Genomic DNA, 57,671 nt, shown 5'->3' on the forward strand with positions numbered 1-57,671 from the left:
AAATCAGGAGCCGTTAAGGCCAGATCTCCAGCAGTAATAGCATCTGCCTCTTGCTCGTAATAATAAATATCATATAAAAGTGGATCCAAACCATCTAAAACCTCCGTGGCAACAGAGCTTAGATCGAAAAATTCTAGACCATCACCAGGATTGTCGTAATCACACGCACGTAAAGGTGCGGCAGGTGCAATAATATCTGGCGCACTCCGAACTTCTAAGGTTAAGATGACAGTTTCAAAGCAGCTACTTTCCGTACTTATAACTCTTCCGAAGACAACATCATTAAAAGGATCGTCATTAGTGTATGGATCCGATAATTCGTTGAGACCATTCTGAGCATCAGACAAAGTAGGATGATAGGTCACAATTAAGGTAGGATCACTTAGAGTGATATCATCGTCGGCATCGTGTAAGTTAAAAGGAGCAAATCCATCAGCATTACTATCGCAAACAAGTAAGCTTGCAGGCGATGTATTGAATACGATAGGTTGGTCAAATTCTATATAAACTTCACCTTCGGTTTCACAAGATCCTCCAAAATTAACAACGAGTTGATAATTCCCAGTAACGAAAACATCTAAATTGGGACCAGTCTCGGGAGGTGTAAAGGCAGTAAAAACACCAGAGCCAATAGGGTCTTCAAAAAACCATTCGTAATCTGTGCCGGGAGGTGCGGTAATATCTGGATTTATGGTATAAGCTTCTCCTTCACATCTGGCATTTCCTGTAGCAACTGTGAGGTCAACACCGAGGTCGACATCACCAATATCAAAGGACCCTGCCTCTAAAAAAACCGCTACATCATACAAGGCATCTTGTTGATCGGCAACTACTAATTTTATCGTATAACTAGTTCCGGCACTTACCGGACCAGTAGCTTCCAAGGAAACTATTTGTCCATTATAATCGATTGCCGCAGTTGCTGCAGGATTGAAAGGATCGAAATTATATTTATCAAAATAGACTTCATTCTGGGCTGAACACTGACCAGGAACATCCGGATGGATATTGGTCACTTGAATAGGAATTGTGGTTCCAGGAAGTACTGCTAGATTTTGAACTAAACCGGTAACATTATTTGTAAGAATAAATGCAAATGAATCTGAAAAAGTACATTCAAAATTTTGATTGTATTCTTCCGAAGCTAACAAAAAATTAAAGTTTAAAATATCTGTTTGTGGAACAAAATCGAATTGTATCCAACTACAATTGATAAGTGTAGTTGATGATATTCCGAGTATAGCAGCCAAATCGGGATCGCCATTGGCAGGATCTGCCCAAGCTGAACCAGCACCATCGTTATTTAGATCGAAATTAGGTCCCGGAACATTTGAAACATAACCGGAAGTTAGTACAATGCCGCTTTCGTATGGAAAATCTGAACCATTACGGTCAAATGCTCCAATGCCATTTCCATCACCAAAATCAGTACCTGTAAGCTGTAAGTAATTAGAAGATTCTGCGCAAGTACTGTTTATCAATACATCTTCAATTAACTGTTGTGTAGTCAATGACTCATCTACAGTTATTTGCGAATAACCGTCAAAAGCCAAAATTGAAAATAACACAAGTAATAATTTCCTCATAAATTCTTCCTTATAGCGCCAAATATATTGAATACATTGATTTGAATTTCATATTTTTGTAGAAAATACAACTAAATGCCTCACTTTAACATTACTATACAACCTACATCCAACGAAAATATTGTAAAGTTCGTTGCCAATTCGTTTTTAACTCAGGCAAGTAGCTATGAATTTAAAAATATCGATGACGCAAAACCGAGTCCGTTAGCACAGGAATTATTCTACTTACCCTTTGTAAAGACCGTATATATTTCACAAAATTTTGTTGCCATCGAAAAATACGATATTGTCGCATGGAAAGACGTTGAGCAAGAAGTCGCAGATTCAATTACTGAATTTCTAAACAGTGGAAAGTTGGTAATAGAAACTACAGAAGTAACTAAAAAAGTTCCTGTAACGGTTTATGCCGAAAGTACTCCAAATCCTATAGTAATGAAGTTCGTTGCGAACAAACCTTTAGTGGATGGCACTTTCGAATTTAAAAACATCGACGATGCTGAGTATGCTCCATTGGCGACTGCATTGTTTTCGTTTCCATTTGTCAAAGAAGTTTTTATTAGCGCAAATTACGTTTCAATCATGAAATATAATGTTGCCGAATGGCAGGAAATCTCGATAGAGCTTCGTGAATTTATTCGAACCTACATTGAAGATGGCAAAACCATTCTGAATGACGAAATGCTTCAGAAGAAACAAGAGACCGAAGCTACGGTTACTTCCGAAGAGCATAAAAAACCAATAGAATATTCAGATATCGACAAAGAGATCATGTCGATACTCGATGAATATGTGAAGCCTGCAGTAGCGAGTGATGGGGGTCATATCGCTTTTGAGTCGTTCGATACTGAAACCAAAACCGTTCGTGTAATTTTACAAGGAGCGTGTAGTGGATGTCCGTCTTCTACGATTACGCTCAAAAATGGTATTGAAACCATGCTAAAAGACATGCTAAATGGTCGGGTTCAGAATGTTGAGGCTATTAATGGATAAGGAATTCAGTGGTCAGTGGTCAATAGGCAGTCGTTCAAAATAAAATAATAGCTTTAAACTGTGACTGAAGACTGCGACTGCGATTGTAAACGTGGTTTTAACGATATTTTAGAATTACTTTATTTTGAAAATCGTAACTTGTTGTTTCATTCTAAACAAATAACAAATTATGGCAGTAATTAAAGTAATTGAAGTAATGGCGAATTCTAACACTAGTTGGGAAGACGCAACCAGAAAAGCAGTAAAGCACGCGGCAAAAAGCGTAAAAAACATCAAATCTGTTTATGTAAACGAGCAAAATGCAGTGGTAAATGGTGACGACATTGTGGAGTTCCGTGTGAACGTTAAAATTAGTTTCGAAGTAAACTAATTCGATTTATACTTTATATATTGATACGCTTTTGAATGTTCAAAGGCGTATTTTTGTTTTTCAACTTATATGTTTATGCGCCATTTATTGTATTCAGTTTTACTTATTACACTTGTTTTATCCTGTAATTCGTCGAAAAAGGAAATTCCGGAAACTCATATGTACACCAACGATTTAATTAACGAAACCAGTCCGTACCTTTTACAACACGCACACAACCCTGTTGATTGGATGGCCTGGAATGACACAACTTTGCAAAAAGCCAAGGATGAGCAAAAATTGATGGTCATAAGTATTGGTTACGCCGCTTGTCATTGGTGTCATGTAATGGAGCGTGAAAGCTTTGAAGATTCGACAGTCGCCGCAGTGATGAACGCAAATTTCATTTCGGTAAAAGTTGATCGAGAAGAAAGGCCTGATGTGGATCAAATTTATATTAACGCGGTAACATTAATGACCGGAAGCGCGGGTTGGCCATTAAATGTAATTACGTTGCCAGACGGACGTCCAGTTTGGGGCGGAACTTATTTTCCGAAAGATCAATGGAAGGATGCGCTTGCCAAAATGCAGGATATTTATACGAACGATCCACAAAAATTGATTGATTATGCCACGCGATTAGAAGAAGGCATAAAGAGTATGGACCTTATTAAATTGAACACTGAAGACATTGATTTTTCGAAATACTCTACAGATGAAATGGTTCAAAAATGGTCTCAAAGTTTCGACAAAACATATGGAGGATATAATCGAGCACCAAAGTTTATGATGCCGAATAATTATGAATTTCTTCTGCGTTATGCGGTTGAAAAAAAGGACGATGCTCTTTTAAAACAGGTGGTATTAACGCTAGATAATATGGCTTATGGCGGGGTATACGATCATATAGGAGGTGGTTTTTCGAGATATAGTACAGATGTGAAATGGCATGTGCCTCATTTTGAAAAAATGCTTTACGATAATGCTCAACTCGTGAGTTTGTACAGCAATGCATATTTGGTCACTAAGGACGAACATTATAAAGAAATTGTTTCTGAAACTCTCGATTTTATAGCGCGTGAAATGACAAATAATGAAGGTGCGTTTTATTCCTCATTAGACGCAGACAGTGAAAATGCAGCTGGTGAATTGGAGGAAGGTTCGTATTATGTTTACACCAAGGAAGAACTTCAGAAAGAGTTGGGATCTGATTTCGACTTGTTCGAGTCTTATTACAATGTGAATAGCTTCGGAAAATGGGAACATGGCAACTACATTTTAATTAGAAACAAAACGGATAAAGAAATTCTTGAAAAATTCTCACTTACTTCTGAAGTCCTTCAGAAAAAAAAGAAAGAATGGAATGAAAAATTATATGCTTACAGAAATTTACGCCCTAAACCCCGACTGGACGACAAAACCCTCACGTCCTGGAATGGACTTATGATAAAGGGGTATGTGGACGCATACAAAACATTTGGGGAAGACAACTATCTTAAGGCCGCACTAAAAAACGCCAATTTCATTTCAGAAAAACAGCTCAAAAAAGACGGCTCATTATATCATAGTTATAAGGATGGAAAAAGTACGATAAACGGATATCTAGAAGATTATGCTGCAGTGATTCAGGGGTATATTTCGTTGTACGAAGTAACACTGGATAAGCAATGGATAGAAAAAGCAAAACAACTTGCCGATTACAGTTTTGAATATTTCTTCGACGAAGAAAAACATATGTTTTATTTTACTTCGAAAGAAGATGCAGCATTGGTTTCACGAAATTTTGAATTTAGAGATAATGTGATTCCGGCTTCGAATTCGATAATGGCTAAAAACTTATTTGTGCTCTCGCATCATTTTGACGAACAAAAATTTGCAAAAACCGCAAAACAAATGTTGGTCAATGTAGAGCCTGAAATAGAACAATATCCCGCTGGTTTTTCAAATTGGCTTGATCTCTTGGCTAATTATCAGAACAAGTATTATGAGGTGGTAATTGTAGGAGCCGATGCTATGGAAAAAACAAAAGAAATAAATAAAAATTATATACCTAACAAACTTATCGCCGGAACTATCCAGCCAGAAAAAGGTGCACTTTTCGAAGGTAGATATGTTGCAGACGAAACGTTTATTTATGTTTGTGTGAATAATGCGTGTCGATTACCAGTTACTAAAACCGAGAAGGCACTTGAATTTATTAATTAATAATTTGGGCATGAACAGTATAAGTCCAACTTAAATATTTGTACCTTTATTAGCTTAAAAAATGAAAAATCTGATCAATTTACAGTTTAATGGTATAAAATTTGAGATATTACAAATTGAAAATCAAAAAAAATCATGAAAAATTTAACATTAACCTTAGTATTTGCCGTCATTTCACTCACGGCATGGTCTCAAGCGAATAACGCAGCCTACAGTCTTACTTCTCGAGTAATTGAAATTCAGCAGTCAGACGTTGCTTTTGGTCTAACCCAAGCACAGTTTGAGAGCACTGCTGGCTCACCTTATTCTAATGTCGATTTCCTTCAAGGAAATATTTATAAAGACAAAAAATTAGCGCAGACTGGTGTTTTAATGAGATACAATATGTTCTCTGACGAAATAGAAATTAAAAATTCGTCAACTGACAAGACCTATGGTGCTTTAATTCAGGATGCCAGTGTATTTGTGAAAATATTTAATGACATCTACGTTTTTGCTCCTTTTCAAGGTTCTAATGCAAATGGACACTACTTCAAAGTTGTGACTGAAGGAACGAATTTCGACCTTTATAAAAAGGAAGAAGTTACCTATCAACCACCTTACGCTCCAAAAACTACCTATGAAAGAGAAAAACCAGCGGAATGGGTTAAGAATGAAACTTACTTCCTCGTTTCAAAAAGTGGAGATTATTATGAATTGCCTAATAGCAAATCTAAAATCTTAAAAGTGATGAAGAACAAGGAAAAAGATGTAAAAGATTACATCAAGAAAAATAAATTGGACCTTGATAAAGAAAAGGATCTTGAAAAATTGGTGGATTACTATAATTCAATATTATAAATAATTTACTACTACTAAGCGCTATGTGGGTTTGACAGCTTCGAACGCACATAGCGATTTTTATATACAAACGTGAAATACTCACATCTATACTTTGCACTACTTTCTTAGTGCCAATTCTCTCTTTCTGAAGTACCTTTGCACAAAAATTAATGAACCTGCTTTATATTAATCCAAAGTTGGTTCAAAAATCAATTACATTTTAATGGACAAAATCAAAAACTTCGACACCTATCTTGAAGAATACGGACAAAGAATAATCGACTTTTTACCATCATTAATTGGAGCTTTATTGCTTTTTATTGTTGGTATATGGATCATTCGAATCATTAATGGATTAGTCCGAAAATTATTTATAAAAAAGGACTACGATCCTACTTTAGAGAACTTTATCGCCAGTCTTATTAATTGGGGATTAAAAATTATACTCTTTGTATTAGTTGTATCCCAATTAGGTGTTGAATCGGCATCTTTGGTCGCAATTATTGGAGCAGCTGGTTTGGCTATAGGTCTTGCGTTACAAGGATCGTTGGCGAATTTCGCCGGGGGTGTATTAATTCTATTGCTTAAACCCTTTAAACTTGGTGACTTTATTAAAGCGCAGGGAATTGATGGTACAGTAAAAGAGATTTCCATTTTTACTACAAAACTTACGACACCGGGAAATCAATTAGTAATCATCCCTAACGGAAAATTATCTAATGAAAACATCATTAACTATACAAGTGAAGGGATTCGAAAGGAAATGCTTGGATTTGGAATTAGCTATGACAGTGACATAAAGAAAACCAGAGATATCTTACTTGGTTTAGCAATGGAACAAGAATTAGTATTTAAAATGGAAGACAAAATGCCAATAGTAGTTGTAACAGAATTAGCCGATAGTTCGGTAAATCTGCAATTAAGATATTGGACGAAGAACGAAGATTTTTGGAATACTCGATTTTATACACTGGAAGAAGGAAAAATGAGACTTGAGGCTGCCGGAATAAGTATTCCTTTTCCTCAAAGAGATGTACATTTATACACTCAGGAAAAAGTTAACCTCCAATAAAATCTTTCAGATAATATGGTTCAAAATAAGCGACATCTTCGGTGTCGTTTTTTTTGTGCTTTTTTTCAGCAATTTCCGCCATTTCTCTCGAGGAAGGCAAATTGTCCCTTAAGAATACCGCATTAGGATGCTTACAAATAGCTTCAAACTTTTCAACCCCATTTCCAATGAAGAGTACTTTTCCTTTCTGAAGAAATACTTCAAAAGAGTCTTCTGTAAGTATTTCGGCCCTTGTTTCTCTAATTTCTTTTACTTCTGAAGTCTTTTCCGAAGAAAAAACAGCGGCATAAACTTCCATTCGGCGAGCATCGAGCATAGAGACAATATATTTTGCCTCCAACTTCGTCTGAAGCGCCAATGCCTCTAGCGTAGGAATAGAGATAAGTGGAACATCTAAGGCATAACAAAGGCCTTTAGCGGCAGAAACACCAATACGAAGTCCTGTGTATGAGCCTGGGCCTTTACTAACTGCTATAGCGTCAATATCGGCTTTGTCGGTGTTTGATTGTTTAAGAACATCCTCGATAAAAACATGAAGTTGTTCAGCATGAGAATATTCTTTACTTGTATCTTCACGCAACGCAATAACGCTCCCGTTTATCGAAAGCGCTACCGAGCAATTTGTTGTTGCTGTTTCAATACATAGAATGACTGCCATAATTATTCCTTCTTCTTTTTATCTTTTTCCGGTTTCTTTAACTCCACCTTATCACCGCTATCGAGTAGCTTTGTTACTGTATTATACGGCCCCGTAATCACCACATCTCCCTCTTTAAGTCCGGAAGTAATTTCAATATTTGCATCATCTTGAATTCCCGTTTTCACTACTCTCAATTTCGCCTCGTCTCCATTTTTTACAAAAACACATTCAAATTTTTCAACATTTACTGAGGTATCTTCTTTTACATAACCTACTTTTTTGGTTGAGCTCGTATCAGACTTGATAACGATAGCACTTATAGGGACCCCAATTATATTATTCTTTTTATTGGTAATAACATCTACAGTCGCTGTCATTCCAGGTCGAAAAGGAGAATAACTTTCAATTTTGCCCTCTACCAAATCTGCGTAAGAATCAGATAAAATACGGACTTTTACTTTGAAATTAGTAACCTGATCGGCCGACAATGCAGTCTCTGCAGAATTAGCAATTTCTGTAACTCTTCCGCGAAACTCTCTTTTTAGATACGCGTCAACTTCAACTTTCGTAGAATCCCCAACTGCAACTTTCACAATATCGTTTTCATTTACATCAACTTCTACTTCCATATTATTTAGGTTGGCAACACGTACAATTTCTGTTCCAGCCATTTGAGCCGTACCTACAACTCTTTCTCCTAATTCGACCGAAAGCTTAGAAATAGTTCCGCTCATTGGTGCATATATAGAAGTTCTCGACACATTATCTCTGGATTGCTTTACATTAGCAGCGGCACTTTGAACACTGTAGTAAGCAGACTCTTTATTGGCCTCCGCACTTTCAAACTCGTTGACAGAACGATCCCACTCAGATTTTGAAATAACACCTTTATCGAATAGTGTTCTGTTTCTATCGTAATTTAGTTTGGCGCTTTTTAAACCTGCTTCAGCTTGAGTCAACTGCGCTCTTACATTTTGTAATCCGGCTTGCGACTGACTTAACACAGCCTGAACAAGATCTGGATTGATTTTCACCAAAAGATCACCTTTCTCAACTTGTTGTCCTTCTTTTATTGGAAGTTCAATAATTTCTCCGGATACTTCTGAAGATAACTTCACCTCAATTTCGGGCTGAATCTTTCCAGTAGCTGCAACAGTTTCAACAATATTTAGCAATTTTATTTCAGTTACCTCAACTTCTTTAAAATTCCCGCTCTTACCAAACCAACCGGCTTTCTTTCCTACCATGAGCAAAGCGACCAAAGCAATAACGGCTACTCCGAGCCAAATAAGTGTTTTTTTCTTCATAATTAAAACTTTAATTCCGTTGCAGGAATTCCAAAATACAATTCTAAAACTTTAAGTTTAAAAATATAATCGTATTTACTTCTGTTCACCTCGATCTTGGCATTATCATATCGAAGTTTAGACTGACTAAAATCGAATGCATTCGTCAATCCTACATCATAACGGTCCTTACCATACTGGTATGCTAATTCCTGAGATTCTAATGCTCGCTCTGCAGCTTCGTACGCCTTCGCAGCACCTTGAGCATCTAAATACGCTTGATATACATTAGATTCTAAGTCGAGTTTTGCCTGCTCCAATTGATATTGAGAACTAATTAGATTGATCTTGTTTCTTTTTACATTATTGCGAACAGCCAAACCATTAAGTATAGGAATATCAAGACGCAATCCGTAATTAATACCGTCGTTTTCATACAATTGCTGATTGAAACTGCGCTCAAGAAAATCCTTATCGGTATAGTTAGTACCATATCCAAAAGAAGCGGAAAGCGTTGGATAATATGCCCCTCTGGTTATTTGAAGATCTTTTTCTGCTAAGGCTACATTTTTCTCTGCAATTTTTACTTCGGAACGATTTTCTTTTGCTTTGGTAATAATTTCTGAAATCGATTTGGCCGCTATTTCAGATTCAATAATTTCGAATTCTTCGTTGGCTATATCGAAGTTTTCATAGTCCTCAACCAATAATAGCTGAGCGAGACTAACTAATGAAATTTGTACAGCGTTTTCTGCAACGGCTAACTGCTGCTTTTCTCTGGCATCTGTCGCCTTGATTTCTAATAAATCTCCACGTGGAATAACACCTGCATCTACAAGATCATTTGTTCTTCCTATTTGCTCTAAAGTTACTACATTCTGTGCTTGAATTACTTCGAGGTTGGCTTTATTAAGTAAGACCTGAAGATAACCGTTTGCAACAAATAACGATATATCATCCTGCATTTTCGACAAACGATACTGACTTGCTAGTTTAGAAAGTTTTGCTCTCTGAACCTGACGAAAATTCCGAAGACCATTAAAAATTGTATATCCCGCACTTATTCCACCCGAAGCATTTAATATTGTAGTAGTTTCCGGCTGAAAAGTTACAGGGTTCTGACTTAATCCTGTTTGTTCAGAAACACCTAAACTACCATTTAATGAAGGTAGGAAATTTGCATCTGCATCGCTTTTCTCAATTTCCGTTAGTTGTACATCAAGTGCACTCTGCTTCACAGAAATATTATTTTCTAAGGCGTGAGTTACACACTCGGACAAGGTCCATTTCTTATTTTGTGCGTTAATTTGTAATCCCGTAAAAAGAACGAGAAATAAGATTGCTAACTTGTTCATATCTAATTGTAGTTGATAAATTTGTCTTTTGATTGACCAAAGTGTTACAAAAATGGTGAATTTTTAATTTTTGCCGAACTCCGGAGCTGCTTTAATGATGTTCCAAACTTTGACCTCATCCTCCTTCGAAACCCCTTTCTTAATTTCGACATTTATTCCGTCACTAATTCCAAGTTCTATTTCCCGTCTTTCAAATTTTTGATCACCGACGGCTACTTCTATAAAAGGAGCTTGAGTTTTAGGATCGTACTGTATCAAGGCTTCTTTTAAGCAAAGAACACTATCGGCTCGAGCCAGAATAATAGAGGCATTAGCACTTAAGCCTGCTCTTATAAAAGTAGTGTCCTTTTTATTAAGGGTTCCCTTTATTTCAAATTGAATAGCACCATTTTCACTCACCCCTTTAGGTGCGATATAATCCAATATGGCATCGAATTTTTTATTTTCAATAGCGCCAACAGTAATTTCCAAAGGTAGATTTTCGGTGATCTTGCCAACTTCACTTTCATCTACTTTACCTTCAAAAATCATTTTATCGACATCTGCAAGCGTAGCAATGGTAGTACCATCGTTAAAATTATTAGACTCGATAACCTGATTCCCGGTTTTAACTGGAATATCCAACACCATTCCGGCAACGGTTGCGCGAATTTCTGTATTTGCAGTAGCACCCAGACCACGGCTGGTTCCTGTTTTTACAATATCATAGTTCTGTATCGCCCCGTTAAGACCTACTTGTTCCTGCTTAAAGCGTTGTTGTGCCTGATTATACGAAAGTTGAGCTGTGTCGAATTCATTTGCTGAAATCACCCCTTTCTCAAAAAGCTCTTTTTGTCTGTTATAAATACTTTTTTGGTTTTCCAGCGCTAAACGGGCTGTTTCAACCTGAGTTCTAACGGCATTGATGTTATTCTGAGCACTACTTAAAGAAGATACATTTGGCACAACTTTTACCTTTGCAATAAGATCACCTCTTTCGATGATATCTCCAGCTTCCACGAATATTTCATCTATGATTCCTGAAATATTTGGTTTGATTAGAACCTCTTCCTTCGGAACGATACTTCCAGTAGCCACCGTTTTTTTTATGATTGTTTCGACTGAAGGTTTTTCAGTTTTATAAACAATGGGGTCTTCAGAATTCTTGGACCATAGCCAAAGCATTGATGCTAAAAAGAGTACCACAATAGTACCTATTATTAATATTGTCCCTGTCTTTTTCATTTTGGTAATTCAGTTAGTATTAATATTTTAATTATTCTGTTCTTAAAGCGTCCACAGGTTTTACACGTATTGCTGTCTGAGCTGGAATTAAACCAGCCAACAAACCTGAGACAACTAGTATTATTAGTGCAATTACAACAACCCCAATATTTACGGAAGGGTTTGCAAACATCATTTCACTGGTATCCACATTTTCCATAGCTAAATTCACTACAGCCAAAATACCGGAGGCAAATACTATTCCCGCCATTCCAGAAATAATGGTAAGAAATATTGATTCAAGTAATATTTGCGATCGTATTTCCCAAGGAGTCGCTCCTAACGCTCTACGTATCCCTATTTCTTTGGTCCGTTCTTTTACCACGATGAGCATAATATTGCTAATCCCTATGATACCTGAAAGCAATACAAGAATTCCGACGAAATAAGCTACGAAATTAAGGGCGGTAAAAAGTCCATTTATTTTACTGTATTCTTCATATAGATCAAAGTTACCTACCGCTCTGTCATCTTCCGGATGAATGCTGTGTCTGGCTTTAATTATGTCGAATACCTGGCTTTTGAGATTTGTAATGGAAGATCCGTCTTCGGCTGTAACCGCCATCCATCCTACTTCTTCACCACGATTAAAAGCTTGAGAAAATGCTGTAAAAGGCACGAAAATCTCTTTCTGAGCTTCTTCCGGATCACCCCCTCTCTGCGATTTCTTCTTATAGGTTCCTATCACCATAAAATTTACACCATTGATCTTAATATAGGATCCAATTACTTCTTCACCTGTCTCGTACAAGCCCGTTTTTACAGACTCACCAATGATAGCTACCTTTCGGTTACTATTGATATCGGAATAATTAATAAATCTTCCCGACGTAATATCCATAGGTTGCTGCTGAATAATCTCGGGATAATCCCCATAAACATTATAAGCCCCTGTTTTTAATCCACGTACTACGTTATTGGCTCCTCTAAAACCTCCTAATTGATTTCTAGGTGAAACAAAGCGAAGATTGGGAACCGATTGTTTAATAGCATCTACATCTCCTATCTTAAAATTATAGCGCCTTCCCTTCGGAAGTCCTTTGTAGGGTTTTGAAGCTGTTTGAGACCACATAAACATAGAATTTGTGGCCATACCATCAAATCCTTGCTTCACTCCGTTTTCCAAACCTTTTCCAGCTGCCAGAAGTATAACTAGGATGAAAATACCCCATAATACTCCGAATGCAGTTAGCAATGTTCTAAACCAATTAGAACTTAGCGCTTCCAGAATTTCTCCCCAAGTATCTTTACTAAATAATCTATTCATCTCGTAAAGCAACTATAGGTTTAATATTAGCCGCACGCCTAGCAGGAAAGAAGCCTGCTAAAGCACCAGCAACAATAAGTATAATTACAGTGGTAATAGCGACACCAAAATCAACAGACGGATTCAATAGATATTCACTTTCAATAAGTGGCCCTACCATTTCAAGAAGGAATAAACTTGTAATTAAACCTCCAAATCCGGCTATTGCCGTTACAAAGATAGATTCGTGAAGAATCATTCCAATGATTGATATAGGCTGTGCACCGATCGCTTTTCGAATACCAATTTCTTTGGTGCGTTCTTTTACAATAATTAGCATAATATTACTCACGCCAACAACTCCGGCTATGATAGTACAGATTCCAACTCCCCAGAAAAATGCTCTTATCATCCAAATAAGATCATAAAATCGCTTTGCATTTTCAAGTGAATTGTTAATTTGGACTGCTCTTTTATCTGTTGGTGCAATTATGTGTTTTTGCTTTAAATCTGCCTCAAGTTGTGCTGAAAATGCTACAGACGCTGCCATTGCATCTTCAAAATTATCTTGCTTTTCTAATGAAAAAGCCATTGATCTTAATTTGTCTCCGGCATTATAAACTCTTTGTGCAGTTGTAAGGGGAATAAACAAGCGTGTTTCTTCTCTTTCTCCACCAGGATCTGTGTAAACTCCGACTACCTTAAATTTAATACCGGATATTTCAACATACTCGCCAGTAGCCTGTTTTCCTTTAAATAAATCTAGAAAAACACGTTGCCCTAGAACCGTCACTTTCTCAAAATTATCGAGATCACTCTGATTAATAAACCTACCTGATGTAAGTGTTTCATTTTCTAAAAACTGATAATCCCCTCGAACACCCTCAATTCTATAGCTTCCCGATTCTCCTTTGTATGAAGTTAAACCTCCCCAAATACTGTAAACACCAGATTTATATTCTAATTGATCTATGTTTTTCTTTTCTGCTAATTCGAAATCTCTATTATCCATTTCGATTCTACGCCCCGCATTAAGACCTTTAAAGCTTTCTGAAGTAACTCCCGTCCAAACACTTATTCGATTGGTGGCATCATCTTCAAACTGCTTTCCTATCCCATTTTCCATTCCTTGCCCAATAGCGAGTAATACAACTAAAATGAAAATTCCGGAAGCAACAGACAGTCCCGTTAAAAAGGTTCGTAGTTTGTTTTTACGAATAGTTTCGAATATTTCCTGCCAACGCTCGATATTAAACATGGAGTGCCGATTTAGCGCGAACTTGCGTTACCACGGAATCATCAATAATAATTCCATCTTTCAAATTCACAATTCGTTTGGTCATATGCGCGATATCATCTTCATGGGTTACGATCAAAATGGTTTTTCCTTCGTCATTAATACCCTGAATCAACTCCATCACTTCGTAAGAGGTCTTACTGTCTAAAGCACCTGTCGGCTCATCGGCCAATAGTACTTTGGGATCACTTGCCAATGCTCTGGCAATTGCAACTCTCTGCTTTTGCCCACCAGATAATTCATTAGGATGGTGCTCTGCCCAATCTGCAAGTCCAACTTTTTCCAAATAATGCATAGCCTTTTCCATACGAATGTTACGCTTCACCCCTTGATAATACAGAGGCATAGCAACATTGTCTACAGCGGTTTTGTAATTAATAAGATTAAAAGACTGAAAAATGAAACCTAGAAACTTGTTTCTATATCGAGCCGCAACTTTTTCGTTGAGATTTTTGATTATAGTATTATCCAAGGTATAGCTCCCGCTATCTGCTTCATCTAACATCCCTAAGATATTAAGTAAGGTAGATTTTCCTGATCCGGAAGAGCCCATTATAGAAACCATCTCACCTTCAGCTACAGTAAAATCAATACCCTTTAATACATGAAGGGAGTTACTCCCCATATGGTAGGACTTATGCAAATCTTTTATCTCAATCATAATAGAATAATAATCCTCAAATTACAGGATTTCAGTTTTGTAATTTGTGAAATTCATGTTAAGACTTGCGTTGGGTGGTTAGCAAAGGTCTTTAAAATAAGACTACTTTGAAAAGATTATGTTACACCTTTAGTGTGAAGAAAATGTTAATTTATTTTGGCTTTCGCTTTCTTCCGACTTCGATAAATGATATATCCGATGCCTCCAACAAGGAGATAGGGAAATATCATAAGGTAAATAATTCCATTGTTGATTCCTTTTGCCACCTCATTACTTCCCTCACTTTCAATGACAGCGCGACACATCGCACACTGCGCTTCTGCAGGAAAAGAGATAAATAATAAAAGAAGTAAGGTTATTACAAAGGTCTGTTTCATCTTAATCTGACTATTCATTAAAGCCTTGCTTTTGTGATTATTCGCTATTTAGTAGTAAGGCGATATCATTAAATAAACGATTACTCCACTCACGGCCACATATAACCATAAAGGAAATGTTATTCTGGCTATCTTTTTATGCATTTTGAAATTACCTGTAATTGCTCTTACATAAGTGACAAGCACGAAAGGGATAACAACAATAGACAATAAAATATGGCTAATAAGAATCCCAAAATACATATATCTCATAACTCCTTCGCCTCCATAGGAAGTGGATTCTGAAGTCATATGATAAGCCACATACATTCCGAGGAAGAGTACCGACAATAAGATACATGTCCTCATTATGCGCTCATGTGTTTTCCGGTTTCCTTTTTTAATTTGAAATAATGCCACTACTAACAGTATTGCGGTTAGCGCGTTGATAGACGCATAAATTGGAGGTAAAAAGCCTAAACGTTCAACTCCAGGAATCTTTACACTAAAAAGAACCGACACCACTAACGGAATTGCGATAGAAAGTATCCAGATCCAAACAGTATATTTTTTATTGTTTTCTGAAACTTCTTTACTCATGATTCAGTAATTTTTTAGCATCCTCAATAATCAATAGTACCTCATCGTCTTCCAAGCCGTTGTAATATATAATCGGATTACCGTTTTCATCCTTTCTTGACCGAACATTTCCTTTTTTATCGATGAGTGCAAACATTCCAGAATGTGCAAATGTACCCGCCTCCTCATCTTTTGAAGCATATATTTTAAAACCTTCATTTGCCAGTTCGAAGATTTTCGTTTTTTCTCCAGTTAGCAGATTCCAATTCGGGTTAGTGATTTCATAGTTCTCGGCATATTTCTGAAGCACTTCCGGTGTATCGTAAGTAGGGTCTATAGAAAAAGATGCTACTCCGAATTCGGGATTTTCACCAATCGCTTTTTGAACTTTAACCATATTTTGGTTCATGATTGGGCATATATCTGGGCAGGTAGTAAAGAAGAACTCGACTATATATACTTTTCCGCTATATGAATTATTGGTAATGGTATCGTTATTCTGATTAATGAATTTGAAATCAGGAACCTTACTAATGGTGACAAGTTCATCTGATTTAGGAGTATCAAAATTATTCTCGTTGTTACTCATTCTATCGTTTTGAACAACACTTCCGTTCGAAATTCTGTCTATGATTTTAGGGACGAAAATAATTCCGAAGACAAGAATCACAAAGCTAATACCGATGTAAGACTGTTTTTTCATTTGCTATATTTCTCTTTTTGCCTTATACTTTTTTAACGCCAAACGATACTCGGCAAGGACTACCTTAATATCATCACTCATTTTGTTGTTAATTTCGGCTACACTGGACGAATCGAATCCATAGAGTACACCTTCGTCTTCATCTTCATCGTCGTTCCTTCCTCTTAATGCTGCTTCCTTATCAATAATATAGACATAGGAGGTTGCCAGATTTTCATCGAGCTGCTGATTAGTTTGTAATGAATTGAATAAATTTTTAATAGCTTCGGAAGAACCAAAAACAAACTTCCAATTTTCGGTATTAGCAATTTCGTCTAAATTTGCCTTCAAATCCAGGGCTTGTTCCTGAGTACCTTCAGGAGCTATAACTAATAATTGAAAATCATGGAATTCGTGATTCTTCTTATAGATTTTATGTGCCAGATTGTACGCATTCGCACGATTTGCAAAAAGATCACTTCCGAAGAAACCCAAAACAGTAATATGATCCTTAAATGTTACTGCTTTACCATCCAAATCCCGGAATTCAGTTAACTCTTGAACTCCTTGAGTTAGCACGGGTAATTTTGAAAAATTGTCTTTTCCTGAAGCGAAAAATATATACGCTGTAATTGGAAGGATGAACAGTATACCAAGTACTAAGAATTTTTTCATTAGAATGCCGGATTTTACGCTGCAAAAATACACTCTAAAACAGCTTTGACCAACCTTATAAAGTTAATTTTTAGACTTATAATAGTGAAGATGACTAGAATATACTAACAAAAAAAAGCCCTGAAAAATCAGGGCTTTTTTTTTAATATTTTAACTTGTTTAGAAGTCGAATTTTACAAATCCATCTTTGTAAACTTCAAATATATAATCTCCTTCAATTAGCAATATTAGGACTAAATAGCAAATAAGAAATATAGCGGTCCATACTACTGCACGGCGCATTGCTTTCTTCTCATCCCGCATGTGCATGAAATCCCATGTAATATAATATGCTTTTACTAATGTTAATATGATAAATAACCAATTTATCCACTTCATTGCTAAGAATGAATTATCCACTAAAAACGCCGGTTTAATAATACCAAATGCAACCTCAATAATAGTGATTACAGAAAGGAAGAAGAATATCCCCCAGATCTTGGTAATATTCGATTTGAATTTTACAAGACCTCTAAATATTTCTAATTTATGCTCGTGTGCCATTTTAATTTTATTGTTTATCCTGAAGTGTTTTCAGTATTAATTTAAACCAGATAAAAGAAGGTAAATACAAATACCCAAACTAAATCTACAAAGTGCCAATACAGCCCTACTTTTTCAACCATTTCATAACTCCCTCTTCTTTCGTAGGTACCAATCACTACATTAAAAAAGATGATACAGTTGATTAGAACTCCAGAGAATACGTGAAAACCGTGAAACCCTGTAATAAAGAAAAAGAAATCGGCGAATAAGGGAGTACCGTATTCATTGTGTTTCAGGTTAGCACCTTCTACAACAAGCTTACCATCGTTCAATAGTTTTGCTTCGGAAGCTTCACGTGATAGGACAATGTGATGTCCATGTTCATCCTTTAATTGTGTTCTTATTAAAACACTTTTATCGGCCATGAAACCGGCTTTTACTTCTTCGAAATTATAGGTAGTTTGAGTTCCATCTTTTTGAAACCAAAGTCCGTTGCTTTCTTCATGAATCTCTCGTGTCTTTGGAAGTTCAATAGCAAAATCACGAAGTGCAACTCGTTCGCCATCGGCATCTAAAAACTGTAGAATCTTTCCACCTTTTGTCTCTACTGCACCGAAATCCCCTTTGATAAAGGTCTTCCATTCCCATGCCTGTGAACCAACGAAAATGGCACCACCAATAATGGTAAGGAACATGTAAAGTATAACCTTCTTCTGTTGCATCTTATGTCCAGCGTCTACCGCGAGTACCATGGTCACCGAGGAAAAGATAAGAATGAAGGTCATAAATGCCACATAATACATCGGGGCATCTACCCCATGTAAAAATGGAAAGTGAGTAAATACTTCGTCGGCAATTGGCCAAGCATCTACGAATTTAAATCTCGAAAAGCCGTAAGAGGCAAGAAATCCTGAAAAAGTTAACGCATCAGAAACGATGAAAAACCACATCATCATTTTCCCATAACTGGCTCTAAGCGGTTGGTTTCCACCACCCCAGGCTTTTCCTTCGGTACCTGTTTCAACAACAGTAGCTTCCATAAATAGAATTAGGTTTTAAATAAGGCTTCAAAAATACGTATATTTTTTATCTAACGAAACTTCAATTATTATTTTATGCAAAATGGGAGAAAAACTCAGTCTTAGTTGTGCGTTCCGACCTATTTTTGCATCGTTTTATCTCACAAAAAATATAAACAAAAAGAGGTAAATCCACAGTATATCAACGAAATGCCAAAAGGTTGATGCCAATTCTACCCCCAGAGTCTTACCCCTTTTATATTTTTGTTTATAATGATTATAAATTACAACCATAATGGTGATAAGCCCCACGAATATGTGTGCCAAATGCAAGAGTACCACCAAATAGATAAAGGAAGTTGTTATACTACTCTCACTTCCAGTAAAAAAATAGCCTGCATCAATGATTTCTGAAAAACCCCTAAATTGAAGAAAAACAAATACAATACCTAGCATCAAGGTTGAAATAAGCAACCACATTCCTTTAGCATGCTCTTCCTTTTGAATCATCTTCTTCGCAAAATGAAAGCAAAAGCTACTCAGAATGATAACCCCCAAACTTATGTAAAATGCATTTGGTATATCAAAATCTGTAAGCCAATCCTTACGCTCTCTGCTTATCACATAGGCACTGGTTAATCCTGCAAAACTCATGGTAAGGCTTATAATACCAAACCACAACATATTCTTTTTGGCTCGATATATCTTTTCTTCTTCTGTACCCTCGGTATAATCCATTTTTATCTTATAAATTTATCTAATACATAAATTATCTGAAGCAGTGTAATATAACTTACACTGGCAAGCATTAATTCTTTTGCAGCTTTTGCTGTTTGTATTTTATACAATCTAAGTGCATAATATATCAATCCAATTCCTAATAATCCAATTAACACGCCCGAAACCGGAGTAAGATACAGACGCCCCGTTACTCCCATTACAGGAATTAAGGAAGCCAATACCGTCCAAATGGTATACAAAACCACTTGAATCGCAGTTCCCTTATCACGTCTTCCATTAGGCAACATAAAGAAGCCTCCTTTTTTGTAATCGTCAAATAGAAACCATCCAATAGCCCAAAAATGTGGAAACTGCCAAAAGAACTGTATCATAAAAAGTGTTCCCGGTTCAATTCCAAAATCATTGGTAGCAGCGACCCACCCTAACATAAAAGGAATAGCTCCCGGAAAAGCACCTACAAAAACAGATAGTGGTGTTCTGGTTTTTAAGGGGGTATAAAGACTTACATACATAAAGATGCAAATTGCACCGAACATGGCTGTTATAGGATTAATCACATAAAGTGCAGCGATCCCGGCAATAGTTAACACCGTAGCGATTATAAAAGCCGTGGTTACTGTCATTCTTCCCGATGGAAGTGGGCGGTCTTTGGTGCGATCCATTAGTGCATCAAGATCTTTTTCAATAATCTGGTTGAATACATTTGAAGCTCCTACCATGCAGTACCCGCCTAAACAAAGTAAGAATAGTACAAAGAAATCGATGGTTTCGGCACCCAATAAATAACCTGCAACTGAAGAAAACACAACACTCACCGACAGGCGAATCTTCGTTATTTCTGTGAAGTTCCGTATTACGGAAGTACATACAGTGGTTGTTTGGGTTATAGCCAATATTTTTGTTTTTCTGAAATGCCTCGTTTAAAATTTAGCGAACCTACATCGTTTGCAAAAATTTTAAGGCATTCTGTTGTCCTTAGCAAATGCTTCAGATAATTTGGGTGCAAAGATACAGCACCTTAGCTATTATTCACAATATATTATGCACATTGTTAGTGTTATATTTAGGCTTTTTTACTATTTTCCGACCTTAATTAAAATCTCATACAATGCGACATAGAATTTTTGTCATTTTAAGCTTATTTCTAAGTACTTTTTTTGTTTCTGCTCAGGATACTGACGCACAGGCTGTCGAAAACGGTGTAATGCCAACAACTATTACTAATGACGTAGGTGTTGTAATAGTAAAAGACAGTATTTTTATGCTAAAAGGACGAGGAGGAAACATTGGCGTGAGTATTGGGGAAGATGGAGTTTTTATGATCGACGATCAATTTGCAGACGCTTCTAAAAATATAATAAACCGTATTGGTAACCTTACAAATAAACCTATCGAGCTGGTTGTAAACACGCATCACCATAAAGATCACGTTAGTGGAAACAGCAATATGGCGAGCAAAGGCGCGCTCATTTTCTCTCATGAAAATGCACGCGAACGAATGGAAGCATCTTATAGAAAATTTTCTACAGAAGATCGCCAAAAGAAAATCGACAGTATTGTAAGCGCATCCGGAGCTAAACTTATTTCCGAAGAAGACGTAAAAATGGCACATAGAGCCGCAACAAAAGTAGTTGATGATCAAATGATCGGGGAAATCCCAAGGGGTGCTCTTCCAGTTGTAAGCTTCCCTAACACTCTAACTTTTAACTACAATGGCGAAGAAATTAAATTATTCCATATTCCAAATGCGCATACCGATGGAGATGTAGTCGTTTATTTTACAAAGAGCAACGTGCTTCATACGGGTGATGCGTTTGTAAATGGAATGTATCCATTTATCGATACTAAAAATGATGGTAGCATACAAGGGTACATTCTTGGATTGAACCGTATTTCACAAATTATTAATGACCAAACCAAGATCATTCCCGGACATGGAAATATGGCTACAGCTGCAGATGTTGCATACACAAAAAGAATGCTGGAATTTATACGAGACAAGGTCGCTTATCAGGTAGTTGCCAAGAAAACTGAAGGAGAAGTAATGGCAATGCGAGAAATAACCAAAGAATACGACGATAGAGGATATGGCGATGGGTTTATTCCCGCCGAAAAACTATTGAGTGCTATTTACCAGGGAATGGCTAAAAAGTATAGCAAAAAGTAATAGCAATATCTAGGACAGAGCCATCGAAATACCTATCAGGCAATCAACAGGATTAGAATAAAGATGTTATATTTTAAGAATTGAGTTAGCAGTTCTTTTTCTTTACTCTTTATTCAATTTGTTTAATTAGACATTAACTTGAAAAGATAAAACTGCTACAGTTCATTAAAAATCGTTGTACCAGTTAAAAAGATCCGTTCTTATTCCAAAATTGAACCAAGTGGTCTGATTTTCAAAAACGGTCTTTGTATTCTCCATAGGTTTGAAATCCCTAAAAATTACACTAGCATACGCTTTTAAGTTTGTAGATGGATTAATAACGTAGCCTCCTTGTAATTCGGCATGAAAGAAATCTGTAGTGTTTCCCTGCGCTAGTTCATTTCCATTATCGCTTATCCTATCATCTTCAGATCCGTAAATGCTTCCGCCGTAGAAAAAACTATCTTCTGTAGTATTGAATTCGAACCCTCGTTTAGCCACTATAATTTTCAAGTCTCCATAAATCCTTCCGAAGTCATAACGAGCAATCCCAATAAATTCAGAAAAATTGGCTCCTAGTGTATGAGCCATCGACTGATTATTATGCCCATAATTTAGAACTACAGTGTTATGTGAGTAGGTATAAGGTCGAACACGGTTGTATTCTGTTTGAAGGGTAAGATTTTTCATTCCGAAGGCATCGTAATACTTTAAGCCCAGCTGATAACCGGTCTTATTTTTATAACTTCCATTGGCTCCTGAAATATCGCTGGTGGAAAATTCATCCAGTATTAATTGTGCATATGCATTGATACGATCTGTAAACTTATATTTTGCAGTCAAACCAATAAGCGCGTTACCACCTCTCGAACCGGTAGAAAATTCGATCGCTCTGTAAAAAATTATCGGATTGATATAGTTAAAATCAAAACCTCTATCGTTGTCATTTTGCCAAATTACCGATTCGAATAAGCCAATATTCAATCGCTTAGTCACATTATAACTCAAATAATGATTGGCCATATATTTTGTTCTAAAAGAGCCATCTTGCGTTACTTCCGGTCTAACATCTCTTAGCGACATCCAGGTATTGGTGTACTTTAATTTCCAAAAGGTGGTATTGATCTTGAAGAAAGGGTACGAGCTCGCGTTATCACTTAACAGCAACGATCTATATCCGTCACCTATAAACTGCTTTCCATGTCCTAACTGAATATTAAACGCCTTGGAAGGAGTATATGAAACATGCCCTGTTGCTACCGGATAATCATATGAATCCTCTTTAAACGCCTTCGCAATCCCTCTTCCCGGGATAATTGCCGGATTCCCTCCATCGGGTCGAATGGACTCCGCATATCTGTTGTAATAATCGGCAAAGCGCCCTTGACTCTCATAAATCACCGCAAAAAAGTTAATATTTTTTCCTATTCCACCCTGCGTATAAACCAGTCTGGTGTTATTATAGGTGTCGATATCTGCGTCTGTATCCTTACCAATTTGCAGATCTACACCAGGATCTATGGTCAACCAATAATCCGTTCCTTTTAAGGTGATAAAATGTTCGTTCCACAATTTGCGACCAAACCAGGAAGTTTTGTTCCATAGAAGTGGTTGAATTTTGGCTTCAAAGTCATAATATTTATTTACTTCAGAATAAATAAAAGGTTTTTGTGCGGTATGATTATTCTGCCCTACTCTATTTAAAGCAGGATCGAATTTACTGTAATTATGATGTGATAGAGGAATATTTATTTCACTGGAATACTTCTCATTATTGTAAGGAATATTTTCGAGAGATTCATATTCATTCTTTAAAGTTTCTATTTTTTTAGCTTCGGAAGTGATTTCGTTTTCTTTCACCTCATTTGTAGGAGTTATCACTGAAGGTGCAACCAATGGAATTTTAATTGGCAATGTAAACTGTACATAGGCAGGGTTCCCATTATATGTAGCTGGTGTAATCTTCGGAAGCAACTCAAAAACGCGTTTAGCTTCATCTTTTAATTCATTATAAATAGCATCAACATAGAGCACTTTAAAATCACCTTCTTTATCTACTTCAAAAAAGACAGACATAGACCCTTGATAGTTTTCAGAAAAAACGATTTCAGGCGATTTAAAATTTGAATAAACAAATTGCTGTAAGGTATTGTTGAAACAATATTCAAGCTGATCTATTTCTACTGCTGCACATTCTGTGAAGACTGGATATTTCTCAAAACTACTGTTGTTGTTTTGAGCAAAGGAAATTACCGAAAGCAATAAAATGAGAAAGGAGGCACTATTCTTCATCGTACTTTTAATTTTTATTGCCGAAAGATACAGCTTTTTTAGGATGCACCTATTGTAAATAAAAACCTGTCTCCGAAATGAATCGAAGACAGGTTAAATTCTTGAAGTTATATTTTAGTCTACTTTAAAAGCAATTGGCACCATATACATCACTTCTACTTTAGTGCTACCTTGTCTCCCAGGTTCCATTCTAGGTAATTTTGATATCACTCGCATACCTTCCTTTTCTAATGCAGCATCTGAAGAACGGGCTTTAATATCTACGATATCGCCTTCAGTATTAATCTTAAATTGCACATAGATCTTCTGAACCATATTTGGATCCAAATAGTTAAACTCATCTGTGTTGAATTTCTTCTGAATGAAGGCACCAATTTTGGACGACATACAGGCGATCTTATCCGATTTTGTTGTCATAGATTCACATCCAGGAAATACAGGTACAAACTCCACACTGTTAATGTTTTCTGGTCCTGTATTTTTAACAGGTACCTCAGGTGTTTTAACAATGACAGGCTTTGCAGGTTTAGGTATATCTGTCGATGCCACCGGTGTATCTATAACAGGCGCATCATTAGAAGCAACTTTAATCACATCTGCTATACGCGTCTTGACTTTAGGCACTTCAACTTTTGCTATTTCTTTTTGCTCGGGTTGTGGTACTTCGACTACAACATCAGGAAAATAATACGGGTCATCAGGTGCTTCTGAATAATCCGGAACTGCTTTTGGTGACACATAGCCAATGCTACTCTCCATAATGAAAAATGTAGCTAACAAACTAACTATAAGTCCCAATTGGAAAAACAATCTGTGATTCCATGGAATATTAACACGTTTTTTATCCACTCTCGTTGAAAGCGTTTCTGGTTGGTTGCCGTTCAAACTTTGTTTAGATGGTATCATAACGTATAATTAAGGATTAATAATACTTATGAAACACAACTCTTATGCCAAAAAAAAACCCCACTCAAATTGAGTGGGGTTTCCTATATATCTATTGGTATAATTTACTACTCTACCTGGAACAAGATAGGTAATGCATATAATACCCCAACTGCTTTTCCACGTTGCTTTCCAGGAGTCATTTTAGGTAACGACTTTACAACATCTACTGCTTCCTGTTCTAGTCTAGGATGTGGAGCACGAGCTCTTACATTTACAACATTCCCGTTTTTATCAATTTTAAATTGAACTGAAATTCTTTGTCTTCCTTCTAGTCCAAGATCATTTGCTAATTCGGTATCGAATTTTTTCTGTACAAATTTTTGGATCTGTTCAGACATGCATTTTTTCTTTCCTGCATTTCCAGACTCACCTTCACAACCTGGATAGATTGGCACGTTTTCAATTACGGCAAAAGGTACATCAGCAATTTCTTCTTCAACAACCTCTTCGATTTCTTCGATTTCTACGATTTCCTCTTCTTGATTAGTTTCTGTAGACTCAATTATAGTTTCTTCTACTTCTTCTTCATCTTCAACCACTTCAATAACCTCAGGTGCTGGTGGCGGTGGTGGCGGTGGTGGTGGTGGTGTCACTGTTTGTGTAATTGGAATTTCTTCTTCCAAATCATCACCTACATCTAACCTGTCTATTGCCAACGATCTATCGTATGACTTCCATTCTATTGCCTGCCAAGCTAAAAACAGCATAAAAATCATTCCTAATTGAAAGAACAACATGCTCCTGCTGTTTAAATCTGCTTTTGGATTTTTCTTCGGTTCCATAATTGACTATTTAATGAGTTGCTAAAATATAGAAAAAGAATTGTAATATAAAACTAAATAGAATTATAAGTTTATAGAAGTCCATTGTTTCTTCAAATAAAAAAAAATTGAGATAAGAATCACTTCAACCTCATATAATCATTAGCTTTTTTGCTCTTAAAACAGAACACACAATTCCTTTAACAGGCATCAATTACTATGCCATGCAAACAAAAAGAATTGATAGGGCCTAATTCATTTCAAAATTTATATTTCAATCTGGAAGATTATTGGAAGCGAGTATGAAACACCTACAGGGACGCCTCTTTGCTTTCCAGGGACCATTTTTGGAAGCCCTCTTACCACTTTCACTGCTTCAGCTTCCAACTTTGGGTGAGGTGCGCGTGCCTGTACATCTACAATATCTCCATTCTTATTTATTGTAAACTTAACGTAAATGCGTTGTTTTCCTTCTAATCCGAGTTCATCAGCAAGATTTGTATTGAATGCACTGGCAACATACTGTTCTACCTTATTTGACAAACATTTTTTTCTTGCTTCATTCCCTTCCATCACCTCACAACCCGGATAGATAGGCACATTTTCAATTACTGCGAACGGCACATCTGCAATCTCTTCTTCTTCGACCTCAGCTTCGGCAATTTCTTCTATTTTCAGAATTTCCAAAATTTCTTGATTCTGATTTGTCTCAGTAGATTGAATCACTGATTCTTCGATATCGGCTTCATCTTCCACTTCTATAATTACCGAATGTACAATAGGTGGGGGCGGAGGAGGAGGTGGAGGAATATTTAACTGTTCCGTGATTGGAATAATCTCTTCGAGGTTTTTACTAATCTCTAACTGACTGCTGCTCTCAAAGACGCCAACAGTAGACTTCCACTCTAGCGCCTGCCAAGTGATAAACAGCATTAAGATCATTCCTATCTGAAAAAATATCAGACTACTTTTCCCTAGGTCGAATTTAGGATTTTTCTTGATTTCCATGATGTAGAGTATTTATGCTCCACACCTTTATTGATTTTTCACTCTTATGAAGATCCAAAAGGCGAGAAGCCCAATTAAACTACCAATAGAGTTCGCTAGTATATCGAATGCATCAAACTGTCTTGATAGCGTAAACAAATGTTGCGACGCTTCTATGGCTAAGCCATAGAGGAAGCAAACACTTAAAATTACAAAGACAATTTTATTTGAAAAATGATATTTATCAGTTGAAAACCAATAACATAGCCAGATAAAAGAAAGTATTCCATGAATAAGAACATGCACAAGCTTATCCAACTCAAGAATATTAACTTGAGGAATTTGCGACTTAGGAAATAAAAATGCAATAGTAACTAATAATGTATACAGGACACCTATTAGTAGGAGAGGTTTAGGCTCCGATAATTTCTTTATAAGCTGCGTCATCCAGTAAATTATCAATTTCTTCTGGCTTTGAGATCTTTATTTTAATCATCCAACCTTCTCCATAAGGATCACTGTTCACTTTTTCAGGTTCCGATTCCAGGCTATCGTTAAACTCAATAATTTCACCTGCTAAGGGCAAAAAAAGATCCGATACTGTCTTAACAGCTTCTACTGTACCAAAAACTTCATCAGCGTCCATTGTCTCGTCCAAAGTTTCCACTTCAACATAAACAATATCACCCAATTCTCCTTGAGCGAAATCTGTAATTCCAACGGTGGCAATATCTCCTTCAATAAGAATCCACTCGTGGTCCTTAGTATATTTTAGGTTCGATGGTACATTCATAGTAAGCGTAATTAAAATTTATTAATGTTAGTTTCCAAAGTTATATCTCAAAGTAAATCCACCTCTTATCGTGGTTTGTGGAAATGCAGTTGATATCGCATATTCCGAAAACGAATGGTCGTAATAGAAAAGTGCCGTTAAGTTTTTACTCAATGCGTAATCAGTTGAGAATTGTAAGCCGTAAATCGTTTGTCCGGCAGTAGTCTGACTATTATCCAGATCAAGATACCTAATAATTGTTTTATTATCACGACGCGATAGGTCTAGCTTGAAGTTCAAATCACTTTTAAGCATGGTTTTCTTACCCCCAAAATTGGTTGTAAACTTAACGTCCTTTACGCGATATCCCAGACCTAATATAATTTCATTTCCTCTAATCTCTGTAAGAAGATTATTTGCAAAACTCAATTGTAAAGCACGGTCCTTGCGATATTCGGCCAGTATTTTAACCGAATTTTTCATTTCGAAATCAAAACGTACCAGCGGAGTAAATTGTTCGGTTAGATTTACATTTATAAGAAATAACTCACTTTTAAAATTCCCTGCCTGATCTGTCTCTGTAGGGTCACTTGTATTATAATCCAAATTCGTTTGGAACTGATTTACTGTATAACCTGCTCTATATCCATGCTGAATTGAGAATCGTTTGAAATTTTTCTTAAACCACTTTAGGCGCATTAAACCTGTGTACTTAACGTCCCAGTTTGGAAGAGGAACATCTCTGAATATACCTGTTTTCTCTTTTGAAGCATCACTACCTTTATAGGCAGATAAGAATGCTGGCAACAATACATCCTGACTTGTTCTCCCCAGACCTATTGGATATCCATCTTCATCGAGATTCGCAGGGTTACTAGTATCAATCCCCCGTTCTGATGCCAGTCTGTTTGCAATAATTAGTCGGTTGCTTTTAAAATCTTCAAATGCTGCTGAAGTAATTTCGTTATTACTACCAAATGCCGTTTTAATAAGCATGGTCGAAATGTTGAAGTTTCCGAAGGTATTAGGAGTAAGCGATCGATAAAGATCATCTTCCACTATAAAATTCTCTGCGTAATTTTCAGAATAAATTCTGCTTCCGTTTAGATCAATTTTTAGATCAGGTAACAATTCTATATTCGCTTGTACATCTAACTGTCGATTCTCTACCTCAGTATATTGTTCGTTAAATTCGGGATATAAGGTTAGCCACCCATTGCGTGCCGCTAATTCTCTTATCTCTGCCTGACTTCCGAAGATAAATCCGGTAGTAGGCTTCAAAGTACCTATAAAGCCAGTAGATGGAGTATATCCAGGTAAAAAGATACCGTTGTTCTCTTGATAATTAACCTGTATTTTTCGCAAGGATGTCGCAATGCCAATAAGTGTATTAACCGCTTTATCGCCGCCACTTAATGATGTAGAAGCATTTCCACTTCGGGGAGCTGGAGCTCCAGCAGTAAGTAGTTGTGCACCACCTATTTCATTGCCTCCTCCCTCTGGATCTTTATTGCCACCTTTCATTAATTTATTGTTACGGTCGCCTTTATTTCCATCGCCATTTTTGCCCCCACCATCTCCCGATGATCCACGGTTGTTTCGAGTACTACTTCCTTTGGTCTTTTTGGTAAGTCCAATATACTTATAGAAGTTCCCCATATCCAAACTCGAATTGATACGATGCGTACTTGCGTTGGAAATTGAATTTCCTAAGCTATATGTATTACTCGAGCCATCGTCTTCAAATATTTCTATTTCGTCAAACAGATTTCCTCTGCTCTGCCACTGATAATCTCCCGTATACGAATACGTCGCTCTTATAAACTTCAGGAAAGGAATTTTACTAAATGGAAGATCGTAATTTAACTGAAGCGATTGGAAATGTTGATTAGGCTCTCCAACATCAAAAAATCCACTCCATAAATCTACATCCGGATCTGGAACCCCATCTTCATCAAGATAATTCTTAACAATTCTGTTATTTGTAGAGGTAAAATTAAATCGAAGTGATTTTGTTAAATTATAATTGATTGCATATTGCCAATCGTACAAGAAGTTTCTTTGATATAAGGTGGGTAGACCAATATTTCCCTCTGTTAGGCTCAACTCACGGAATTTTTGTTCGTTGTACTGTCGTGTAATATTTGAACTCACCGAAATATTTGTCGGCAGGTAATTAAAATTCAAATCTTTTAAGAATTGCCAGTATTTACCAGTAAAGATTGAATCATTCTTTTTAAACGGTTCCAACGTTTTTGGTGTGAAATTATAATTGTATGTACCACCTACACGCACGTTTTGATCAAGCGCATCTTCAATCTCAAAATCGTGATGATCGATCTGATTGTAAGAATAAGATAAGGTAAGATTCTCAACATCGTAGATTTTAGGTTTACTATCTCCCGTACGCTCTTTTCTAACACCGATGAAGTTTATACTCTGACGCTTCGTGTAATCGATGCTCTGATTTTTAATTGCATCACTTATACTATCGTTTGCAGCATTATCCATGCTAGTCTGCAACTCTACATCTTGCAACTCGGGATCGTATTGAGGCGTAATCAATTCTTCAGATCGTCCGTAGTTAAATGGTAATTGTATTCCCCATTTCTTCGGAAGTAATTGTCCTAAATTCAAATTGGTCACAACATCATATCCTTGAAGGTCTTCACGACTTCTTTCGTTTGGACCCTGTTCGATTGATCCAAATCCTACTGTACTTTTTCTTCCCGTAGCACTAATTGTTGCGAAATCAGCGATGTTAGCATCCATACTGGCTACAGCTGCCCATCCTCCTTGATTTTTCAATTCTGAAAGACGTAATTCATTAAACCATGCTTCTCCACAAATATCATTAGACGAAGCATTTCTAAGACCAAGCATGATAACACGTACGTTTCCGAAGCTAGGATTACCTTTAATACCAATCCTCATATCATTTTCAGACCCTGAAGCCGAAGTTTCATCCAATTCTGCCTGATCAAAAAATGTTATTCCGTTGACGTCTACCGGAGGATTATTATCCCCATTTCGGACTCGCGATTTCACATCTTGTAGTAAACGAAGCGGTAAATTAATACGGTTTGCAATTGGCCAAACAGCCTCGGGATCTCTGGTATTAGTTGAGCTAATATTTAACGGAATTTCAACTTCATAGAAGTTCTGTGTTAAATCGTTTCCTAATCGCATAAAAGCAACCATCTCTCCATCATTGATCTCTGCTTGTGATGTTAACGATTGAGCATGTATAAACATCTCCAGATTTTCATACTGTCGCATATCAACACTAAAATTCTTATAAACCGAACGGGCGTCTTCTGGCTCCAACCCACATACCCGTAACGCAAGCGACTGCTCGTTTTGACGAATAATGTTATTGTTGTTATTCAATTCTTCTCTATCCACACCAGGAGGCAATACGTAGATACTACTATTTTCCTCTATACTCACTGCTTCTACTTCAAAGACAGTATTTTCACTGGCAGGATCCGGACCTCCATCCAATGCTTGTGTAAATCTTCGGTAATCTCCGCGAACCAGCTCCAGTGTACCAAATCTTAAAGTCGTAGGCAATTCGAAGTCGGACATGAACATTCTCATAAAACGAATAGAACGGAAATCGGAAATTCCATTTACAGCTTCATCCGGCTCACTTAATGGAATCTTAAACTGTACCCAACGCACTTCTATTGTCTCGTTGTTTGGCAGTAAAACCCCACCTTCCACGTCTTTTATATCGGTAATATACGGGTTGTTTGTTCTATCCATTCCCGGCGCAATTGGAATGTTATATTCAAAATAACTATTAACCGTGTTCATTGTATTATCTCGGTTAATATCTTCAACATCCGGCTGTGTTGTAGAACCTCTGTTTGTATTTGTAACTTCTACGGGCGAATTTCCTTCCGTACCATTATATTGCTTATATCTTTCTATGATGCCACCTTCGCTTTGCAAAAAGTATTGATAATTATCACGTGCCGGATCGTCCATGCTTGTGAAAGCTTGATACTCGGGTTTTGCTTTTTCTTCAGCATCACTTAAACCATCATAACCAATATCCTGATTCGTTCTTTCTTGCCCTTCGGTATCGAAAGTATACACCAACGATTGCTGACTTGGAGTTTTTCCCCATACAGAATTAAGCGTATTCGTATCACTTCCATCTTGCGGAAGTCCGTTTTCATACTGTTTTCTACCGTCTTTTAAAACATCTTCGGAAATGTTTCCGAAGTTAAAACTAAGAGTACCACCTTGATTGGCTGCATTTTCCGGATAGATAAATGGATCCATTATCCAAAACTGAAGGTATTCTACATTAGAACGCTCAAAATCTGTGGTAGTTAATTGTCTTGAAATCCCTCCAAAACGACTGGCAGGATCTGGTAAGGTGTTCGTACTACCGGCATCAGTTGTGTAGTTATATTCTCCTCTTTCACTCGGATAAAACGATAAGTCGAGTGTAAATAATGCTTGTGTCTGCCCCTGAATAATATCCTGAGCCGGGAAGATCTCATCTCTAAAAACTCGACGGGTAAACGGTGATGAAAGGTCTTCATCTGTAATTCCGTCTGGTCTCTGACTACTATAAAATATAGGGTCGATGGTATACCAGTTTAATTTTGCACGTTTATCGTTATAACCTAACAATCCATTAGCTATATCACCTCCAAATCGGACAGGAACACTCGATAAGAACCAAGTCGTCGGCGATCCAATATCCAATTCAGTTTGTGAGTTTTCGAAATCATCTACATAAACGGTAGTTTTTCCATCGAAGTCAGAAACTTTTGGTGCACCTGGCATTAAGTAAGCAAATTCACCACGTAAGGATACATTCGATTCTACATCAGTATCGATATTGGGAAGTTTATTTGCCAATCTAGTTAAGAACGGTACTTCTGTGGAATAGTTAGCGTTAATTCCGAAGATCGTATTATTTATAGGCTCTACGTTGTAATTTGATTTCTGAGTTAAAGGTCGCTCGTTCAAGTTCAAATATGTAGCCCCAATTAAGAACTTCTCGCTAAACTGGTGTTCCACATTCAAACCTGTAAATCGTTTAGTTTGCTGCCCAAATAAGGTATTATTTTCGGTGGTTATTTGAATGGGAGTATTTGAATTAAGTAATGCAGGATCCAAAATTTGCACACGTCCTAACTGATAATTTACGGTATAATCTACACCTTCTACCAATTCTCTACCACCTGCTGTTACTGTAACAGATCCTTGAGGGATATTAAATGCTCCAATGGCTATTCCGTCAGAACCGGTAGATTTATATGTTCCTTTTAATTGGAATTTATTTTTTTCACTTTGCTGCTGCTCGGCCTGTGTTTTGGTCGAAGAATAAAGACGGTTAAATACAAACCTCTCTTGATTTACATTGTAAGTAGATGGAATTTCATAATTCTCGGGACCGGATCTAGGTGTGTCATCAAGTTTGTCGAATAAATACTCTCCAAAGGGTTCCACACTGGTAAATATTACGCGCCCGTTTTGTGTATCTACGGTAACCCCTGGCAGGAAGTCGAAAAATCCATCTCCGCCTACTTGAGGGTCATTATTAAAACTAAGCCTATCCATATTGAAAACTCTCAATAAGGTAGCGTCGTTCAAGTCTACAGGGTCACTTGGATTTGAAGGATCCGGGAACGTAGTACCTTGTACAGGGGTAATATAATTTAAAGGTGACGGATCGGTATACAGAATGTTAAGTCTGAAATCCTCTTGCTCCAATTGAAAGGCCCCCAAAGGATAGATGTTTTTCATCATCAAATCCCAAACCGGTTGGTTTACATTGGTAATATTACTCTTTAACATCTTAACGACAAGATTTTGCGAAATACCTTCAACAGGAATACCATTTGGATCGTTTGGATCTTCAAGTGTTCCTCCATTGGCTTCTACACCATCATTCGAAAATTCCCCAACCTGATACACTTTTCCGTTTACAGTAAACTGGAAGGAAACTCCAAGTATCTCATCATTTGTCAATCTCTGATTTAAGGAAATATATCCCAACTGTGTATTAAGTTGGTATTCGTTTGGCTCAAGTCTTCTTGCGTTTTCCAGAGTTACATAATCCCTTCCATCTGCTACCTGAACTCCTGAAAATCCGGCGTCAACCGTTGCAACATCACGAATAAGCGGATTTAATAAAGTTGGCGCACTTCCGTCGAGACCAAAAGGATTAAACTTGTTGTTCGAGTTATCCGGATAAGCACCCCTGGAGCTGTTTATAAAACCTCCTGGAGGTAACGGCAAACCAATATTGGTAGGATCAGATTCCCCAATGTCTTGAATTGCAACAATGTTTCTTACGTTTTGAGTTCGGCTACTTCTATTGGTAATCCATGCTTCAACTCTTGTAACCTGCACATTCGAATTGATAAATGGATACTGGATAAGCGAAGTGTTGTAATGATCCCTGAAATAATGTGCCAGGAAGAAGTGACGATCTTCATCGTAGTCTAATGCGAAAATGTCAAACTCAGTTACAGTTGCACCACCTTCGGCGACCACAGTTCTGGATTCTGATTTTTGTTCAGAAAATACACCTGTAATTGTTGTTTTACCGAATTTCAATTGTGTTTTTACCCCAAACAAACTTTGAGACCCCTGTATAAGCGAGCTATTTAGAGGCATACTTACATTTCCGACTTCTATCTTCTGAATGATATCGTCTTCGGTAGGTGTGTATTCAAGTTTAATCTGGTTCTGGAAGTCGAATGTCGATTGAGTATCGTAATTGGCAGTAACCTGAAGTCTTTCACCAACTTTTCCCAATAAACTAAGGCTTATTCTTTGATCGAAATCAAAAGATAAATTGCTTCGGTTTCTTGGTGAAAATGCCGGATTATCCTGTTTAGTATATAAAAGTCCAAGGTCCATCTCAACACTACCCTGTGGAATCACTTCGATAGTGTTTCCTCCGAAAATAGATTCGAAAAGACCTGATTTTACATAAAATGTTGGTAGTAAATTCTTTTGTTTTTCTTCAGAACCTTCCTTTCTTCCGTCGGCAGCATCGATTTTCTCCTTAAAATACTCCCGCATCTGCTCTTTTAGTAGAAGATCTTTAAACTCTTCCGGAGTAAGAATAACAGGATAACTGATATTAAAATTGCCTAAAGTTTGAGTGTAAATATAACGATCGGTGATAGGGTCGTAAGTATATAAATCCTGAATACTGGTAGGATTAGGCAAATCCATTCGCCCGGTCGAAAAACCCGTAGCAGTAGAATCCTGCGACAATGCCGTGTTGTAAACTCCAAAAGTGATACTTAAAACTAACAGTATCTTAAAATATCTATTGATGTTAAGGTAGTTTTTTGCGCCCAATGTTTACAAATTTTTTAAAGCTAGTTTTATAATCGTTTCAACCGATGCCTGCGGATTTTCTGTCACTATTTTATCACAGACTTTTTCGGCCTGTTTTCGAACAAAACCTAGTGTCTCCAAAGCAGATAACGCTTCATTTTTATTCGTATTGCTCGAAACGGCAGAAATCCCGGTCAAGCCATATACTTTTAGAATTTTATCTTTCAAATCTAACAGCACCCTTTGTGCCGTTTTTACCCCAATCCCTTTTACCGATTGAATGGTTGCTACATCTCCCGAAGCAATTGCCTCTGTCACCTGCTCTGGCGACAAGGACGACAGCATCGTTCTGGCGGTGCTGGCTCCAACGCCCGAAACAGAAATCAACAACCTGAATATTTCTCGTTCAGCAACCTGCGAAAACCCATATAAAATGTGTGCATCTTCACGAACCTGCAGATGTGTAAACAATTTCACGTTTTCGCCATCCGGGATCTGTGAGAAAGTATGCAAGGAAATATTTATAAAATAACCTACGCCATTACAGTCAATCACTACATCCGTCGGATTTTTCTCTATCAGTCTGCCCTGTATATGGGAAATCATATGTTATAAAAATGTTAGCGGCTCAAATATAGTATAATTATTTGCATCTGCCATCCACAGAAATATGAAATTCCTAAGGATTATTGCCGCTTTGGCTGTTCTCGTATCCGTTTTTCTTTTTGCTGCGCATCGACTACGGCAACTGCCGCCATATTTACAATTTCTTCTACACTCGCTCCTAATTGCAATATGTGAACCGGTTTTCGCATTCCAAGCATGATAGGCCCAATAGATTCAACGTTATTGAGCTCCTTTAACAATTTGTAATTACTATTTGCCGAATCCAGATTAGGAAATATAAGTGCATTTACTTTTCTACCGGCTAATTTTGAGAATGGAAATTTCTTCTGAAGCATTTCCGGATTTAATGCAAAATCTGTTTGCAACTCACCATCCAGAATCATATCTGGATTACTTTTATGAAGCAACGCCACTGCTTCCTGAACTTTAGTGGCATGTGGATCTTTTGAAGAGCCAAAATTTGCATACGATATCATAGCGATCACCGGTTCCAACCCGAACATTTTCATGGTATAGTTGGTCATCTGCGCGATCTTCGCTAATTCTTTTGCTGTTGGATCAATATTTATTGATGTATCTGAAATAAACAATGGTCCTCTTTTAGTCAACATTAAATTAGTCGTTGCCACCTTACTCACGCCATCATATTTTCCAATCGTTTCAAGCACTGGTCTCACCACCGAAGGGTATGAACGTGAGTAACCGGATATCATAGCATCGACATCGCCCTCATTCAACATCATGGAAGCATAATAATTGCGCTCTCGCATAAGCTTTTGAGCATCATAAAGTGTAACACCACTACGTCTTCGGCTTTTCCAAAACATTTCTGCGTACCGATTCAAAGTCTCGGTCGCTTCATCACTTTTTGGATCAATAATTTCGAGATCTTCATTAAATTCAATCTGCTCCATGAGTTCTAAGATCACTTCTTTGCGACCTAGCAACACCGGAATTCCTATTCCCTCTTCGAATACAATTTGTGCCGCCTTTAAAACATCCAAATGATCTGCTTCCGCAAAAACAACCCGCTTCGGATTTATCTTCGCCCGATTAACTAGCAAGCGAACAATTTTATTATCGCTTCCCATCCTTTCATAAAGCTCATCAACATATTTATCCCAATCTTTGATAGGAGCTGTAGCCACCCCGCTTTCCATTGCTGCTTTTGCAACAGCTGGAGGAACAGTAGCGATTAATCTTGGATCGAAAGGTTTAGGGATAATATAATCTTTTCCGAAGAGAAGCTTTGTCTCTCCATAAGCGATATTTACTTGCTCAGGTACCGGTTCTTTAGCCAATTCGGCCAAGGCTTTCACGGCTGCCATTTTCATAGCTTCATTAATTTTAGTCGCTCTTACGTCTAATGCGCCACGAAAAATAAAAGGAAATCCAAGAACATTGTTCACTTGATTAGGATGATCACTTCTCCCCGTAGCCATGATAATATCTTTTCGGGCACTTACAGCTAAATCATAAGCGATTTCCGGATCGGGATTGGCCATGGCAAAGACAATAGGGTCTTTCGCCATACTTTTCAACATTTTAGGTGTGACTATATCTGCAATCGACAGACCAACGAACACATCAGCATTCTTCATAGACTCATCCAGCGTATCTATTTTTCTGGCGGTAGCAAATTCTTGTTTTTCTTCGGAAAGAGTTTCTCGATCTTTTCTAATCACTCCTTTACTATCGAGCATCACGATATTTTCAGTTTTAGCACCAAATGCTTTATACAAACGCGTACAAGAGACGGCTGCCGCTCCTGCCCCGCTGATTACAATTTTTACTTTTTCGATTTTTTTATTGACTATGGAAAGTGCATTGAGTAAGGCCGCTGCAGATATAATCGCAGTTCCATGCTGATCGTCATGCATCACGGGAATATCCAATTCTTCCTTTAAACGCCTTTCAATTTCAAAGGCTTCCGGCGCTTTAATATCTTCGAGATTGATTCCTCCAAAAGTGGGAGCAATATTTTTAACCGTTTCTATAAATGAATCGACGTTTTCAGTGCCTACTTCAATATCAAAAACATCAATATCTGCGAAAATCTTAAACAGTAATCCTTTTCCTTCCATCACTGGCTTGGAAGCTTCAGGACCTATGTTTCCCAGTCCTAGCACTGCTGTTCCATTCGAAATCACCGCTACCAGATTGCCTTTAGCGGTATATTTATAAACATTCTCGACATCTTTTGCTATTTCCAGACAAGGTTCTGCAACTCCTGGGGAATATGCCAATGAAAGATCTCTTTGTGTAGCATATTTCTTAGTTGGTACAACTTGAATTTTACCCGGTTTCGGTTTTGCGTGGTATAATAAAGCTTCTCTTCTTTTACTCTGTTTGCTCATAGCTTCTGGAGGTTAGTTGTAGTAACGATGATTTACAAATGTAAGGAATCACAACAAAGCCCGCCTTTTAAAAGCAGGGTTTTTTGGTGAAATAAGTATTATAATTTACAGAGAGAATGAAATGATTACTTATTTCTTCAGAAAGTCAATATTACGTTGGAGCCCTGAAAATTTTGTCCTTTTCACAGCACTTTTTCTGAAAATTTCCTGAAAGACTTCTTCTGTGATTTCTTCCCAATCCTTCTTAGACATCGAAAGCAATTCAGGATTAGGATTGAAAAGAGGTTCACGATGAGCCTTACTGAAACGATTCCACGGACAAACATCCTGGCAAACATCGCAGCCAAACATCCAATCATCGAATTTACCATTCATGGATGTAGGGAGTTCATTTTTAAGTTCAATGGTGAAATACGAAATACATTTACTACCATCTACCACATAGGGCTCTACTATTGCTTGTGTTGGGCAGGCATCGATACAGGCAGTACAAGCGCCACAATGATCGGTTACCGGACTGTCGTATGCCAAATCCAAATCCACGATTAATTCGGCAATAAAATAAAAGGAACCGACTTGTTTAGTTAAGAGGTTGCTGTGTTTCCCAATCCAACCCAAGCCACTTTTCGCTGCCCAAGCTTTATCAAGTACTGGCGCAGAATCTACAAACGCACGGCCATGAACATCACCAATTTCATCTTGAATAAAAGCGAGCAATTGTTTCAGTTTGTCTTTAATCACAAAATGGTAGTCGGTACCGTAGGCGTATTTTGAAATCTTATAAGCTGATTCATCTTGAGTTTCCGAAGGGAAATAATTCAACAATAACGAAATTACGCTTTTAGATCCGGGCACTAATTTGGTTGGATCCAGACGCTTATCGAAATGATTTTCCATATAGCTCATTTCACCGTGCCTGTTTTTTTGAAGCCATTTCTCCAATCGCGGTGCTTCTTCTTCTAAAAATTCAGCTTTGCTAATGCCGCATGACATAAACCCGAGGCGCTTAGCTTCCTGTTTTATTTCTGCCGCATATTTTGAAGGATTTTCAATCAAATCTTATCTCAAATTAAACTCTAAGATAGCATCTTTAGGTTTCAAAGTTATTAAAGGAAGGATTTTAATTGGTGTGGATTTTGGGGAAATCCTGTACTTACTCATCACTTCAGCAATTGCAAGGATCATTTCGTACATGGCAAAATTATTCCCGATACACATCCGCGGTCCAGCTCCAAAAGGAAAATAATAGGCTGAATATTTTAACGGATTTCCTTCAGTAAAACGCTCCGGTTTGAAAGCTTCCGGGGCTTCCCAAAATTTTGGATGCCTGTGAATTTCATGTAAGGAAAACAATAAATTTGTTCCTTTCGGGATTTTCATTCCTTCAAATTCATCTTCCTCAATATTAATTCGATCTATAAAATATGCCGGCGGATATAATCTCATAGACTCTTCCACTACCTGTTTTGTATAGGGACAGGCTTGCATGTATTCCATTAAATTTGCTTTATTTGAAGTCGCCTTTATTACTTCAGAAAAAATAATTTCCTGAATTTCCGGATTGCGTGCTAATAATTCACAAGTAAAAGTTAGCGCATTGGATGTTGTCTCATGACCCGCAGTAAACAGAATAAGGATCTCATCAATGAGCTGTTCTTCTTCCATTGCGCTTCCATCTTCATACTGGGCTTCCAACAACATGTCTAGAAGATCCCCTTCTTTCTTGTTGCTCAACTTGCGTTCATGAATTAATTTTCTTAAAATTTCACGCGCTTCAGAAGTAAGTTTTAGTACACTTTTTAATTTGCCACTGCTTTTAAACCACCACTTCAAATACGGCTGACGCAGTTCCTTAACTAACATTTGCTGTGATTCTTCTGTGATTTGCTGCAGGCGCTTTATATCTGTAGCACTTACAGCACTGCTAAACAATGCTTTTACCACTGTTTGAAATGCCAGATCATTGAAGACCGGAAAAATATCACGTGGAGTACCCGTCTTTATTTTTGAAAGCTCTGTTTGGATGGCCTCCAACACAGTTTCTAATAAAGTCTCCAATTGCTTTTTATGAAAGGCCGGTTGTATAAGTCGTCGCTGCTTCTTCCAATGTTCACCTTCTGAAGTTAACAGTCCCTTACCTACATATTTGGCTAGATCCTTTGTTTGGATTGTTGATTTTGTATAGTTCTTATGATTTTTCTGAAGTGTATATTGTGCAAAGGCCGCGTTGCGGGAAAAAACAACTGACTTTCCGAAACCGATCTGAAGACGAAAAGTATCGCCATGTCTCTCGAAATTTTGATGATGAAAAGGCAGTGGGTTTTTTAAAATATCAAATGAATGACGTAAAAATTTATACAGTGAAACAGTGGGTATTTTCTTTTCCATATTTTAGAACAATCCCCCTTGTGTTGGGCCCTTCAATTTTCCTAAGTGTTTGTAGGCTGCTTCAGTAACTTCACGACCTCTTGGGGTGCGCATAATAAAGCCTTGTTGGATTAAAAATGGTTCGTACACTTCCTCAATAGTTTCGGGACTTTCAGAAACTGCGGTTGCAATGGTCGTTAAACCTACCGGACCTCCTTTAAATTTCTCTATGATGGTAGTGAGAATCTTATTATCCATCTCATCGAGACCATGTGCATCGACGTTAAGTGCCTTTAAGGCAAATTTGGCTATTTTGATATCGATATTTCCATCACCCTTAATCTGTGCAAAATCCCGAACTCTTCTTAACAATGCATTCGCTATCCTTGGTGTTCCTCTACTTCTACCAGCAATTTCAATGGCGGCTTCCATGGAAATAGGAACATCTAATATACCCGCACTTCGCTGAACAATTGTGGTGAGTAATTCTGTTGTATAATATTGCAGTCGGGAAGAAATACCAAAACGAGCTCTCATGGGTGCTGTTAGCAAACCAGAACGAGTAGTTGCACCTACCAAGGTAAATGGTGCTAAATTAATCTGAACAGAACGAGCGTTTGGTCCGGACTCGATCATAATGTCGATCCTATAATCCTCCATTGCCGAATACAAATACTCTTCCACGATTGGGCTTAAACGATGTATCTCGTCTATAAACAACACATCTCTTTCATCAAGATTGGTGAGCAGACCAGCCAAATCTCCAGGTTTATCTAGAACGGGACCCGAAGTCACTTTTATTCCTACTTCCAACTCATTGGCTAAAATATGTGCAAGTGTTGTTTTACCAAGACCTGGAGGGCCATGAAACAGCGTATGATCTAAAGCTTCTCCTCTAAGATTCGCGGCTTGTACAAAGATCTGAAGGTTTTCGAGAGCCTGATCCTGACCCGTAAAATCATCGAAAGAAAGTGGCCTCAGTTTTTTCTCTAATTCGAGTTCCTGCGGACTTAAATCTTCACCAGTTGGATCTAGGTTTTCGTTCATCTAACAAATATACGAATCATTCCTGTTGAATTTTTAAAAAGGAATCGGGTAATCCATATAAAGCTAGAGTTGATTTCATAATTTCTTTTCAAATAGCTTAACAAAGGTTTAGCAATCCGTTATGAGTACTTTAAAGCTTTACTTTTTATCTTAAAAAGAAAAATTATGATCAAACCAAAAAGTAAAGTGCCTGCCTTGGAAGTTAAATTAATAAATGACTCGATATGGAATCTTGAAAAGCAACGTCCGGATGCGTTTACGCTGATAATATTTTATCGCGGACTTCATTGCCCCGTGTGTAAAAAGTATCTCGAAAGTTTAAAACCAAAACTTGAAGACTTTTCAGAAAGAGGTGTCAATGTAGTAGCAATTAGTATGGATACAGAAAAAAGAGCCAAGTTGAGTGGTGAAAAATGGGATGTTGAATCTGTTCCCATTGGCTATGGAATGACAGAAGTTAAGGCTCGAGAATGGGGGCTATATATATCAAATGCAATAAAGGATGCAGAACCCGCCGTGTTTTCGGAGCCAGCAGTTTTTCTTGTAAGACCGGATGGTACGTTGTATTTTTCTTCTGTTCAAACGATGCCGTTCGCACGACCAACTCTTGAAAGCTTAATAAAAGCTATTGATTTTGTAACGAAAGAAGATTATCCTGCGAGAGGAGGCGCTTAGATAACTTATACTATTAAAAAATAAAAAACCCTTCCGAATTTATTGGAAGGGTTTTTAATATTTATGGTAACACTATAAACTAGTGATTTAATTCTTCTTCGTTTTCCTGAAGCGGCATATGTTGTGGAATATAATCCTGTCCCGGAATAACGTAATCGCTTTCATCCTTATTCAGTTTACTATAATCATAAGACCAGCGGTATACATGTGGTATTGGACCGTCCCAGTTTCCGTGGATATGCTTCACTTCTGCAGTCCATTCTAATGTTGTAGAATTCCATGGGTTTTTAGGGCCCACTTTTCCGAAGAACATAGAAGAAATAAAGTTATAAAGGAATACCAGTTGTGCTGCAGCAGTGATGATTGCAAAAATCGTGATTACTACGTTCACATCGGTCAAATCATCGAAATACGGGAAATTGGTGTTGGTATAGTATCTTCTAGGAAGACCTGCCATCCCAATAAAGTGCATAGGGAAGAATACTCCATAAGCGCCAATCACAGTCACCCAAAAGTGAATATAACCAAGATTCTTATTTAATAATTTTCCTTCAAACATTTTTGGGAACCAATGATACACTCCTGCAAATAGACCGTACAATGCAGATACACCCATTACCAAGTGGAAGTGAGCAACCACGAAGTAAGTATCGTGAACATTAATATCAAGTGCACTATCTCCAAGAATAATACCTGTAAGACCTCCTGTTATAAAGGTTGAAACGAAACCAATGGAGAATAACATGGCCGTATTCATCTGCAAGTTTCCTCGCCAAAGCGTGGTAATCCAGTTAAAGGATTTTACAGCTGAAGGAATTGCGATTAATAATGTTGTAAAGGTAAACACCGATCCGAGGAAAGGATTCATACCTGATATAAACATATGGTGACCCCAAACGATAGTCGAAAGGAATGCAATTGCCAAAATGGAAGCGACCATCGCGCGATACCCAAAAATAGGTTTACGAGCGTTTGTTGCCATAATTTCTGAAACCAGACCCATGGCAGGAAGAATAACGATATATACTTCAGGGTGTCCAAGGAACCAGAATAAGTGCTCAAATAATACCGGAGAACCACCTTGATTGTGTAATACTTCTCCTGCAATATAAATATCTGATAGGAAGAAAGAAGTTCCAAAACTTCTATCCATTATTAGCATAAGTGCTGCAGATAAAAGAACAGGGAAAGATACTACCCCGATTACTGCAGTGATAAAAAATGCCCAAATTGTAAGAGGCAAACGGGTCATAGACATACCCTTTGTTCTCAAATTCAATACGGTTACTATATAATTTAAAGATCCCAATAAAGAGGATGCAATAAAGATTGCCATAGATACCAACCATAAAGTCATACCTGTACCGGATCCAGGGATCGCTTGTGGTAATGCACTTAAAGGAGGGTATATTGTCCAACCGGCTGATGCAGGTCCTGCTTCTACAAACAGAGACATAAGCATGATAATACTCGATAAGAAAAACAACCAGTAGGATATCATGTTTAGGAATCCTGATGCCATATCACGTGCACCAATCTGCAATGGAATAAGTAGATTACTAAACGTACCACTCAATCCGGCAGTAAGCACAAAGAATACCATGATGGTACCATGAATGGTTACCAATGCAAGGTAAACACTAGGATCCATAACACCATCTTCACCCCATTTTCCTAGTAAAATTTCATAAATTGTGAATTGATGATCAGGCCATGCCAATTGCATTCTAAAAAGAATAGACATTGCGATTCCTATCATACCCATAAACAATCCTGTTACCAGGTATTGCTTGGAGATCATTTTATGATCCTGGCTAAAGATATATTTTGTAACAAATGTTTCTTTATGATGATGTCCGTGATCATCGTGGTGATCTTCTGCGTGGTCGTGTGCGTGTGCTGACATATCTCTTAATCTGTTTTATTATTTCTTAAGGGCTTCTGCAATGGTTGGTTGAGTTTTCATCCAAGCCTCATACTCTTCTTGCGACTCTACGATGATCTTCATTTGCATATTATAGTGGTTAGTTCCACAAATTTTATTACAAAGAAGCATATAATCGAAAACATAAGGTTCTAGACCTTCATCTCCTTTTTCAACCAGCACCTTGCTCTTATCTCTTCTTAATTTATTAATTCTTCCAACTTTACCCGTCACCTCTTCATCTCTTCTCATATCTTCAGTTGTAACGCTTGGAGTAAATGAGAATTGAGTTATCATTCCAGGAACGCAGTTCATCTGAGCACGGAAATGAGGCATATAAGCTGAGTGTAATACATCTTGAGATCTCATTTTAAAGATCACCTTTCTTCCGACTGGAAGGTGCAATTCATTTACAACTACATCGTCCTGAGCATTTGGATCGGAAGCATCTACTCCTAATTGATTCACCCCTTCGATTAAACGAACATTGGCTTCACCTAAGGTGTTATCGTCTCCACTGTAACGAGCTCTCCAATCGAACTGATACGCATAGAGTTCAACGATCATAGGATCATCTTCGTCATTTACGTTCATAATATCGGTCCAGGTAAATAAACCGTAGATAATAAGTCCGGCAAGAACGATTACGGGAATAATAGTCCAGATAAATTCCAGTTTATCATTATCGGCAAAGAATACAGCTCTTTGACCTTTTCTTCCGCGGTATTTAAATGAAAAATAACTTAATAACCAAAGTGTAAAGAATCCTACGACAAAAATCAACGCCATGGAAATATACATCAGGTTGTCTATTTTTGCACCATGCTCTGAAGCAGCTTTAGGAAGCAATACATCGCCCCATTCCCAGAAACAATAGATAAGCAACAGGTAAGTGAATATGGCAAAGCCCATCATCATGTACCCATTGAAATTATTATCCTTATCATTGGCTATTTCGGAAGCATTATCAGGCCCTTCTGTTTTAGACAATTGAAATATCTTATTCATTTGCCAAACAGCAACTCCAAATAGAATGATTACTAATACAACTAAAAGTGCGGTCATCGTTATCTGTCTTCTATATAATTAATTAATAATGATAATTCTTACTCTCCTTAACAAACGGATTGTTTTTCACGAGTAAAGGTGCCTTGGTAAGTGCTGTGAAAACAACAAATACAAAGAGCCCAAAGAAAAAACAAAGTGCGCCAAGTTCAGGAATACCAATATACCATGATGTTCCTACGGTACCTGGCATTACTAACACAAATAAATTTATGTAATGTCCGGCTAAAACTACGATTCCCGTTAAAACCACAAACCAATTCACTCGTTTATAATCACTGTTCATAAGTAAAAGCACCGGGAATATGAAATTCATAGCTAACATTCCGAAGAAAGGAAGCTTATAGTCTTCTATTCTTGTAACAAAGTAAGTTACTTCTTCGGGAATATTCGCATACCAGATCAACATAAATTGTGAGAACCATAAATAGGTCCAAAAAATACTGAAACCGAACATATACTTTCCTAAATCATGAATATGACTATCATTCACAAATTCAAGATATCCTTGTGATTTAAGATATATTGCGACCATGGCAATAGTTGTGATTGCACAAACCATCATTCCAGCAAACACATACCATCCATACAATGTACTAAACCAATGTGGATCGAAGCTCATAAGCCAATCCCAGCTCATCATGGATTCGGTATAAATAAAGAATACTAAAAAGGCTGCTGAAATTCTAAAGGTCTTTTTGAAAGAAGTGTTTCCATCTTCATTATCACTCTCTCTGGAAAACTTCACTGCAAAATGACGGTATAAGAACCATCCTCCTAAGAAAATTGCTGCTCTTATCATCAATGCCGTTCCATTTAACCATCCAGCTTTACCTTGAAGCAATTTATCATGTGCCACTACTTCAGGATCTGCCCAAACAAAAAGGTGGTTAATATGGAATCCTGACAATCCTAGTAATACAAACATGATAATTCCTCCCGGAACTAAATAAGCTGTTATTCCTTCCATTACTCTAAAGAGTACCGGAGACCACCCTGCTTGAGCAGCGTAGTTAATTGCATAGAATGCCAATGCACCTAAAGCTATCATAAAGAAAAAGAAACATGCAATATACAAAGCCGACCATGGTCTGTTTTGCATTTGGTGCAATGTATGTTCGAGATGCGCCTCTTCACTATCATGAGCGTTTTCGCCATGCTCTCCAGCTTGTTCCATTGCATGACTAGCATCCACGGTCGTTTCGTTATGTGACTCTCCATGAGAATCGATAGTAACGGCATGTGAAGCTTCCGAAGCATGATCGTCACCATGGTGATCGGCCATCATTTCTTTTACTTCAGCAGTAGAACCGGGAGCGGTTAGGAAACCCGTAACGATACCAATGGCGCCAACCACCATAAAAATAATCGCAAACAGTTTTAATTTACTAGGTAGCGTATACATATCTTTAGCTATTCTCTATTATTCTTCAATTAATGTTGTTGTTCTGAAGTTTCATCTTCAGGTATATTTTGTTCTGAACTATCAACCATTGGTAAATTTTCTTCAGACATTTCAACCGACGTGGTCTTCGCTGTATCTAATTGTACTTCCATCAATGGTTCTCCATTCAAGGCAGCTTTCAGATTCATTACATATTGTGCAATTTGCCAACGTTCCAATTCATTGGTTTGTGAAGCATAAGAGCCCATTGAATTTAACCCATACATTTGTACATGGTAAGTTCCACCTTGAGTAATATTTCTACCTGCATCAGCATAACTTGGTATTCCAAGAAATTTTTCACGAGTTACAAGAATTCCTTGACCATCTCCTTTGTCACCATGACAAACCGCACAAAAAACGGTGTACAGTTCACCTCCGGCTTTCAAGTTCTTCTCAGTAACTTTAAGTGGGTTTTTAAGTTCTATTCTTGCTTGTTCAAGTCCTTCATTAGTATTCGGATACTCATAAGGATTCCATCCACGAGGAATAGACCCTTCTACAGGCAACATTGCCTCCATTCCTCCAGGAAATATCTCATAACTTCCATAGGTCTCGTACCCTACAGGCTCGTACATATTGGGCATAAACTGATAATTAGGTTTATTGTTCTGAAAACAAGAAACCATACTTACTGCAGCTATAAGCCCCAAGGCTATATTTAGTAAACTTTTCATATTAGTGATCTTCGTCATTATCTATTAAACTAATTTCGATGGCACCGGTATTATGTAACAATTGAGTTAGTTTCTCAATATCATGATTTCCTGCATCTACAGCCATCAAAAAGTGATCATCGGTAGTTCTCACATCCGGATTTTCCGCTTTTTTAAAGGGCCATAATTTACTTCGCATATAAAAGGTAATAACCATAAGGTGTGCTGCAAAGAAAACGGTAAGTTCGAACATAATTGGTACGAATGCCGGCATATTTGCGATATAACTAAAACTTGGTTTACCACCAATATTCTGTGGCCAGTCTTCGATCATGATGAAATTCATCATAATAATAGCTACAGCCAATCCTACCAAACCATACATAAAAGATGTAATGGCAATTCGAGTAGGCTCTAGTCCCATAACTTTATCGAGACCGTGCACTGGAAAAGGTGTATACACCTCTTCAATATGATAATTAGCGGCCCGTACATCCTTAACGGCATGCATTAGGATGTCGTCATCATTGTAAATAGCGTGAATCACTTTAGATGCCATACTACTAGTTGTTTTTAAGTTTTGAAGCTTGTCCTGCCCAGTCATCGCGTTTTGCACGTCCAGGGAAGTCGCCAATAATTTCATCTAACAGATCGTAATCTCCATCGTTCATTTTACTAACCTGATCGAAGGTATAAATACCCAATTGATGCAGTTTTTGTTCCATCACTGGTCCAACACCACTTATCTTTTTAAGATTATCTGCAGTTTGTGTCGCAGGATCGAAAGTTCCTAATCGCGATAACATACTGTCTAATTGATCTCTTTGTGCTTCGGAAGTAACCAAAGCATCAGCATTCACGGTTTTATTGTGGTCGGCAGATTTCTTCACTGGTTTTTCTGAAGCTACACCAAGTGTATAATGCTTCACATCATCTCCATGCTCGGCTCTCAAAGTTTTATATTTTGAACCCGAACTTTTCAGAATAGATTTAACTTCCGCTTGCGCAATTACAGGGAATGTTCTAGCATATAGTAAAAACAACACAAAGAAGAATCCTATTGTTCCAATAAATATCCCGATATCTACAAAGGTAGGTTGGAACATCGTCCATGAAGACGGAAGATAATCACGGTGTAATGATGTAACTATAATTACAAATCGTTCGAACCACATCCCGATATTTACTACAATCGAAATAAAGAAAGAGAACATAATACTAGTTCTTAATTTCTTAAACCACATAAACTGCGGAGAGAAAACATTACAAGACATCATCGCCCAATACGCCCACCAATAAGGTCCGGTCGCTCTGTTTAGGAATGCATACTGCTCATATTCAACACCCGAATACCATGCAATAAATAGCTCGGTCATATATGCTACTCCAACGATAGAACCCGTTAGCATAATAACAATGTTCATCAATTCAATATGCTGAACGGTGATATAATCTTCCAAATTGGAAACTTTTCGCATAATGATCAAAAGTGTATTAACCATTGCAAATCCAGAGAAAATCGCCCCTGCCACAAAGTAAGGTGGGAAGATAGTGGTATGCCATCCCGGTATTACCGAAGTAGCAAAGTCAAAGGATACAATAGTATGCACAGAAAGTACAAGTGGTGTTGCCAAACCGGCAAGTACCAAAGATACTTCTTCAAAACGCTGCCAGTCCTTGGCACGTCCACTCCATCCAAAAGATAGAATGCCGTAAATTTTCTTTGTAAATGGTGTAACCGCACGGTCACGTATCATCGCAAAATCGGGAAGTAAACCTGTCCACCAGAATACTAAGGATACCGATAAATATGTCGAGATCGCAAATACATCCCAAAGTAACGGAGAGTTAAAGTTTACCCATAGAGATCCAAACTGGTTCGGGATTGGTAATACCCAATATCCTAACCATGGTCGACCCATGTGAATAACCGGGAATAGTCCTGCTTGAATAACCGAGAAGATTGTCATAGCCTCCGCAGATCGGTTAATTGCCATTCTCCATTTCTGACGGAATAACAATAATACAGCCGAAATCAGCGTACCGGCATGACCAATACCTACCCACCAAACGAAATTGGTAATATCCCAGGCCCAGCCCACTGTTTTGTTAAGTCCCCATACCCCAATACCTGTGGAAATGGTGTAAATAATACAACCTATTCCCCATAAAAAGGCGACCAAGGCAATAGTGAAAACAATCCACCAGGATTTATTTGCTTTACCTTCTACAGGAGCAGCTACATCCACAGATACATCGTGGTAGCTCTTATCTCCTAAAACTAAGGGTCTTCTAATAGGTGCTTCGTAATGCGACGCCATATTTATATACTATTTCTTAGTTAGTTTAAACTTCTTTTGAATTTCTCACTTTCGTCTTGTAGAACACATTTGGTTCGGTACCTACAGCTTCTAGTAAGTGATACATTCTATTGTCTTTTTTCTCTTTATATACTTCGCTGCTATGATCATTGATATCTCCAAATACCATAGCTCCTTTATCACATGCTAATGAACAAGCAGTTTGGAACGCACTATCTTCAACAGGCTTACCATCACGTTTCGCTTGAAGGATCGTTAATTGTGTTTTCTGTATACACATAGAACACTTCTCCATAACACCTCTTGAACGAACTACAACATCAGGATTCAACACCATTCTTCCCAAGTCATTGTTCATATGGTAATCAAACTCATCGTTCTCATTGTATAAGAACCAGTTAAATCTACGTACTTTATAAGGGCAGTTGTTAGCACAGTATCTTGTTCCAACACATCTGTTGTAAGCCATATGATTCTGGCCCTGACGTCCGTGAGAAGTAGCAGCTACCGGACACACAGTCTCACAAGGAGCGTGATTACAGTGCTGACACATTACCGGCTGAAATGCAACCTGTGGATTGTCTGCCGGATGCTCCATCGCACCGAAATCGGATAATGAACTTCCAAGTCCTGAAATATTTTCTTTTTTCTCTAGATCACCTTCAAATGATTCGACACTTGAGTAATATCTGTCAATTCGTAACCAGTGCATATCGCGACTTTTACGAACTTCAGCTTTACCAACTACTGGTACGTTGTTTTCAGCATGACATGCAATTACACATGCTCCACAACCTGTACAAGCATTTAAATCTATTGAAAGATTAAAGTGATGTCCAACTGAACGATCAAAAGACTCCCAAAGATCTGCATCCGGAGATGAAATAGGAATTTCCTTATGATCTTTAGATACATAAATAACCGGATTCCATTCCTGAACGTCTTTTGTATTAAATACCTCAAGGGAAGTCTCGCGAATAATATCACGACCCATCATGGTATTATGAAGCTGAACACATGCAAATTCGTGCATTCCGCCCACTTTTTCTAAGCTTACGGTTTGTATGGTAGAAAAATTATTATAAAGTGCAAAGGCATTTACACCAGTTTGCATCTCTTCTTGAATGGCAGCTGTTTTACCATACCCAAGAGCTAGACCAACAGATCCAACTGCTTGTCCTGGTTGAATAATTACAGGTACTTTTTCTATTACCACATCACCCATTGTCACATTTACTCGGCTTCCGTTAAGTCCGCCGTTTGCAACGTGTGTATTTTCTAACCCTAAAGACTCCGCATCTTTTGCAGATATCGTTATATAATTATCCCATGTAGTACGGGTAATAGGATCGGGCATCTCTTGTAGCCATGGGTTGTTAGCATTTTGACCGTCACCCATTGACGTTTTAGTATACAATGTAAGTTCGAGACCTTCATTTTGAAGTGCTTCGGAAAGCGCGCCGTTAGCGGTACTTTCTTCAATTACAGCTTCACCTTCAGAAGGGATAGGCATTACATCCATTTGAACCTCAGCATCACTTCCGAAGAAACCATCGTGCAAAGCTTGATTCCAACTTCCACCACCTAAAACGGCGGCCCAAGTACCTTTTATATAATCGTAATAATTTTGAGAATTTCCTGTCCACTGCAATAAACTATCCTGAAACTGTCTCGTTTGAAACAAAGGACGAATAGTAGGCTGAATTAAACTGAAAGTACCCTTTTTCATCTGAGTATCTCCCCAAGATTCCAGGTAATGCGGTGTCGCAGCAACCAATTTAGAAGCTTCTGCGGTCGCATTCTTCTTCATAGCGAATGTAAGCGACATATCTAAATTCTTAAATGCCTCTGTAAATGCGCTACTATTTGGAAATGAATACACAGGATCTACTCCTACTGTAATCATTCCTTTTACAGTACCAGAAATAACGCCGTTCATCACACGCATTACTTCTGCGGTATTACCCTGACGCACCATTCTAGGTTTCATTGCGTCCATTACAATACTGTTTGCATTGAAATTTAAAGCCTTCGATTGAGCATCGACATCCGGAAGTCCTGTTAAAATAACTCCTTTACTTCCTGCATTTGCCAATTGAGCTTTTGCATTTTTAACAGCTTCAGCGATTTCATTTGGTAAATCTGAAAAGCTTCCACCTGTTAATGCAGTTATAATTTTTAATTGTTGTGAAGGGGTTACAGGAACACGTTTGTCTGCGTTAGCACCTGAAAGGCTCATATTAGATTCGAACTGAATATGACGAGACATTTTTCCTGCTGAATTCGGAACACGGCTTTTTGCGTATCCGGCATCATAGCCACCACCTTGCCAGTCTCCTAAGAAATCGGCACCAACTGACACAATTACTTCAGCCTTTGAAAAATCGTAATCGGCTAATGCTCTTGTTCCGTATTTATTCTGAAAAGCATCTAATGCTTCCGAAGAAGACACTGTATCGTACACCACATGGCGTACATTAGGATACTTAGCTGTAAATTCTTTAATTAATTTTGAAGTTGACGGACTCGCAAAAGTCTGAGTCAAAAGCACGATGTCTTTCCCAGACATTTCGTTCATCTTCTGAGCAACATTGGTGTCGAAATCGGCCCAAGTCACTTCGGCTCCATCTACCAACGGATTTTGAAGTCTGTTTTTATCATAAAGAGACAAAACAGATGCCTGAACACGAGCATTTACACCGCCTCCTTGGGTTGAAAGATCATTACGCTCTATTTTTATAGGACGTCCTTCGCGCGTTTTCACCAAAACATTGGCAAAATCGAAACCATCTGCTATAGTAGAAGCATAATAATTTGCAACTCCGGGAACGATCTCGTCTGGAGCTATTACGTAAGGAATAGACTTAATTACCGGACCTTCACAGGCAGCTAATGAAGCTGCTGCTGTAGTAAATCCAACGTATTTTAAGAAATCACGTCGTGTTGTTGAGGAAGCTTCAAGAGTTTCCTTATCACCCAAAAACTCGTCTGTTGGAATTGATTCCACAAATTCATTTTCGCGCAGCGTCTCAACAATAGAACTATTTGTATCTAGCTCTTCAACACTTTTCCAGTATTTCTTGTTTGATGCCATATTGTTACTTGTAATTAACTTTTATTTTTTAATAGTGACATTTTCCGCATTCCAATCCGCCCAATTGAGCAATTGTTAACTTCTCAACACCATATTTCTTAGAAAGTTCTTCGTGAATTTTTGAATAGTACTCATTGTCTTCAACCTTGACATTTGTCTCTCTGTGACAGTTTATACACCATCCCATAGTTAAAGGAGCAAACTGCTCAACAATTTCCATTTCTTCAACTGGCCCATGACATTTCTGACAATCAACACCAGCGACAGTTACGTGCTGAGAGTGATTGAAATATGCGAAATCAGGCAAATTGTGAATTCGCGTCCATTTTACCGGTTTGGTATTTCCAGTATAAGCTTGAGTTGTTTCATCCCAGCCAACGGCATCATATAATTTTTTAATCTCCTTAGTGTAGAATTCCTGAGTGTACCCACTTTCTAAATCAGCTTCACCTGCATATTCTGAAATGTTTTTATGACAGTTCATACATACATTAAGTGATGGGATTCCAGATGTTTTACTCTTTCTTGCTGAAGAGTGACAGTAGTTACAGTCCACTTTATTATCTCCTGCGTGAATTTTATGTGAGAAGTGAATTGGTTGAACCGGAGCATATCCCTGGTCAACACCAACTTGCATCATCCATCCGTATGCAAAATAAGCTGAACACAACAACAAGAATATACTAGTTACTAATACTAAAAACTGATTTTGTGCAAATGCTTTCCATAGAGGAGTTTTAGTTTCTCTTTCCTGATACTCAACTCCGTTTGCTTGCGCAATTTTCTTTAAGGTACCTGTTACTAAAAACAACATGACCACCAATAAACCAAACACCAGTGCTAAAGCGGCTAATATAATGTTGTTCGAGACACCATCACCTCCACCTGTAGTTGTACCCGTGGCAGCAGTATCGCCACCTGCTACTGGAACTGCTTTTGGCTCACTCGCATAAGCTAAAATATTATCAATATCTCCGTTGCTTAAAGCAGGGAAAGAGGTCATCACTGAATTGTTATTCTCTGCGAACAAGGCAACTGCTTTTGAATCACCAGACTTAATCATTCCCTGACTGTCCTTAATCCATTCATACAACCAATTACGATCATACCTTAAAGTTACACCTCTCAAGGCTGGACCCGTTGCTTTTTTGTCAAGTTTATGACATGCTGCACAATTAGCGTTAAACAACGCTTTTCCTGCCACTGCATCCCCAACACCATCTGCTGCCGGAACTGCTGCCGTAGTTTGCTCAGCTTCGCTCGCACTATCTTCCTGAGCAGAAACAGAAACAGAAAATGTTAGCAAAACAGCTAACAAAAGAAGTGACAATTGTGAGGGTAGATTTCGGAAATTCACCTTTTTCATACTAACGATTAAATTATTGTCAATAGTTTGGCACGTAATTGGTTACTCATAAAAAGCAACCAGCTTGTATTTAAAATGCCGTAAAATAACGGCACAAAAGTACATCTTTCAGTCGATTTTAGAAATGCAAATAATATGTTAACTATTAATTTATAATTATTCTAAATAATAAATTTGCAACTCTTAAAGTTATTATATTTTACATTTGCAATAAAGAACCTCAAAAATGAAATTAAACGTAATCGCTAAGTTACTACTTATCAGTATTTTATTGATAGTTTTTTCTGAAAACATTTCTGCTCAGTCCGCTACCGTGACTATAAAAGAAGATTCTAAGATACCTCAACTTCTAGAACTCAAGAAACAACTCGAAAAAGAAAATAAATTATCAGATGGGTACACTATTCAATTGTATTATGGAGAGTTAAATCAAGCGAATTCAACTATTAAAAAATACAGGAACAGTTATGGGGCTTGGCCGGCATCAATAGAGTATGAAACACCTAATTATAAAGTTTGGGTAGGTAATTACAGTTCTCGCCTTGAAGCAGATCGGGCATTGCTCGATATTCAAAGGGTCTTCGGTTCTGCTTTTATTCTGAAGCGGAAGTAATTGTTAGTTATCAATTGTCAAAATAGTAAAAAGCAGTAGACCAATTTTGGTTTACTGCTTTTTAGCTTTATCACTTCAAAAAGAATGAAAAATTTTAATGGTCAATAATTACTTGCTTAGTAATTAACTCATTGCCGTCATAAATATGTAATACATATAGACCTTCATCCAAGTCATGAGTATCTATTGTTTTAACAATATTTGTTGTCTCGTCTGTAAACAGTAAGACTCCAAATTGATCATATAAACTTAAAACATAGGTATTGTTATTAGCATTGGTCAAATCGACATAAAGTTCATCATCAGAAGAGTTTGGGTATAAAGTGACGTTTTGACCACCGCCCCCTCCTGTGCCTATAGTTACACCATGTCGTTCTGCTTGCGGACTCCAACCACACTCGTTCCTAAATCTTAAATAATAATCAAGATAAATTCCCGGAGTACTTGGAGTATGTATCCAGATTTCTTCATTATTACTACTTGTAACCATATATGCAGGAAAAATATTCCATTCCTTTTCTACTACTGAACCTTGTGTAGTATAAACCTGATTTACCAAGTCGAAGGTAAAATCGACTGGAGAATCTGGAAAACTACCGGTGTTTGCCAAAATATTCGGCATTTGAATTGGATTTCCAACCCAAACATTCTTTCTAAGTGTCTGTCCATTATAATTTGCTTGAATAAAACCATTGCCATTGGAATTATTCACAGCTTCAACTGTCACTGATAAATTATCGGAAGTAACCATCTGTAAATTACTTGATAGTTCCCATGAATCTACAAAGGGTCGACTGCAATTTTCAAAATCGAATGTTACCGGATTGTCGGAACAAACAATATTGGGACCAATTAAATCTTCTACTTCAAGATAAAGAGAAGGTGGCAATGGATTTTCTTCTATTTCCGCTAGTAGCCAAGTTATACTGGCTTCAGTAAAAGAAGTATGCGCTTCATTTAATTTAGGCCCATAATAATTATCAAACGGAATTTCCCCTGTACAGACCAAATTTCGACGAAAATTTTGCGTCCAATTGATATCAGGATTTATAAAACCCAATGCACTTATTGTCGGGATAAATGAATGTACCTGTTCATTTGTATTTACTGTTAACTCTGCACCACCTAAAAAATCTGATATTTCATTGAGAAAAATATGATCTTGCCAATACTGGTAGAAGCCTCCTTGCCAAAAAATTGGATCAAATCCATCTAACGGACCCGCCAATTTCATAAATCCATCAAAATATCCTCCAGATACATTATCCATATTTCCACGCGAATTATAATTATTTACATATTTGGAATCATCATCAAAAGTTCTTTTATATCTTGAGACCTCACCATAACCGTTGTAATTTGGCATATTATAAGTTTCCAAACTTGCAATATGGACATCTTCACACACATTTTGAAATGGCCATGGTAAGCAAATATGTTGAAAACCCCTTACATTTACAGTTATTTGACTATGACCTACATAGCTTCCATTGTTAGAATTAAACTGAATGTCAAAATTTCGAACACCTTTCAAAGATCCATTCACCAAAGCAATATTTCGCGAATCTTGAGGATAGCCATTACTGCCTTGTCTACCTTCATTGAAAAGATCATTATAATATTGCACAAAAAACTGATGCCCTCTATTTTCTGAAAAACCTTGGGCTACAGTTCTGGCATTAAGTGTTTGCTGATGAATCTGACCCACGTTCCAGCCATCCAACTGTTCAATAAGCTGTTGTTTGGCTGCAGGAGAACCCAACTGATTATCGTTAAAATCTTGTGCTTCCGCGCTGTCAGGCATTGCCTGTCTTATTAGCGTTTGCAGGCCTAACGGTATATTGGCTCCTAAATGTGGACTGTCCAAACTAATCCATAATCTGGTATTATGTGGCGGTTGATTGTTGACCGGATTTTCCATATACGCCAAGGCATATCGAGAAATTTGCCCACCCATGCTGGGTCCAACGATCACTAGCTGTTCGTCACTATTGATTGAAGCTAAACGGGCGTTTAAATGTTTGTATAACTCTATATGAGCCATAGCATTTCGCTGTATGAAATCAGCCCCACCGTCAATTTCAACACTTCCACGATTATAAGTGGGATGATTAACAACAACTACGTCGTAACCAAGTGTGTTAAGAATTGGAATTATTTCAACATCATCTCCATTTGCACTTTCATAAACATTATATTCATAAATGGATTTATGATGTTCTGGATCACCAATGAAATCCGCATCCGTAATTTTTCGCTTATCGCCTGGATCAAATCCATCAATAATTATAAATGGCTTTCTCATAATTCCCTGCGGATTACTATAGAAAATTCGATAATCTAAGTGAGCCAATATAGGCGTCGTCTCTCCAATTCCTATAAAAGGAACCAAAGCATCTATATCGCCATCTTCAACTCTGTCTGGCGGTGGTGGAAGTGCTACTTTAGAATAAATTAGTGCCTGAGTAGTTCTGGAAGTACCATCACTAAATGTGGCGGTAAAAGTAAGCATCTTATATCCATCTTCATTGTATGGAATGTCAACAGCTGTATTTGTAAACAGACCATTTTCATAAATGATATAATCTTGTGCTGTGTCAAAATTAGCAACTAGACTTTCCATATCGTTTGAAAGGGTTTCCTCCAAAAGAAAAGTATTACTAAAATTAAAAGTAATTACGCTGCCCAATACAGCTTTTTTTAAAGGCGATATAATTAACGCACGCCTTTCTATAAACGCAGATTTTCCGTTGTCAATTTTTTGAAAAGAACCTTGAGATAGTCGTAACCCGCCATCATCTTCACTGGTCTCTAGATAATTGAGTTCATTAAATGTGGTGTTTATAATACCCACATCTACTACATTTTTAATAGTATCATGGACGTAATAATTACGCAAATCAGAATGGGAAATAAACTTTTCAGAAAGCGAAGATTTATAAAGCTCAAGTAGTGATTGTTCAAAATGATCTACATTGGAAATATTTAATTCCTCATTGAATGTGTTGATTTTAGCAATTGGAACGGTCCTATTATAAAGTATTCCTGTATTAAAATCAGTTTTGTCGATATTTACCAACATACTATCCACTTTTGTTAGTGAGCTAGTCTGGGATATACATTGAAAATAAATTAAGATTAAAAGGATGGAAATTGATAGATTTCTCATAATTTTGATGTGTTAATAAGTGAAACATAGTTTGTACTGGTTTTATTTATTATTCGGGGTACCATTGCCGTGGTGCCCCATTTTTTTCTCCATAAATTTTGGTTTTTTAAGGTTGATAAAATGAATTTTGTCTCTTCAGTAATTCTTTAGCCTATTAAACAAGCCATTTAATTAAACTTTAATTGAAAAAATGGTCCAACATAATAGATTGTAGAAGCTGAGTTTAAATTCGAATGTAATTGAAGTCCGATGCCAAAATTAGCACCAAGCTGGAATCTTATTCGAGCATCAATCGGGAAGCCTATAGTGTTGTAATTTGTAAATTCAAAATTTTCTGAATTCGCTTTTTTAAAATAAAAGTAACCAAG

At 37.5% G+C, this 57,671-nt stretch carries 46 protein-coding genes (1 of these 46 running past the window's edge); 8 read left to right on the forward strand and 38 right to left on the reverse strand.

What is annotated here, in order from left to right:
* Window positions 1–1,586 (reverse strand): choice-of-anchor L domain-containing protein (locus BXY75_RS00290; RefSeq protein ID WP_211331797.1); only part of this gene is annotated, 1,586 nt, incomplete at its 3' end.
* A gap of 75 nt (window positions 1,587–1,661) precedes the next feature.
* Between BXY75_RS00290 and BXY75_RS00295 the strand changes: the two genes are divergently transcribed.
* From BXY75_RS00295 to BXY75_RS00315, 5 genes are all read left to right on the forward strand, one after another.
* The gene (locus tag BXY75_RS00295) at window positions 1,662–2,576 is read left to right on the forward strand and encodes a NifU family protein (protein WP_121905706.1); all 915 of its coding nucleotides are present in this window, start codon (window positions 1,662–1,664) and stop codon (window positions 2,574–2,576) included.
* A 169-nt stretch (window positions 2,577–2,745) separates the two neighbouring features.
* Window positions 2,746–2,946, forward strand: coding sequence for a dodecin family protein (locus BXY75_RS00300; RefSeq protein WP_121905707.1), 201 nt, complete (start codon window positions 2,746–2,748; stop codon window positions 2,944–2,946).
* A 75-nt stretch (window positions 2,947–3,021) separates the two neighbouring features.
* Window positions 3,022–5,130: a thioredoxin domain-containing protein gene (locus BXY75_RS00305; protein WP_211331798.1), complete on the forward strand. Its 2,109-nt coding sequence runs from the start codon at window positions 3,022–3,024 to the stop codon at window positions 5,128–5,130.
* 135 nt (window positions 5,131–5,265) lie between these two features.
* On the forward strand, window positions 5,266–5,970 hold the full coding sequence (locus tag BXY75_RS00310) for a hypothetical protein (protein ID WP_121905709.1): 705 nt from the start codon (window positions 5,266–5,268) through the stop codon (window positions 5,968–5,970).
* 205 nt (window positions 5,971–6,175) lie between these two features.
* Window positions 6,176–7,024, forward strand: coding sequence for a mechanosensitive ion channel family protein (locus BXY75_RS00315; RefSeq protein ID WP_121905710.1), 849 nt, complete (start codon window positions 6,176–6,178; stop codon window positions 7,022–7,024).
* Here BXY75_RS00315 and tsaB read toward each other — a convergent pair.
* From tsaB to cyoE, 15 genes are all read right to left on the reverse strand, one after another.
* The gene (gene tsaB / locus BXY75_RS00320) at window positions 7,011–7,682 is read right to left on the reverse strand and encodes a tRNA (adenosine(37)-N6)-threonylcarbamoyltransferase complex dimerization subunit type 1 TsaB (protein WP_121905711.1); all 672 of its coding nucleotides are present in this window, start codon (window positions 7,680–7,682) and stop codon (window positions 7,011–7,013) included. The genes BXY75_RS00315 and tsaB overlap by 14 nt on opposite strands.
* Window positions 7,683–7,684: 2 nt before the next feature.
* Window positions 7,685–8,971: an efflux RND transporter periplasmic adaptor subunit gene (locus BXY75_RS00325; RefSeq protein WP_121905712.1), complete on the reverse strand. Its 1,287-nt coding sequence runs from the start codon at window positions 8,969–8,971 to the stop codon at window positions 7,685–7,687.
* 2 nt (window positions 8,972–8,973) lie between these two features.
* Complete coding sequence (locus BXY75_RS00330; protein WP_121905713.1) at window positions 8,974–10,305, reverse strand: TolC family protein; 1,332 nt, start codon at window positions 10,303–10,305, stop codon at window positions 8,974–8,976.
* Window positions 10,306–10,368: 63 nt separating this feature from the next.
* Window positions 10,369–11,529, reverse strand: a complete 1,161-nt coding sequence (locus BXY75_RS00335) for an efflux RND transporter periplasmic adaptor subunit (RefSeq protein WP_121905714.1) — start codon at window positions 11,527–11,529, stop codon at window positions 10,369–10,371.
* A gap of 31 nt (window positions 11,530–11,560) precedes the next feature.
* Window positions 11,561–12,835 carry an ABC transporter permease gene (locus tag BXY75_RS00340; RefSeq protein ID WP_121905715.1) on the reverse strand — a complete coding sequence of 425 codons (1,275 nt, stop codon included), beginning with the start codon at window positions 12,833–12,835 and terminating at the stop codon, window positions 11,561–11,563.
* Complete coding sequence (locus BXY75_RS00345; protein ID WP_121905716.1) at window positions 12,828–14,072, reverse strand: ABC transporter permease; 1,245 nt, start codon at window positions 14,070–14,072, stop codon at window positions 12,828–12,830. Before BXY75_RS00345 ends, BXY75_RS00340 begins: the two co-directional genes overlap by 8 nt.
* The gene (locus BXY75_RS00350) at window positions 14,065–14,772 is read right to left on the reverse strand and encodes an ABC transporter ATP-binding protein (RefSeq protein ID WP_121905717.1); all 708 of its coding nucleotides are present in this window, start codon (window positions 14,770–14,772) and stop codon (window positions 14,065–14,067) included. Before BXY75_RS00350 ends, BXY75_RS00345 begins: the two co-directional genes overlap by 8 nt.
* A gap of 146 nt (window positions 14,773–14,918) precedes the next feature.
* Complete coding sequence (locus BXY75_RS00355; RefSeq protein WP_211331799.1) at window positions 14,919–15,149, reverse strand: hypothetical protein; 231 nt, start codon at window positions 15,147–15,149, stop codon at window positions 14,919–14,921.
* A gap of 48 nt (window positions 15,150–15,197) precedes the next feature.
* A complete protein-coding gene (locus BXY75_RS00360) occupies window positions 15,198–15,728 on the reverse strand; it encodes a DUF420 domain-containing protein (RefSeq protein ID WP_121905718.1) in 531 nt (176 codons plus the stop codon).
* Complete coding sequence (locus tag BXY75_RS00365; RefSeq protein ID WP_121905719.1) at window positions 15,721–16,410, reverse strand: SCO family protein; 690 nt, start codon at window positions 16,408–16,410, stop codon at window positions 15,721–15,723. Before BXY75_RS00365 ends, BXY75_RS00360 begins: the two co-directional genes overlap by 8 nt.
* Window positions 16,411–16,413: 3 nt before the next feature.
* Entirely contained in the window at window positions 16,414–17,064 is a 651-nt protein-coding gene (locus tag BXY75_RS00370) for a hypothetical protein (RefSeq protein ID WP_121905720.1), read from the reverse strand.
* A 159-nt stretch (window positions 17,065–17,223) separates the two neighbouring features.
* A complete protein-coding gene (locus BXY75_RS00375; protein WP_121905721.1) occupies window positions 17,224–17,607 on the reverse strand; it encodes a cytochrome C oxidase subunit IV family protein in 384 nt (127 codons plus the stop codon).
* Between the two features lie 41 nt (window positions 17,608–17,648).
* Entirely contained in the window at window positions 17,649–18,629 is a 981-nt protein-coding gene (locus BXY75_RS00380) for a cytochrome c oxidase subunit 3 (RefSeq protein WP_121905722.1), read from the reverse strand.
* 135 nt (window positions 18,630–18,764) lie between these two features.
* Window positions 18,765–19,346, reverse strand: coding sequence for a cytochrome c oxidase subunit 3 (locus BXY75_RS00385; protein WP_121905723.1), 582 nt, complete (start codon window positions 19,344–19,346; stop codon window positions 18,765–18,767).
* 2 nt (window positions 19,347–19,348) lie between these two features.
* Window positions 19,349–20,242, reverse strand: coding sequence for a heme o synthase (cyoE, locus tag BXY75_RS00390; protein ID WP_121905724.1), 894 nt, complete (start codon window positions 20,240–20,242; stop codon window positions 19,349–19,351).
* Window positions 20,243–20,457: 215 nt separating this feature from the next.
* On the opposite strand from cyoE, the gene BXY75_RS00395 reads away from it, so the two are divergent.
* The gene (locus BXY75_RS00395; protein WP_121905725.1) at window positions 20,458–21,516 is read left to right on the forward strand and encodes an MBL fold metallo-hydrolase; all 1,059 of its coding nucleotides are present in this window, start codon (window positions 20,458–20,460) and stop codon (window positions 21,514–21,516) included.
* 165 nt (window positions 21,517–21,681) lie between these two features.
* On the opposite strand, the gene BXY75_RS00400 is transcribed toward BXY75_RS00395, so the two are convergent.
* The 12 genes from BXY75_RS00400 to ruvB form a co-directional block, all read right to left on the reverse strand.
* Window positions 21,682–23,787: a gliding motility protein RemB gene (locus BXY75_RS00400; RefSeq protein WP_121905726.1), complete on the reverse strand. Its 2,106-nt coding sequence runs from the start codon at window positions 23,785–23,787 to the stop codon at window positions 21,682–21,684.
* Window positions 23,788–23,901: 114 nt separating this feature from the next.
* Window positions 23,902–24,693, reverse strand: coding sequence for an energy transducer TonB (locus BXY75_RS00405; RefSeq protein WP_121905727.1), 792 nt, complete (start codon window positions 24,691–24,693; stop codon window positions 23,902–23,904).
* Between the two features lie 107 nt (window positions 24,694–24,800).
* Window positions 24,801–25,517 (reverse strand): energy transducer TonB, encoded by a 717-nt coding sequence (locus BXY75_RS00410; RefSeq protein WP_121905728.1) that lies wholly within the window; start codon window positions 25,515–25,517, stop codon window positions 24,801–24,803.
* 246 nt (window positions 25,518–25,763) lie between these two features.
* Window positions 25,764–26,504, reverse strand: coding sequence for an energy transducer TonB (locus BXY75_RS00415; RefSeq protein ID WP_121905729.1), 741 nt, complete (start codon window positions 26,502–26,504; stop codon window positions 25,764–25,766).
* A gap of 27 nt (window positions 26,505–26,531) precedes the next feature.
* Window positions 26,532–26,930 (reverse strand): VanZ family protein, encoded by a 399-nt coding sequence (locus BXY75_RS17370; RefSeq protein WP_121905730.1) that lies wholly within the window; start codon window positions 26,928–26,930, stop codon window positions 26,532–26,534.
* On the reverse strand, window positions 26,896–27,276 hold the full coding sequence (gcvH, locus tag BXY75_RS00425; RefSeq protein WP_121905731.1) for a glycine cleavage system protein GcvH: 381 nt from the start codon (window positions 27,274–27,276) through the stop codon (window positions 26,896–26,898). Before gcvH ends, BXY75_RS17370 begins: the two co-directional genes overlap by 35 nt.
* A 27-nt stretch (window positions 27,277–27,303) precedes the next feature.
* Window positions 27,304–34,599, reverse strand: a complete 7,296-nt coding sequence (gene sov / locus BXY75_RS00430) for a T9SS outer membrane translocon Sov/SprA (protein WP_121905732.1) — start codon at window positions 34,597–34,599, stop codon at window positions 27,304–27,306.
* 3 nt (window positions 34,600–34,602) lie between these two features.
* Window positions 34,603–35,184 (reverse strand): Holliday junction branch migration protein RuvA, encoded by a 582-nt coding sequence (gene ruvA / locus BXY75_RS00435; protein WP_121905733.1) that lies wholly within the window; start codon window positions 35,182–35,184, stop codon window positions 34,603–34,605.
* Between the two features lie 80 nt (window positions 35,185–35,264).
* A complete protein-coding gene (locus BXY75_RS00440) occupies window positions 35,265–37,562 on the reverse strand; it encodes an NADP-dependent malic enzyme (protein ID WP_121905734.1) in 2,298 nt (765 codons plus the stop codon).
* Window positions 37,563–37,691: 129 nt separating this feature from the next.
* Entirely contained in the window at window positions 37,692–38,618 is a 927-nt protein-coding gene (gene queG, locus BXY75_RS00445; protein WP_394347309.1) for a tRNA epoxyqueuosine(34) reductase QueG, read from the reverse strand.
* A gap of 3 nt (window positions 38,619–38,621) precedes the next feature.
* Window positions 38,622–39,950, reverse strand: coding sequence for a cytochrome P450 (locus tag BXY75_RS00450; RefSeq protein ID WP_121905735.1), 1,329 nt, complete (start codon window positions 39,948–39,950; stop codon window positions 38,622–38,624).
* A gap of 3 nt (window positions 39,951–39,953) precedes the next feature.
* Window positions 39,954–40,976: a Holliday junction branch migration DNA helicase RuvB gene (ruvB, locus tag BXY75_RS00455; RefSeq protein WP_121905736.1), complete on the reverse strand. Its 1,023-nt coding sequence runs from the start codon at window positions 40,974–40,976 to the stop codon at window positions 39,954–39,956.
* Window positions 40,977–41,141: 165 nt separating this feature from the next.
* On the opposite strand from ruvB, the gene BXY75_RS00460 reads away from it, so the two are divergent.
* The gene (locus BXY75_RS00460; protein ID WP_121905737.1) at window positions 41,142–41,651 is read left to right on the forward strand and encodes a peroxiredoxin-like family protein; all 510 of its coding nucleotides are present in this window, start codon (window positions 41,142–41,144) and stop codon (window positions 41,649–41,651) included.
* A gap of 79 nt (window positions 41,652–41,730) precedes the next feature.
* On the opposite strand, the gene BXY75_RS00465 is transcribed toward BXY75_RS00460, so the two are convergent.
* The 8 genes from BXY75_RS00465 to BXY75_RS00500 are packed head-to-tail and all read right to left on the reverse strand — an operon-like array spanning window position 41,731 to window position 53,521.
* The gene (locus BXY75_RS00465) at window positions 41,731–43,557 is read right to left on the reverse strand and encodes a cytochrome c oxidase subunit I (RefSeq protein WP_121905738.1); all 1,827 of its coding nucleotides are present in this window, start codon (window positions 43,555–43,557) and stop codon (window positions 41,731–41,733) included.
* 18 nt (window positions 43,558–43,575) lie between these two features.
* Window positions 43,576–44,640 carry a cytochrome c oxidase subunit II gene (locus BXY75_RS00470; RefSeq protein WP_121905739.1) on the reverse strand — a complete coding sequence of 355 codons (1,065 nt, stop codon included), beginning with the start codon at window positions 44,638–44,640 and terminating at the stop codon, window positions 43,576–43,578.
* A 25-nt stretch (window positions 44,641–44,665) separates the two neighbouring features.
* A complete protein-coding gene (locus tag BXY75_RS00475; protein ID WP_121905740.1) occupies window positions 44,666–46,045 on the reverse strand; it encodes a quinol:cytochrome C oxidoreductase in 1,380 nt (459 codons plus the stop codon).
* 29 nt (window positions 46,046–46,074) lie between these two features.
* Window positions 46,075–46,761: a c-type cytochrome gene (locus tag BXY75_RS00480; protein WP_121905741.1), complete on the reverse strand. Its 687-nt coding sequence runs from the start codon at window positions 46,759–46,761 to the stop codon at window positions 46,075–46,077.
* A 1-nt stretch (window position 46,762) separates the two neighbouring features.
* Window positions 46,763–47,299: a DUF3341 domain-containing protein gene (locus BXY75_RS00485; protein WP_121906565.1), complete on the reverse strand. Its 537-nt coding sequence runs from the start codon at window positions 47,297–47,299 to the stop codon at window positions 46,763–46,765.
* 4 nt (window positions 47,300–47,303) lie between these two features.
* On the reverse strand, window positions 47,304–49,061 hold the full coding sequence (nrfD, locus tag BXY75_RS00490; RefSeq protein WP_121905742.1) for an NrfD/PsrC family molybdoenzyme membrane anchor subunit: 1,758 nt from the start codon (window positions 49,059–49,061) through the stop codon (window positions 47,304–47,306).
* A gap of 25 nt (window positions 49,062–49,086) precedes the next feature.
* Window positions 49,087–52,155, reverse strand: a complete 3,069-nt coding sequence (locus tag BXY75_RS00495; protein WP_121905743.1) for a TAT-variant-translocated molybdopterin oxidoreductase — start codon at window positions 52,153–52,155, stop codon at window positions 49,087–49,089.
* A gap of 28 nt (window positions 52,156–52,183) precedes the next feature.
* Entirely contained in the window at window positions 52,184–53,521 is a 1,338-nt protein-coding gene (locus BXY75_RS00500; protein ID WP_121905744.1) for a c-type cytochrome, read from the reverse strand.
* A gap of 226 nt (window positions 53,522–53,747) precedes the next feature.
* Between BXY75_RS00500 and BXY75_RS00505 the strand changes: the two genes are divergently transcribed.
* On the forward strand, window positions 53,748–54,134 hold the full coding sequence (locus BXY75_RS00505) for an SPOR domain-containing protein (protein WP_121905745.1): 387 nt from the start codon (window positions 53,748–53,750) through the stop codon (window positions 54,132–54,134).
* Window positions 54,135–54,228: 94 nt separating this feature from the next.
* Here the strand turns inward: BXY75_RS00505 and BXY75_RS00510 are convergent, their stop codons facing one another.
* Window positions 54,229–57,216, reverse strand: coding sequence for a T9SS type A sorting domain-containing protein (locus BXY75_RS00510; protein WP_211331800.1), 2,988 nt, complete (start codon window positions 57,214–57,216; stop codon window positions 54,229–54,231).
* A gap of 254 nt (window positions 57,217–57,470) precedes the next feature.
* On the reverse strand, window positions 57,471–57,671 hold the 3' end of the coding sequence (locus BXY75_RS00515) for a hypothetical protein (RefSeq protein WP_121905747.1). It continues 321 nt past the right edge of the window; the window shows 201 of its 522 coding nt (coding positions 322–522); its start codon lies off the right edge, out of view; it ends in the stop codon at window positions 57,471–57,473.

It is taken from the genome of Ulvibacter antarcticus (genome assembly GCF_003688405.1).
Lineage (GTDB): Bacteria > Bacteroidota > Bacteroidia > Flavobacteriales > Flavobacteriaceae > Ulvibacter > Ulvibacter antarcticus.

Bases quoted from the DNA above. Each gene is read 5' to 3' on its own strand.
- BXY75_RS00370 (WP_121905720.1), bottom strand. From the start codon at position 17,064: ATGAAAAAATTCTTAGTACTTGGTATACTGTTCATCCTTCCAATTACA.
- tsaB (WP_121905711.1), bottom strand. From the start codon at position 7,682: ATGGCAGTCATTCTATGTATTGAAACAGCAACAACAAATTGCTCGGTA.
- BXY75_RS00440 (WP_121905734.1), bottom strand. From the start codon at position 37,562: ATGAGCAAACAGAGTAAAAGAAGAGAAGCTTTATTATACCACGCAAAA.
- BXY75_RS00355 (WP_211331799.1), bottom strand. From the start codon at position 15,149: ATGAAACAGACCTTTGTAATAACCTTACTTCTTTTATTATTTATCTCT.
- BXY75_RS00485 (WP_121906565.1), bottom strand. From the start codon at position 47,299: ATGGCATCTAAAGTGATTCACGCTATTTACAATGATGACGACATCCTA.
- BXY75_RS00360 (WP_121905718.1), bottom strand. From the start codon at position 15,728: ATGAGTAAAGAAGTTTCAGAAAACAATAAAAAATATACTGTTTGGATC.
- BXY75_RS00475 (WP_121905740.1), bottom strand. From the start codon at position 46,045: ATGTATACGCTACCTAGTAAATTAAAACTGTTTGCGATTATTTTTATG.
- BXY75_RS00450 (WP_121905735.1), bottom strand. From the start codon at position 39,950: ATGGAAAAGAAAATACCCACTGTTTCACTGTATAAATTTTTACGTCAT.
- BXY75_RS00380 (WP_121905722.1), bottom strand. From the start codon at position 18,629: ATGGAAGCTACTGTTGTTGAAACAGGTACCGAAGGAAAAGCCTGGGGT.
- BXY75_RS17370 (WP_121905730.1), bottom strand. From the start codon at position 26,930: ATGACGCAGCTTATAAAGAAATTATCGGAGCCTAAACCTCTCCTACTA.
- BXY75_RS00385 (WP_121905723.1), bottom strand. From the start codon at position 19,346: ATGGATTATACCGAGGGTACAGAAGAAGAAAAGATATATCGAGCCAAA.
- nrfD (WP_121905742.1), bottom strand. From the start codon at position 49,061: ATGGCGTCGCATTACGAAGCACCTATTAGAAGACCCTTAGTTTTAGGA.
- gcvH (WP_121905731.1), bottom strand. From the start codon at position 27,276: ATGAATGTACCATCGAACCTAAAATATACTAAGGACCACGAGTGGATT.
- BXY75_RS00500 (WP_121905744.1), bottom strand. From the start codon at position 53,521: ATGAAAAAGGTGAATTTCCGAAATCTACCCTCACAATTGTCACTTCTT.
- BXY75_RS00300 (WP_121905707.1), top strand. From the start codon at position 2,746: ATGGCAGTAATTAAAGTAATTGAAGTAATGGCGAATTCTAACACTAGT.
- BXY75_RS00350 (WP_121905717.1), bottom strand. From the start codon at position 14,772: ATGATTGAGATAAAAGATTTGCATAAGTCCTACCATATGGGGAGTAAC.
- BXY75_RS00345 (WP_121905716.1), bottom strand. From the start codon at position 14,072: ATGTTTAATATCGAGCGTTGGCAGGAAATATTCGAAACTATTCGTAAA.
- BXY75_RS00415 (WP_121905729.1), bottom strand. From the start codon at position 26,504: ATGGAAATCAAGAAAAATCCTAAATTCGACCTAGGGAAAAGTAGTCTG.
- BXY75_RS00505 (WP_121905745.1), top strand. From the start codon at position 53,748: ATGAAATTAAACGTAATCGCTAAGTTACTACTTATCAGTATTTTATTG.
- BXY75_RS00325 (WP_121905712.1), bottom strand. From the start codon at position 8,971: ATGAAGAAAAAAACACTTATTTGGCTCGGAGTAGCCGTTATTGCTTTG.
- BXY75_RS00315 (WP_121905710.1), top strand. From the start codon at position 6,176: ATGGACAAAATCAAAAACTTCGACACCTATCTTGAAGAATACGGACAA.
- BXY75_RS00310 (WP_121905709.1), top strand. From the start codon at position 5,266: ATGAAAAATTTAACATTAACCTTAGTATTTGCCGTCATTTCACTCACG.
- BXY75_RS00295 (WP_121905706.1), top strand. From the start codon at position 1,662: ATGCCTCACTTTAACATTACTATACAACCTACATCCAACGAAAATATT.
- BXY75_RS00330 (WP_121905713.1), bottom strand. From the start codon at position 10,305: ATGAACAAGTTAGCAATCTTATTTCTCGTTCTTTTTACGGGATTACAA.
- BXY75_RS00510 (WP_211331800.1), bottom strand. From the start codon at position 57,216: ATGTTGGTAAATATCGACAAAACTGATTTTAATACAGGAATACTTTAT.
- BXY75_RS00400 (WP_121905726.1), bottom strand. From the start codon at position 23,787: ATGAAGAATAGTGCCTCCTTTCTCATTTTATTGCTTTCGGTAATTTCC.
- ruvB (WP_121905736.1), bottom strand. From the start codon at position 40,976: ATGAACGAAAACCTAGATCCAACTGGTGAAGATTTAAGTCCGCAGGAA.
- ruvA (WP_121905733.1), bottom strand. From the start codon at position 35,184: ATGATTTCCCATATACAGGGCAGACTGATAGAGAAAAATCCGACGGAT.
- BXY75_RS00470 (WP_121905739.1), bottom strand. From the start codon at position 44,640: ATGACCGCACTTTTAGTTGTATTAGTAATCATTCTATTTGGAGTTGCT.
- BXY75_RS00365 (WP_121905719.1), bottom strand. From the start codon at position 16,410: ATGAAAAAACAGTCTTACATCGGTATTAGCTTTGTGATTCTTGTCTTC.
- BXY75_RS00305 (WP_211331798.1), top strand. From the start codon at position 3,022: ATGCGCCATTTATTGTATTCAGTTTTACTTATTACACTTGTTTTATCC.
- BXY75_RS00335 (WP_121905714.1), bottom strand. From the start codon at position 11,529: ATGAAAAAGACAGGGACAATATTAATAATAGGTACTATTGTGGTACTC.
- BXY75_RS00375 (WP_121905721.1), bottom strand. From the start codon at position 17,607: ATGGCACACGAGCATAAATTAGAAATATTTAGAGGTCTTGTAAAATTC.
- BXY75_RS00340 (WP_121905715.1), bottom strand. From the start codon at position 12,835: ATGAATAGATTATTTAGTAAAGATACTTGGGGAGAAATTCTGGAAGCG.
- BXY75_RS00395 (WP_121905725.1), top strand. From the start codon at position 20,458: ATGCGACATAGAATTTTTGTCATTTTAAGCTTATTTCTAAGTACTTTT.
- BXY75_RS00405 (WP_121905727.1), bottom strand. From the start codon at position 24,693: ATGATACCATCTAAACAAAGTTTGAACGGCAACCAACCAGAAACGCTT.
- BXY75_RS00495 (WP_121905743.1), bottom strand. From the start codon at position 52,155: ATGGCATCAAACAAGAAATACTGGAAAAGTGTTGAAGAGCTAGATACA.
- BXY75_RS00460 (WP_121905737.1), top strand. From the start codon at position 41,142: ATGATCAAACCAAAAAGTAAAGTGCCTGCCTTGGAAGTTAAATTAATA.
- BXY75_RS00410 (WP_121905728.1), bottom strand. From the start codon at position 25,517: ATGGAACCGAAGAAAAATCCAAAAGCAGATTTAAACAGCAGGAGCATG.
- BXY75_RS00480 (WP_121905741.1), bottom strand. From the start codon at position 46,761: ATGAAAAGTTTACTAAATATAGCCTTGGGGCTTATAGCTGCAGTAAGT.
- BXY75_RS00465 (WP_121905738.1), bottom strand. From the start codon at position 43,557: ATGTCAGCACACGCACACGACCACGCAGAAGATCACCACGATGATCAC.